Annotated in this window: 57 protein-coding genes and 1 pseudogene (1 of these 58 running past the window's edge); 35 read left to right on the forward strand and 23 right to left on the reverse strand. The window is 72.6% G+C overall.

The features are described 5' to 3' along the window. Nucleotides 1–896 precede the first annotated feature (896 nt). The 4 genes from AB0C17_RS27270 to mshC all read left to right on the forward strand — a co-directional run bounded on the left by AB0C17_RS27270 (nt 897) and on the right by mshC (nt 4,400). Nucleotides 897–1,610, forward strand: a complete 714-nt coding sequence (locus tag AB0C17_RS27270; protein WP_357384242.1) for a histidine phosphatase family protein — start codon at nt 897–899, stop codon at nt 1,608–1,610. Nucleotides 1,611–1,697: 87 nt separating this feature from the next. Further along, nucleotides 1,698–2,279, forward strand: a complete 582-nt coding sequence (locus AB0C17_RS27275; RefSeq protein ID WP_357384244.1) for a DUF3090 domain-containing protein — start codon at nt 1,698–1,700, stop codon at nt 2,277–2,279. After that, nucleotides 2,276–3,094: an SCO1664 family protein gene (locus AB0C17_RS27280; RefSeq protein WP_357384246.1), complete on the forward strand. Its 819-nt coding sequence runs from the start codon at nt 2,276–2,278 to the stop codon at nt 3,092–3,094. The genes AB0C17_RS27275 and AB0C17_RS27280 overlap by 4 nt, the downstream gene beginning before the upstream one ends. Nucleotides 3,095–3,161: 67 nt before the next feature. Continuing rightward, nucleotides 3,162–4,400: a cysteine--1-D-myo-inosityl 2-amino-2-deoxy-alpha-D-glucopyranoside ligase gene (gene mshC / locus AB0C17_RS27285; protein ID WP_357481117.1), complete on the forward strand. Its 1,239-nt coding sequence runs from the start codon at nt 3,162–3,164 to the stop codon at nt 4,398–4,400. A 199-nt stretch (nt 4,401–4,599) separates the two neighbouring features. Here mshC and AB0C17_RS27290 read toward each other — a convergent pair whose 3' ends face one another. Beyond that, on the reverse strand, nt 4,600–5,391 hold the full coding sequence (locus AB0C17_RS27290) for a GntR family transcriptional regulator (protein ID WP_194801606.1): 792 nt from the start codon (nt 5,389–5,391) through the stop codon (nt 4,600–4,602). Between the two features lie 115 nt (nt 5,392–5,506). Next, nucleotides 5,507–6,376: a PAC2 family protein gene (locus AB0C17_RS27295; protein WP_030504102.1), complete on the reverse strand. Its 870-nt coding sequence runs from the start codon at nt 6,374–6,376 to the stop codon at nt 5,507–5,509. 241 nt (nt 6,377–6,617) lie between these two features. Between AB0C17_RS27295 and metH the strand changes: the two genes are divergently transcribed. Further along, nucleotides 6,618–10,133, forward strand: a complete 3,516-nt coding sequence (gene metH / locus AB0C17_RS27300; RefSeq protein WP_357481119.1) for a methionine synthase — start codon at nt 6,618–6,620, stop codon at nt 10,131–10,133. A 64-nt stretch (nt 10,134–10,197) separates the two neighbouring features. Here the strand turns inward: metH and AB0C17_RS27305 are convergent, their stop codons facing one another. Then, on the reverse strand, nt 10,198–10,728 hold the full coding sequence (locus AB0C17_RS27305; RefSeq protein WP_357481122.1) for a pyridoxamine 5'-phosphate oxidase family protein: 531 nt from the start codon (nt 10,726–10,728) through the stop codon (nt 10,198–10,200). Between the two features lie 166 nt (nt 10,729–10,894). Further along, a complete protein-coding gene (locus tag AB0C17_RS27310) occupies nt 10,895–11,353 on the reverse strand; it encodes an Lrp/AsnC family transcriptional regulator (protein WP_357384304.1) in 459 nt (152 codons plus the stop codon). Nucleotides 11,354–11,461: 108 nt separating this feature from the next. Between AB0C17_RS27310 and AB0C17_RS27315 the strand changes: the two genes are divergently transcribed. The 3 genes from AB0C17_RS27315 (at nt 11,462) to AB0C17_RS27325 (ending at nt 14,843) form a co-directional block, all read left to right on the forward strand. Further along, nucleotides 11,462–12,517 (forward strand): Glu/Leu/Phe/Val dehydrogenase dimerization domain-containing protein, encoded by a 1,056-nt coding sequence (locus AB0C17_RS27315; protein WP_357481125.1) that lies wholly within the window; start codon nt 11,462–11,464, stop codon nt 12,515–12,517. A gap of 273 nt (nt 12,518–12,790) precedes the next feature. Then, on the forward strand, nt 12,791–13,897 hold the full coding sequence (locus AB0C17_RS27320; protein ID WP_357384309.1) for a family 43 glycosylhydrolase: 1,107 nt from the start codon (nt 12,791–12,793) through the stop codon (nt 13,895–13,897). Between the two features lie 76 nt (nt 13,898–13,973). Then, entirely contained in the window at nt 13,974–14,843 is an 870-nt protein-coding gene (locus AB0C17_RS27325) for an endonuclease/exonuclease/phosphatase family protein (protein ID WP_357384311.1), read from the forward strand. Between the two features lie 75 nt (nt 14,844–14,918). On the opposite strand, the gene AB0C17_RS27330 is transcribed toward AB0C17_RS27325, so the two are convergent. Together AB0C17_RS27330 and AB0C17_RS27335 are read right to left on the reverse strand one after the other, a co-directional pair. Next, nucleotides 14,919–15,320, reverse strand: a complete 402-nt coding sequence (locus AB0C17_RS27330; RefSeq protein ID WP_357384313.1) for a hypothetical protein — start codon at nt 15,318–15,320, stop codon at nt 14,919–14,921. Nucleotides 15,321–15,391: 71 nt separating this feature from the next. Next, entirely contained in the window at nt 15,392–15,793 is a 402-nt protein-coding gene (locus AB0C17_RS27335) for a hypothetical protein (RefSeq protein WP_357384315.1), read from the reverse strand. A gap of 212 nt (nt 15,794–16,005) precedes the next feature. Between AB0C17_RS27335 and AB0C17_RS27340 the strand changes: the two genes are divergently transcribed. Then, the gene (locus AB0C17_RS27340; protein WP_357384317.1) at nt 16,006–16,410 is read left to right on the forward strand and encodes a hypothetical protein; all 405 of its coding nucleotides are present in this window, start codon (nt 16,006–16,008) and stop codon (nt 16,408–16,410) included. A 95-nt stretch (nt 16,411–16,505) separates the two neighbouring features. On the opposite strand, the gene AB0C17_RS27345 is transcribed toward AB0C17_RS27340, so the two are convergent. The 3 genes from AB0C17_RS27345 to AB0C17_RS27355 are packed head-to-tail and all read right to left on the reverse strand — an operon-like array spanning nt 16,506 to nt 17,596. Beyond that, nucleotides 16,506–16,841 (reverse strand): YnfA family protein, encoded by a 336-nt coding sequence (locus tag AB0C17_RS27345; protein WP_357384319.1) that lies wholly within the window; start codon nt 16,839–16,841, stop codon nt 16,506–16,508. A 3-nt stretch (nt 16,842–16,844) separates the two neighbouring features. Beyond that, nucleotides 16,845–17,267, reverse strand: a complete 423-nt coding sequence (locus tag AB0C17_RS27350) for a MerR family transcriptional regulator (protein WP_357384321.1) — start codon at nt 17,265–17,267, stop codon at nt 16,845–16,847. Then, complete coding sequence (locus AB0C17_RS27355; protein WP_357384323.1) at nt 17,267–17,596, reverse strand: hypothetical protein; 330 nt, start codon at nt 17,594–17,596, stop codon at nt 17,267–17,269. Before AB0C17_RS27355 ends, AB0C17_RS27350 begins: the two co-directional genes overlap by 1 nt. Nucleotides 17,597–17,827: 231 nt before the next feature. On the opposite strand from AB0C17_RS27355, the gene AB0C17_RS27360 reads away from it, so the two are divergent. Then, nucleotides 17,828–18,007: a hypothetical protein gene (locus AB0C17_RS27360; RefSeq protein WP_357384325.1), complete on the forward strand. Its 180-nt coding sequence runs from the start codon at nt 17,828–17,830 to the stop codon at nt 18,005–18,007. An 11-nt stretch (nt 18,008–18,018) separates the two neighbouring features. Here the strand turns inward: AB0C17_RS27360 and AB0C17_RS27365 are convergent, their stop codons facing one another. Continuing rightward, nucleotides 18,019–18,291: a hypothetical protein gene (locus tag AB0C17_RS27365; RefSeq protein WP_357481128.1), complete on the reverse strand. Its 273-nt coding sequence runs from the start codon at nt 18,289–18,291 to the stop codon at nt 18,019–18,021. A gap of 125 nt (nt 18,292–18,416) precedes the next feature. Between AB0C17_RS27365 and AB0C17_RS27370 the strand changes: the two genes are divergently transcribed. Continuing rightward, nucleotides 18,417–19,160, forward strand: a complete 744-nt coding sequence (locus AB0C17_RS27370) for a neutral zinc metallopeptidase (protein ID WP_357473392.1) — start codon at nt 18,417–18,419, stop codon at nt 19,158–19,160. Nucleotides 19,161–19,275: 115 nt separating this feature from the next. Further along, on the forward strand, nt 19,276–19,914 hold the full coding sequence (locus tag AB0C17_RS27375) for an HAD family phosphatase (protein ID WP_357481131.1): 639 nt from the start codon (nt 19,276–19,278) through the stop codon (nt 19,912–19,914). 52 nt (nt 19,915–19,966) lie between these two features. On the opposite strand, the gene AB0C17_RS27380 is transcribed toward AB0C17_RS27375, so the two are convergent. The 4 genes from AB0C17_RS27380 to AB0C17_RS27395 all read right to left on the reverse strand — a co-directional run bounded on the left by AB0C17_RS27380 (nt 19,967) and on the right by AB0C17_RS27395 (nt 25,158). Beyond that, a complete protein-coding gene (locus AB0C17_RS27380) occupies nt 19,967–22,516 on the reverse strand; it encodes an FtsX-like permease family protein (RefSeq protein WP_357473395.1) in 2,550 nt (849 codons plus the stop codon). Further along, nucleotides 22,516–23,280 (reverse strand): ABC transporter ATP-binding protein, encoded by a 765-nt coding sequence (locus AB0C17_RS27385; protein ID WP_357473398.1) that lies wholly within the window; start codon nt 23,278–23,280, stop codon nt 22,516–22,518. Before AB0C17_RS27385 ends, AB0C17_RS27380 begins: the two co-directional genes overlap by 1 nt. 260 nt (nt 23,281–23,540) lie before the next feature. Beyond that, complete coding sequence (locus AB0C17_RS27390) at nt 23,541–24,224, reverse strand: response regulator transcription factor (RefSeq protein WP_357384335.1); 684 nt, start codon at nt 24,222–24,224, stop codon at nt 23,541–23,543. A 31-nt stretch (nt 24,225–24,255) separates the two neighbouring features. Continuing rightward, nucleotides 24,256–25,158, reverse strand: coding sequence for a PD-(D/E)XK nuclease family protein (locus AB0C17_RS27395; protein ID WP_357384644.1), 903 nt, complete (start codon nt 25,156–25,158; stop codon nt 24,256–24,258). Nucleotides 25,159–25,380: 222 nt separating this feature from the next. Between AB0C17_RS27395 and AB0C17_RS27400 the strand changes: the two genes are divergently transcribed. From AB0C17_RS27400 to AB0C17_RS27410, 3 genes are all read left to right on the forward strand, one after another. After that, a complete protein-coding gene (locus AB0C17_RS27400) occupies nt 25,381–26,439 on the forward strand; it encodes a M50 family metallopeptidase (RefSeq protein ID WP_357481178.1) in 1,059 nt (352 codons plus the stop codon). Then, nucleotides 26,436–27,380, forward strand: coding sequence for a tRNA (adenine-N1)-methyltransferase (locus AB0C17_RS27405; protein WP_357384337.1), 945 nt, complete (start codon nt 26,436–26,438; stop codon nt 27,378–27,380). Before AB0C17_RS27400 ends, AB0C17_RS27405 begins: the two co-directional genes overlap by 4 nt. A gap of 175 nt (nt 27,381–27,555) precedes the next feature. Then, entirely contained in the window at nt 27,556–28,128 is a 573-nt protein-coding gene (locus AB0C17_RS27410; RefSeq protein ID WP_357384339.1) for a hypothetical protein, read from the forward strand. Between the two features lie 52 nt (nt 28,129–28,180). Here the strand turns inward: AB0C17_RS27410 and AB0C17_RS27415 are convergent, their stop codons facing one another. Then, complete coding sequence (locus tag AB0C17_RS27415; RefSeq protein ID WP_013286103.1) at nt 28,181–28,474, reverse strand: ferredoxin; 294 nt, start codon at nt 28,472–28,474, stop codon at nt 28,181–28,183. 177 nt (nt 28,475–28,651) lie between these two features. Here AB0C17_RS27415 and arc point away from each other — a divergent pair, with 177 nt between their 5' ends. The 8 genes from arc (at nt 28,652) to AB0C17_RS27455 (ending at nt 36,512) form a co-directional block, all read left to right on the forward strand. After that, nucleotides 28,652–30,433, forward strand: a complete 1,782-nt coding sequence (arc, locus tag AB0C17_RS27420; RefSeq protein WP_357481134.1) for a proteasome ATPase — start codon at nt 28,652–28,654, stop codon at nt 30,431–30,433. Between the two features lie 165 nt (nt 30,434–30,598). Continuing rightward, complete coding sequence (gene dop, locus AB0C17_RS27425) at nt 30,599–32,116, forward strand: depupylase/deamidase Dop (RefSeq protein WP_357384343.1); 1,518 nt, start codon at nt 30,599–30,601, stop codon at nt 32,114–32,116. Between the two features lie 107 nt (nt 32,117–32,223). Further along, nucleotides 32,224–32,430: a ubiquitin-like protein Pup gene (locus tag AB0C17_RS27430; RefSeq protein WP_357384345.1), complete on the forward strand. Its 207-nt coding sequence runs from the start codon at nt 32,224–32,226 to the stop codon at nt 32,428–32,430. A gap of 191 nt (nt 32,431–32,621) precedes the next feature. Continuing rightward, complete coding sequence (locus AB0C17_RS27435; protein ID WP_357481136.1) at nt 32,622–33,080, forward strand: endonuclease VII domain-containing protein; 459 nt, start codon at nt 32,622–32,624, stop codon at nt 33,078–33,080. Then, the gene (gene prcB, locus AB0C17_RS27440) at nt 32,999–33,838 is read left to right on the forward strand and encodes a proteasome subunit beta (RefSeq protein ID WP_357384349.1); all 840 of its coding nucleotides are present in this window, start codon (nt 32,999–33,001) and stop codon (nt 33,836–33,838) included. The genes AB0C17_RS27435 and prcB overlap by 82 nt, the downstream gene beginning before the upstream one ends. Nucleotides 33,839–33,893: 55 nt before the next feature. Then, on the forward strand, nt 33,894–34,727 hold the full coding sequence (gene prcA / locus AB0C17_RS27445) for a proteasome subunit alpha (protein WP_357384351.1): 834 nt from the start codon (nt 33,894–33,896) through the stop codon (nt 34,725–34,727). A gap of 147 nt (nt 34,728–34,874) precedes the next feature. Next, on the forward strand, nt 34,875–36,233 hold the full coding sequence (pafA, locus tag AB0C17_RS27450; RefSeq protein WP_013286109.1) for a Pup--protein ligase: 1,359 nt from the start codon (nt 34,875–34,877) through the stop codon (nt 36,231–36,233). Between the two features lie 60 nt (nt 36,234–36,293). Beyond that, nucleotides 36,294–36,512, forward strand: a complete 219-nt coding sequence (locus AB0C17_RS27455) for a hypothetical protein (protein ID WP_357384353.1) — start codon at nt 36,294–36,296, stop codon at nt 36,510–36,512. Between the two features lie 13 nt (nt 36,513–36,525). Here the strand turns inward: AB0C17_RS27455 and AB0C17_RS27460 are convergent, their stop codons facing one another. From AB0C17_RS27460 to AB0C17_RS27475, 4 genes and pseudogenes are all read right to left on the reverse strand, one after another. Beyond that, the gene (locus AB0C17_RS27460) at nt 36,526–37,470 is read right to left on the reverse strand and encodes a hypothetical protein (protein WP_357384355.1); all 945 of its coding nucleotides are present in this window, start codon (nt 37,468–37,470) and stop codon (nt 36,526–36,528) included. A 254-nt stretch (nt 37,471–37,724) separates the two neighbouring features. Further along, nucleotides 37,725–38,810: a DUF3866 family protein gene (locus AB0C17_RS27465; protein WP_357384648.1), complete on the reverse strand. Its 1,086-nt coding sequence runs from the start codon at nt 38,808–38,810 to the stop codon at nt 37,725–37,727. 44 nt (nt 38,811–38,854) lie between these two features. Continuing rightward, complete coding sequence (locus AB0C17_RS27470) at nt 38,855–39,229, reverse strand: hypothetical protein (protein WP_357384660.1); 375 nt, start codon at nt 39,227–39,229, stop codon at nt 38,855–38,857. A gap of 163 nt (nt 39,230–39,392) precedes the next feature. Beyond that, nucleotides 39,393–39,530: pseudogene (locus tag AB0C17_RS27475) on the reverse strand (cation transporter); the annotation flags it as partial. Between the two features lie 104 nt (nt 39,531–39,634). Here AB0C17_RS27475 and AB0C17_RS27480 point away from each other — a divergent pair. From AB0C17_RS27480 to tatC, 5 genes are all read left to right on the forward strand, one after another. After that, nucleotides 39,635–40,633 carry a WYL domain-containing protein gene (locus AB0C17_RS27480; protein ID WP_357473421.1) on the forward strand — a complete coding sequence of 333 codons (999 nt, stop codon included), beginning with the start codon at nt 39,635–39,637 and terminating at the stop codon, nt 40,631–40,633. Continuing rightward, on the forward strand, nt 40,630–41,637 hold the full coding sequence (locus tag AB0C17_RS27485) for a YafY family protein (RefSeq protein ID WP_357384359.1): 1,008 nt from the start codon (nt 40,630–40,632) through the stop codon (nt 41,635–41,637). Before AB0C17_RS27480 ends, AB0C17_RS27485 begins: the two co-directional genes overlap by 4 nt. Nucleotides 41,638–41,647: 10 nt before the next feature. After that, nucleotides 41,648–41,896: a hypothetical protein gene (locus AB0C17_RS27490; protein ID WP_357384361.1), complete on the forward strand. Its 249-nt coding sequence runs from the start codon at nt 41,648–41,650 to the stop codon at nt 41,894–41,896. A 219-nt stretch (nt 41,897–42,115) separates the two neighbouring features. Continuing rightward, a complete protein-coding gene (tatA, locus tag AB0C17_RS27495) occupies nt 42,116–42,448 on the forward strand; it encodes a Sec-independent protein translocase subunit TatA (protein WP_120570072.1) in 333 nt (110 codons plus the stop codon). Between the two features lie 21 nt (nt 42,449–42,469). After that, nucleotides 42,470–43,423, forward strand: coding sequence for a twin-arginine translocase subunit TatC (tatC, locus tag AB0C17_RS27500; protein WP_357473429.1), 954 nt, complete (start codon nt 42,470–42,472; stop codon nt 43,421–43,423). A gap of 207 nt (nt 43,424–43,630) precedes the next feature. Here the strand turns inward: tatC and AB0C17_RS27505 are convergent, their stop codons facing one another. Then, nucleotides 43,631–44,515, reverse strand: a complete 885-nt coding sequence (locus AB0C17_RS27505; protein ID WP_350816952.1) for an ABC transporter substrate-binding protein — start codon at nt 44,513–44,515, stop codon at nt 43,631–43,633. 183 nt (nt 44,516–44,698) lie between these two features. Between AB0C17_RS27505 and AB0C17_RS27510 the strand changes: the two genes are divergently transcribed. The 3 genes from AB0C17_RS27510 to AB0C17_RS27520 all read left to right on the forward strand — a co-directional run bounded on the left by AB0C17_RS27510 (nt 44,699) and on the right by AB0C17_RS27520 (nt 47,199). Beyond that, complete coding sequence (locus AB0C17_RS27510) at nt 44,699–45,397, forward strand: hypothetical protein (RefSeq protein ID WP_357384369.1); 699 nt, start codon at nt 44,699–44,701, stop codon at nt 45,395–45,397. A gap of 118 nt (nt 45,398–45,515) precedes the next feature. Continuing rightward, nucleotides 45,516–46,166, forward strand: a complete 651-nt coding sequence (locus tag AB0C17_RS27515) for a fasciclin domain-containing protein (RefSeq protein WP_350816953.1) — start codon at nt 45,516–45,518, stop codon at nt 46,164–46,166. A gap of 106 nt (nt 46,167–46,272) precedes the next feature. Further along, the gene (locus AB0C17_RS27520) at nt 46,273–47,199 is read left to right on the forward strand and encodes a diacylglycerol kinase (RefSeq protein ID WP_357481140.1); all 927 of its coding nucleotides are present in this window, start codon (nt 46,273–46,275) and stop codon (nt 47,197–47,199) included. On the opposite strand, the gene AB0C17_RS27525 is transcribed toward AB0C17_RS27520, so the two are convergent. Together AB0C17_RS27525 and AB0C17_RS27530 are read right to left on the reverse strand one after the other, a co-directional pair. Next, on the reverse strand, nt 47,162–48,109 hold the full coding sequence (locus tag AB0C17_RS27525; protein WP_357481143.1) for an EamA family transporter: 948 nt from the start codon (nt 48,107–48,109) through the stop codon (nt 47,162–47,164). The two genes, AB0C17_RS27520 and AB0C17_RS27525, sit on opposite strands and share 38 nt — an antisense overlap. 56 nt (nt 48,110–48,165) lie before the next feature. After that, a complete protein-coding gene (locus tag AB0C17_RS27530) occupies nt 48,166–48,912 on the reverse strand; it encodes an HAD-IA family hydrolase (protein ID WP_357384650.1) in 747 nt (248 codons plus the stop codon). A 104-nt stretch (nt 48,913–49,016) separates the two neighbouring features. Here AB0C17_RS27530 and AB0C17_RS27535 point away from each other — a divergent pair, with 104 nt between their 5' ends. Both AB0C17_RS27535 and AB0C17_RS27540 read left to right on the forward strand, forming a co-directional pair. Beyond that, a complete protein-coding gene (locus tag AB0C17_RS27535; protein WP_357481146.1) occupies nt 49,017–51,797 on the forward strand; it encodes a DEAD/DEAH box helicase in 2,781 nt (926 codons plus the stop codon). Nucleotides 51,798–51,965: 168 nt separating this feature from the next. After that, a complete protein-coding gene (locus AB0C17_RS27540; protein ID WP_357481149.1) occupies nt 51,966–52,853 on the forward strand; it encodes an MHYT domain-containing protein in 888 nt (295 codons plus the stop codon). 8 nt (nt 52,854–52,861) lie between these two features. Here AB0C17_RS27540 and AB0C17_RS27545 read toward each other — a convergent pair whose 3' ends face one another. After that, complete coding sequence (locus AB0C17_RS27545) at nt 52,862–53,785, reverse strand: 5'-3' exonuclease (RefSeq protein WP_357473444.1); 924 nt, start codon at nt 53,783–53,785, stop codon at nt 52,862–52,864. A gap of 100 nt (nt 53,786–53,885) precedes the next feature. Here AB0C17_RS27545 and AB0C17_RS27550 point away from each other — a divergent pair, with 100 nt between their 5' ends. Further along, entirely contained in the window at nt 53,886–54,971 is a 1,086-nt protein-coding gene (locus AB0C17_RS27550) for a DUF4037 domain-containing protein (RefSeq protein ID WP_357481152.1), read from the forward strand. Between the two features lie 127 nt (nt 54,972–55,098). Continuing rightward, a protein-coding gene (locus AB0C17_RS27555) for a PHB depolymerase family esterase (protein WP_357481155.1) crosses the window boundary here: on the forward strand, nt 55,099–56,417 show its 5' portion. Its footprint extends 76 nt past the window's final position; 1,319 of the gene's 1,395 nt are visible here — the first part of the coding sequence; its start codon is at nt 55,099–55,101; the stop codon falls past the right edge of the window.

Genomic DNA, 56,417 nt, shown 5'->3' on the forward strand with positions numbered 1-56,417 from the left:
GTCGACGCCCGCGCCGTGAAGGGGGGATGCGGTGCGGGTGCGAGCACCGTCAGGCGCTCTTCAAAAAAGGGGGGTCGGTCCGGTTCACGCCGCGCTCGCTCACGCCGGACGGCGCGGGGCTGAGGTCGTGGCCGGAGGTATGTGCAACGACCACCGGCCCACCCGTCATTCCCGGGGCCGTGCCGCCCACCCCGGCTGGGGTGCGGGAGGCGCGCTGCTGCGGTCGTGCACCAGGTATAACGCCCCGGCCCGGTCCCCGATTCCGCCACCGGGGTGTCCCCGACCACCCCCAAACCCGACACCCCTGCCCACCCCACTCACCTCACCTACCCGCCGCCCGTCCTCCACGCGTCGATCATGAAGTTGGCGGCGTCCGGTGTCCGGTTTGTCACCACCACCAACCTCATGGTCAACAACACGGGGCGGGACCGGTATGGGCGCAACCAGTCCGTCGAGCCTGCCCGCACGAAGAGCGCGGCGCATCCCGCCCCGATCCGGCCCGGCGGGAGATCTTGGAAGGAAACGGCCCTTATGGGGGCCGAAATCTTCCAAGATCTCCCGCGTTGGACCGCCGCAGCGCTCAAGAGGAGCCGACGGCGGGCTCAGCCACGCCTCGCATCGGTCGCCGCCACCCGGCGTGGGTCGATCATGAAGTTGCCGGCCACAAACCGGACAATCGATGCCGCCAAGTTCATGATCGGCGTGAGCCTTGCCGAGGGCAGTCGGGTTTGGCGGGAGCCGGCGGGCGGGTCGGGAGAGTCGAGGCCTGCGCCCGCGGATCCCGCCGGCCATCCGTTCCGGCGCGGCCCCGCCTGGCGCGCGATCTTGGTACGGGACGGCCGCCATGAGGGCGGGCTGCCGTGGCGGGACGATCATCGCGGGACGTACCGCCTAGGGTGGTCAGCGTGGCGACCCTTCTGCTTCTGCGACACGGCCGTACCACCGCGAACGCCGACGGCGGCCTCGCCGGACGGCAACCGGTCGAGCTGGACGACACCGGCCGGGCGCAGGCGACGGCGGTCGGCGCGCGCCTCGCCGGACTGCCGCTGGCGGCGGTGGTGACCAGCCCACTCATCCGCTGCCGGCAGACCCTGGAGCTGGCCCTGCCGGGCGCCGAGCCGGTGGCCGACGAGGGGTTGATCGAGTGCGGGTACGGCGACTGGGAGGGCCAGTCGCTGAAGAAGCTGGCTAAGGAGCCGCTCTGGCCGGTGGTGCAGCAGCACCCGAGCGCCGCCGCGTTTCCGCAGGGGGAGTCGATGGCGGCCATGTCCGCGCGCGCAGTCGCGACGGTACGGGCGTGGGACGCGCGCGTCACCGCCGAGCACGGGCCGGAGGCGGTCTGGCTGGCGTGCAGCCACGGCGATGTGATCAAGGCGATCGTGGCGGACGCGCTCGGCGTACACCTTGATCTTTTTCAGCGGATCGTGGCCGACCCGGCGTCGGTGACGGCGATCCGCTACACCCCGTTGCGGCCGTTCCTGGTCCGGCTCAACGACACCGGCGGCGACCTGTCGGCGCTGGTCCCGCCGCCGCGCAAGCGGCGCCGGCGCGCGGCGCGGGCGGCGGAGTCCGACGCGGCGGTCGGCGGGGGCGCGGGCGCGGCCGGGTGAGACCGGCGGACACGGCGCGTTCGCTCTGGGCGGATTCGGCATCGGTGGGCTGCACGGTGCTTCCACACGCCGGATAGGGTCGTGGGTATGACGCACCAGGTGCACGCCTTCGAGCCGCCGGAGCGGTTCGTCGCCGGTACGGTCGGCCCGCCGGGGGAGCGCACGTTCTTCCTCCAGGCGCGCGGCGGCGGCCGGCTGGTCAGCGTGTCGCTGGAGAAGGTCCAGATGTCGTTGCTCGCCGAGAAGCTCGAGGAGCTGCTCGCCGAGGCGCAGCGCCGCTTCGGCGTGAAGCTGCCGGAGCCGGTCACCACGGTGACCGGTGACAACGAGCCGCTCGACACGCCTGTCGACGAGGAGTTCCGGGTCGGCACGCTGGGCCTGGCCTTCGACGTGGACACCGCGACCGTGGTGATCGAGGCGATCGCCGTCGGTGAGGCGGAGGTCGAGGTCGAGCTGGGCGACGCGGACGACGACGCCGACGAGGACCCGGACGAGCCGGACGACGACCTCGACCGCCTGCGGGTGCGGCTGACCCCGGAGGCGACCCGCGAGTTCATCGAGCGGGCCAAGCGCGTCGTGAACGCCGGCCGGCCCCCCTGCCCGCTCTGCGGCCAGCCGCTCGACCCGGCCGGTCACCTCTGCCCCCGGCACAACGGCTATCACCGGTGACCTCGTCGGAACTGCAGCCCCGACAGGACGGCGCCGAGGCGCTGCGGCTGCTCGCCGACGGTGAGCTGACCCTGGAGGGGCGGCTCGTCGACGCTTCAAACGCCACGCTGCGCGGCGTCATCGCCCTCGGCGAGGTGACCGCGCACTGTGTCTACAAGCCGGTACGAGGTGAGCGCCCGCTCTGGGACTTCCCGGACGGCACGCTCGCCGGCCGGGAGGTGTCCGCCTACCTGGTGTCCCGGGCCACCGGCTGGGATCTGGTGCCGCCGACGGTGCTGCGGGACGGCCCGTTCGGGCCCGGCTCGTGCCAGCTCTGGATCGACGAGCCGGACGACGCCGAACCGCTCGTCGGTTTCGTGCCGGCCCGGGAGATCCCGCCGCGCTGGTTCCCGGTGGCCGCGGCCCGCGACGACGACGGGGCGGCGTACGCGCTGGCGCACGCCGACGACCCCCGCCTGGCCCGGCTCGCCGTGCTCGACGCGGTCATCAACAACGCCGACCGCAAGGGCGGGCACGTCCTCGTCGGCCAGGACGACCGGATCTACGGCGTCGACCACGGCGTGAGCTTCCACGTCGAGGAGAAGCTGCGTACGGTGCTGTGGGGCTGGGCCGGCCGTGAGCTGCCGCCGGACGCGGTGGAGATGCTCGACGGCCTGACCGCGCAGCTGCGCGGGCCACTGGGCGACGACTTGGCCGAGCACCTGACCATCGGTGAGCTGGCCGCGCTGGCGGCACGGGTCGAGCGGCTGCGCGAGTCCGGCCGGTTCCCGCTGCCGCCGCAGGAGTGGCCGGCGATGCCATGGCCGCCGATGTGAGCCGTTGTCGTGTTGATCACCCGTAGGGCGGCACCCGAGCGTCTGACGGATCGTTAGGCTGGCGGTCATGGAGTCTTGGGCGGGACACGAGGTGCCACGGCTGCCCGGCGAGGGCGTGCCGCTGAGGTTGTACGACTCGGCGCGGCAGGGCGCCCATCCCAGCCGGCCCGAGGGCAGCGCTTCGATGTACGTCTGCGGCATCACCCCGTACGACGCGACGCACCTCGGGCACGCCGCCACCATGATCGCCTTTGATCTGGTGCAGCGGATGTGGCGTGACGCCGGCCTCGACGTGCGGTACGTGCAGAACGTCACGGACATCGACGACCCGCTGCTGGAGCGCGCCGAGCGCGACGGTGAGGACTGGAAGGTCCTGGCCATGCGGGAGACCGCGCTGTTCCGTGAGGACATGGAATCGCTGCGGATGATCCCGCCGGCGCACTACGTCGGCGCCGTCGAGTCGATCCCGGACATCGCCGAGAAGGTGCTGGTGCTGCTCAAAGACGGCGCGGCGTACCGCCTCGACGACGGCACCGGCGACGTCTACTTCGACGTCTCCGCCGCGCCCCGGTTCGGCTACGAGTCCAACCTGTCCCGCGAGCAGATGATCGAGCTGTTCGCCGAGCGCGGCGGCGACCCGGAGCGCGCCGGCAAGCGTGACCCGCTCGACCCGCTGCTGTGGCGCGGCGCCCGCGAGGGCGAGCCGTCGTGGCCCGGCGGCGACCTGGGCGCGGGCCGTCCCGGCTGGCACATCGAGTGCACGGTCATCGCGTTGAACCTGCTCGGCGACCGGATCGACGTGCAGGGCGGCGGCAACGACCTGATCTTCCCGCACCACGAGTGCTCCGCCGCGCACGCCGAGCGGCTCACCGGCGAGGCGCCGTTCGCCGACCACTACGTGCACGCCGGCATGATCGGCCTGGACGGCGAGAAGATGTCGAAGTCCCAGGGCAACCTGGTCTTCGTGTCCCGGCTCCGGGCCGACAAGGTCGACCCGATGGCGGTCCGGCTGGCGCTGATGAGCGGCCACTACCGCAGCGACCGCTCCTGGACCGACGAACTGCTCACCGAGGCGCGGGAGCGGCTGGGCCGCTGGCGGCGGGCCGCCGCCGCGCCCGCGGGCCCGTCGGGGGCGGCGTTGCTGGCCGAGGTGCGCGAGCGCCTGGCCGACGACCTTGACACGCCGGGTGCCCTGACGGCGGCCGACCGTTGGGCCGACGGCGCGTTGAACGGCGTCACGGAGGACGCGGCCGCCCCGGCACTGTTCCGCGACACGGTGGACGCCCTCCTCGGCATCGCCCTCTAGCCCACCCACCGCGCCCGCGCCCTCTTCGCCCTCCCGCCTCCCTCCCGCCGCGCCGATCTTGCACTTGCGGCTCCCGTTCCCGCCCTTTTGTGCCGGTTCGCGGGGTCCGCAACCGCAAGATCACGCTCTTCGAAGGGCGGGTGGAACGTGGTGGGTGTGTCGAGGGCGGTTTGGCGCCGGGCGCCAGGAGCCGGGAGCGTCAGCCCAGGACCAGGCCGGGGTCGGGGTCCTGGTCGGGAGCGGGGGCGGGGATCTTGTACTCCTCGGTGAGCGTGGTCATCGGGCCCGGCCAGGTCGCCTGGGCGACCTCGATCGGCTTGTGCCGCTCGTCGTAGGCGACGTGCAGCAGGTGCAGCACCGGGGTGTCCGGGCGGATCTGGAGGATCTCCGCCTCCTCCCGGCTGGGCTGGCGTGCGCTGATCGTGTCGGTGGCGGTGACGTACCGCCGGCCGGTGACCTCCTCCGCCTCCTGGTAGAGCGGCCGGCCGAACGCCTCGGCCCGCTCCAGTGACGTGCCGGCGGTGTCGGCGGGCAGGAACCACGACGCGCCGACCTCGACCGGGGAGTCGTCGGTGCGTACCAGGTGCCGCCGGCAGAGCAGTTCGGTGCCGTCGGTGACGCCGAACGCGTCGGCCACCTCGGCCGGGGCGGGGGAGCGGCCGACGGAGACGAGCTGCTGGCGGTACCGGGCGGCCAGGTCGGTGTGGTAGCCGCGGAAGCCGCCGTACCGGCCCCGGGACAGGCGGTTGAGGCGACGCCGGGTGCCCCGGACGTACGTACCGGAGCCGGGTTTGGTGATCAGGATGCCCTCGACCCGCAGCTGGTCGACGGCGCGCTGCACGGTCTGCTTCGCCACGCCGAACATCTCGGCGATGGCCGGGATGGACGGCAGCCGCTCGCCCGGCCCCCAGTCGCCGCGGCGCACCTGGGCCTTGAGCTGCGCGGCGATCTGCCGGTGCGGGAACTCGGCCGCGCCCGGGTTGATCTGCATGCAGGCCTCCTCAGAACAGCTAGGTTCCTAGGATGCCCTAGAGGGTGTGACGGCACCACCCCGGACACGAAGAAGCCGGGCCCCGACAAGGGAAGCCCGGCTTCGACGGAAAGAGCTACCAGGAACCCGCTGTCGGCCCGGCGGAACCGCCGCGGCGGCGCAGGTACTTCTCGAACTCCTGGGCGATCTCGTCCCCGGTCAGCGGGGTGATGCCGGCGTCGCCGACCCGTTCCTCCAGCTCACGCACGTACTCACCGAGTTCGGCGTCCTGCTCGGCGGCGCTGCGCACCCGCTGTTCCCACTCGGCGGCCTCCTCGGCCAGGTCGGCCATCGGCACCGGCAGGTCGAGCACCTCCTCGACCCGGTGGAGCAGCGCGAGGGTGGCCTTCGGGCAGGGCGGGTTGTTGGCGTAGTGCGGCACGTGCACCCAGAACGACACCGCGTCGACCTCGGCCCGGGTGCAGGCGTCGTGCAGCACGCCGACGATGCCGGTCGGTCCGTCGTACCGGGTGGGGGTGAGCTGGTAGCGCTTGGCCGCGTCGGCGTCCGACGCGCTGCCGCTGATCGGCAGCGGCCGGGTGTACGGCACGTCGGCCAGCAACGCGCCGAGCAGCACCACCCGCTCGACCTCCAGGCTGTGGCAGATCTCCAGCACCTGCTCGCAGAACGTCCGCCAGCGCATGCTCGGCTCGATGCCCCGGATCAGCACCACGTCCCGCTCGGTGCCCTCCGGGCTGGCCACCATGAAGCGCGTGGTGGGCCACTCGACGCGCCGGGTCTCGCCGTCGGCCATGGTGATCGTCGGGCGGCTCACCTGGAAGTCGTAGAAGTCCTCCGGGTCCAGCTCGGTCACCTGCCGGGCCTGCCAGACCTGCTCCAGGTGTTCCACGGCGGCGGTGGAGGCGTCGGCGGCGTCGTTCCAGCCCTCGAAGGCCGCGATGGCGACCGGCGAGCGCAGTACCGGCAGCCCGTCGAACTCGGTCACGCCGTCACCTCACCCTGCTCGTCGGGCGCGGCGTCGCCCCGTCGCACTGTCGCACCCCTGTTGTCCTTCACGTCCGTCAGCCTACGTGCCGCCGCCGGGGCCGGCCCGTCGGCCGCGCCGGTCGCCGGGCCGGGCCACCCGGGCGAACCGGCGGAAAGGGGTACGCGGGCCCGATGGGCAGTATGTGGGAAGGGCCGGTTCGGATAACTGTGCCGCAGTCGGGAGCACTACCCTGGAGCATGTGTCTATCTCGTTGCGTGACCTGCTGGCCGATCGGATCCTGATCGCGGACGGCGCGATGGGGACAATGCTCCAGGCCGCCGATCTGACCCTCGACGACTTCGACGGCCTCGAAGGCTGCAACGAGATCCTCAACGTGACCCGGCCGGACGTGGTCCGCGGCGTGCACGACGCCTACCTGGCGGCGGGCGCGGACTGCGTGGAGACCAACACGTTCGGCGCCAACCTGCCCAACCTCGCCGAGTACGGCATCTCCGGCCGGATCCGGGAGCTGTCCGAGGCGGGCGCGCGGATCGCGCGGGAGGCGGCCGACGCGTACGCGACGGAGGAACACCCCCGGTTCGTGCTCGGCTCGATGGGCCCGGGCACCAAGCTGCCCACGCTGGGCCACGCGACCTACGCCTCGCTGCGCGACGCGTACCAGGAGAACGCGGCCGGCCTGATCGCCGGCGGGGCGGATGCGCTGATCATCGAGACCTGCCAGGACCTGCTCCAGGTCAAGGCGGCGGTGGTCGGGTCGAAGCGGGCCCGCGCCGAGGCCGGCCGGGACGTGCCGATCATCTGCCAGGTCGCGGTGGAGACCACCGGCACCATGCTGCTGGGCAGTGAGATCGGCGCCGCGCTGACCGCGATCGAGCCGCTCGGCGTCGACCTGATCGGGCTGAACTGCTCCACCGGCCCGGCGGAGATGGGCGAGCACCTGCGTTACCTGGCGCAGCACTCGCGTATCCCGATCTCGGTGATGCCGAACGCGGGCCTGCCGGTGCTGACCGCCGACGGGGCGTACTTCCCGCTCAGCCCGGACGAGCTGGCCGACGCGCTGGAACAGTTCGTCACCGACTACGGCGTGGGCCTGATCGGCGGCTGCTGCGGCACCACCCCGGAGCACATCCGGGTGCTGGTGGATCGGCTGGGCGGGCGGGCGCCGGTGGCGCGCGAGCCGGAGCCGGAGGCCGGGGTCTCCTCGATCTACCACCACGTGTCGTTCGCCCAGGACGCCAGCGTCCTGATGGTGGGGGAGCGGACGAACGCCAACGGCTCGAAGGCGTTCCGCGAGTCGATGCTCGCCGGGGACTGGCAGGCCTGCGTGGAGGTCGCCCGCAGCCAGGCACGCGACGGCTCGCACCTGCTCGACCTCTGCGTCGACTACGTCGGCCGCGACGGCACGCAGGACATGCGGGAGCTGGCCGGCCGGTTCGCCACCGCCTCGACCCTGCCGATCGTGCTGGACTCCACCGAGCCGGCGGTCATCGAGGCCGGGCTGGAGATGCTCGGCGGCCGGTGCGTGGTCAACTCGGTCAACTTCGAGGACGGCGACGGCCCCGACTCCCGCTACGCGCGGGTCATGCCGGTGGTCAAGGAGCACGGCGCCGCCGTCGTGGCGCTGCTCATCGACGAGGAGGGCCAGGCCCGCACCCGCGAGTGGAAGGTACGGGTGGCCAGCCGGCTGATCGACGACCTGACCGGCCGGTGGGGGATGCGCCGGGAGGACATCCTCATCGACGCGCTGACGTTCCCGATCGCCACCGGGCAGGAGGAGACCCGCCGCGACGGCATCGAGACGATCGAGGCGATCCGGGAGATCGCCGCGCGTTACCCGGGCGTCAACTTCACCGCCGGCATCTCCAACGTGTCGTTCGGTCTCAACCCGGCGGCGCGGCAGGTGCTCAACTCGGTGTTCCTGCACGAGTGCGCCCAGGCCGGGCTGACCTCGGCGATCGTGCACGCCAGCAAGATCCTGCCGATGGCGCGGATCCCGGACGAGCAGCGTGAGGTGGCGCTCGACCTGGTGTACGACCGCCGTCGCGAAGGCTACGACCCGGTGCAGCGGTTCATCGAGGCGTTCGAGGGCGTGGACGCGGCGTCGGCGCGCGCCACCCGGGCCGAGGAGCTGGCCGCGCTGCCGCTGGACGAGCGGCTCAAGCGGCGGATCATCGACGGCGAGCGCAACGGCCTGGAGGCCGACCTGGACACCGCGATGGCGCAGGGGCGTACGCCGCTGTCCATCATCAACGACCTGCTGCTGGACGGCATGAAGGTGGTCGGCGAGCTGTTCGGCTCGGGCCAGATGCAGTTGCCGTTCGTGCTCCAGTCCGCCGAGGTGATGAAGACCGCGGTGGCCTATCTGGAGCCGCACATGGAGAAGACCGATGACGACGGCAAGGGCCGCATCGTGCTCGCCACCGTCAAGGGCGACGTGCACGACATCGGCAAGAACCTGGTCGACATCATCCTGTCCAACAACGGCTACGACGTGGTGAACATCGGCATCAAGCAGCCGATCAACGCGATCATCGACGCCGCCGAGGAGCACCGGGCCGACGCGATCGGCATGTCCGGCCTGCTCGTGAAGAGCACCGTGATCATGAAGGAGAACCTGGCCGAGATGGCCTCCCGCGGCGTGGCCGAGCGGTGGCCGGTGCTGCTCGGCGGCGCGGCGCTGACCCGCGCGTACGTCGAGGACGACCTCCGGTCGATCTACCCGGGCCAGGTGCACTACGCCCGCGACGCCTTCGAGGGGCTGTCCCTGATGGACCGCGTGATGGCGGCCAAGCGCGGCGGCGCGCCGGTGATCGACCCGGAGCGCGAGGCGGCACTGGCGGCCCGCCGGGAGCGCCGCGAGCGGCAGCGGGCGCAGGTCCGCGAGGCGCTGCCCGAACTGGACGACTCCTCGGTCCGCTCGGACGTGGCGACGGACGTGGCCGTGCCGAAGCCGCCGTTCTTCGGCACCCGTGTCGTCAAGGGCGTGCCGCTGGCCGACTACGCGGCGCTGCTCGACGAGCGCGCCACGTTCCTGGGCCAGTGGGGGTTGCGCGGCGCCCGCGGCGGCAAGGGACCGTCGTACGAGGAACTGGTGGAGACCGAGGGCCGGCCCCGGCTGCGGTACTGGCTGGACCGCCTGATCTCCGACCAGGTGCTGGAGGCGGCAGTGGTGTACGGCTACTTCCCCGCGTACTCCGAGGGCAACGACCTGGTGGTGCTGGACGAGAACGGCCACAGCGAGCGGGCCCGGTTCGCCTTCCCCCGGCAGCGGCAGGAGCGGCGGCTGTGCCTGGCCGACTTCTTCCGGCCCAAGGGCGACCAGCTCGACGTGGTGGCGTTGCAGCTGGTCACCGTCGGGCAGCCGATCAGCGAATACACCGCGAAGATGTTCGCCGGCAACGAGTACCGCGACTACCTGGAGGTGCACGGCCTGTCCGTGCAGCTCACCGAGGCCCTGGCCGAGTACTGGCACCGGCGGATCCGGGCCGAGCTGGTGCTGCCCGGTGGCGGCACCGTGGCCGACGACGACCCGGCCGACCTGGCCGGTCTGCTGCGCACCGACTACCGGGGCTGCCGGTACGCGTTCGGCTACCCGGCCTGCCCGGACCTTGAGGACCGGGCGAAGATCGTGGAGCTGCTGGGCGCGGAGCGGATCGGCGTGCAGTTGTCGGAGGAGTTCCAGCTCGTGCCGGAGCAGGCCACCGACGCGATCGTGGTGCACCACCCGGAGGCGAACTACTTCAACGCCAAGTGACGCCGGATGCTGTCGACCTGTCCGAAGCGAACAGGCCGCCGCATCGGTAGGCCCGTGCCGTGGATCAGGGCTGGGACGCCACGGTGAGCTTTGCGACGTCCGGGGCATAGACGGTCATCCAGTGCGGATGCAGCCGGTAGTAGACCACCTCGTTGTCCCAGTCGAAGAGGTCGTCGCCGTAGAAGTCCTTCAAGTACGCGAGCACGTCCGGCCAGTCCGTGGCCTGGTCGCCGTTGCGGGGGTTGAGGATCTCCACCGTGCCGTGCGTGAAGACGCCGAGGTCCTCACCGCGCATGTGCGCGGCGCTGACGGCGGGCCGCGCCGCGAGGTGGCGCGCCTTGGCGGCGTCGGGCGCCGTGCCGAAGTACCACTTGCCTCGCAGGAAGTGCCCGTCGACACCGCTGATCCGCGGCTCACCCTTCGCCGTCACGCTGGACAGAGCGAGGGTGCACATGCCGGTGAGGACCTGGGTGAGCTGCTCCGCGTCCAGCGTGCTCGCGGTGTTGATGATCGAGCGGAGGTGGGAGGTGGAGTCGGCGAGGGAGGCGTCAAGGAGGGCTTGGAGCTCTTCGAGATCTTGTGGGGTTTCGCGCATGGTGGTCCTTGTCTCTCCGCATCTGTCTGCGCTGTGGTCGGCGCCTCTCACCGCGCCGACCGATGAACCCATGCTCCACCCAAAACCTGACACCTTGCGTCATATTTCTTCACCTGGCTGCGGACGCCAGCGGGCCGCACGGCTGTCCCGGTCCTGCGGCCGCGCGTTACGGGTCGAGTGGTTCGATGACCTGTTTTCGGGCGTGTTGGTAGATGACGGAGCTGCGGAACCCGACGATCTCGCGGCGTCCGCTGAACTTGTCCATAAGGAAGGAGTGCAGGCTGTCGACGCTGGGGACGGCGACGTGGACGAGGAAGTCGTCGCCGCCGGCCACGACGTACACCGACAACACCTCGGGCAGCTCCATCGCATATTTCTTGAAGCCGTCGATGACGGTTCGGCTCAGGGGCCGGACCTGCACGTGCAGCAATGCTTGTACGCCGCGGTTGAGGGCGGCCAGGCTGATCTCGGCGTGATAGCCGGTGATCACGCCGCGTTCCCGCAGTGCGCGCACGCGTTCCAGGCAGGTGGACGGCGCGATGCCGACCGCGCGGGCCAGTTCGCGGTTGGTCTGCCGCGCGTGTGTCTGCAGGTGCTCGATGATCGCCGAATCAAGTTCGTCCACGACCGGGATCCTGTCATCTTCTCCGAACGATGTTCGCTTTGAGCTGGTCGGCGCCAACCACCTGCCTACTGTCGATCCCGTTCCGGCGAGCGCACGACAGGAGCCATCATGGTCGCGACCCACCTCGACACCGAGCCCGTGCACGAACACGTCGTCATCAGGCGGGGCGTACGGTCCGGCCTGCCGATCGTCGTCGCGGTGCACTCCACCGCGCTCGGTCAGGCCATCGGCGGCTGCCGGGTCGCGCAGTACCCGCACTGGCGTGACGGGCTCACCGACGCGCTGCGGCTGTCGGCCGCGATGTCGGACAAATGCGCGCTGGCCGGGCTGCCCAACGGCGGCGGCAAGACCGTCGTCGCCCTGCCCCCGGGCAGGACACTCGACGCGGCCGCCCGTCGGGCGGTGCTGCATGACGCGGGCGACGTGATCGCCGGCCTGGACGGCGCCTATGCCACCGGACCGGACGTGGGAACCGGACCGGACGACATGGTCACGATCGCCGAGCGGACCCCGTATGCGTTCTGCCGACCGGTGCACGCCGGTGGCAGCGGCGACTCCTCCGGACACACCGCCGTCGGCGTCCTCGCCGCGCTGCATGCCCTGTGCGCCGAGCGATTCGGGTCAGCCGACCTGTCCGCGCGCAGCTTCGCCGTTCTCGGCCTCGGCCGTGTCGGCGGCCACGTACTGCGCATGCTCGCCGAAGCCGGCGCGACCCTGGTGGCCGCCGACATCGACGAGGGTAGACGAACGCTCGCCGACGCCGCGGGTGCCGCCTGGACCAGCCCGCAGGACTGCCTGACCGCCGACGTGGACGTGCTCGTCCCCGCCGCGCTCGGCGGTCTGCTCACCTCGCACACGGTGCCGACACTGCGGTGCGCCGCGATCGCCGGCCCGGCCAACAACCAACTCGACACCCCGGCCACCGCCGACCTGCTGCACCAGCACGGCATCCTCTGGGCACCGGACATCATCGTCAGCGCAGGCGGCATCATCCACGCCACTGCCGTCGAACTGCACCAGGAAACCTCCGCCCAGGCCACCGCCCGGGTTCAGGGCATCGCCGACACCCTCGCCGGCATCCTGCGCACCGCCCGCGCCACCGGCTCGACCCCGGCCGCCGCCGCCCGCTCCCGCGCCCGCCACCGCATCGAACACCGCCGCTGACCCTGCCACCACCCGACCGCAAGACAGCCGCCCAGCCGCCACCGTTCTCGACGCGGACGCACCACCGCTACCCGGTGACAGCTCAGGGCCGAGTGACGCCGTCATCCGGCCCGAGCTGAACTGACAGGTTTACGACACCCGGCCGGCCCGCCACCGGGCCGCTGGGTCGGTCGAGCCGTGCCCGGAACGGGCGCCTCCGCGAGCCTCTGGTAATCGTTGTATTTACATGGTTTGATCTGCCCTCAGGATCTGACCCGGATTCAGAGGAGCCTCATGCGAGTCACCATCCGCGCGCTCGTGGCAGGGCTGGCACTGGCCGTCGCGGCCACGACCGGCGCTGCCGCCGCGCCCTCCGCCGGCGCCGCCGCCGTCGACCCGGCCGACGAGTCGCAGGACTTCCCGTTCCCCGGCGCTGACACCATCGCCCTGCATGACGGCTCCAACAAGTACATCACGTACGGGGCCAGCAGCGGCGGGCGCAAGGTGCCGTACTCCGTCTCCGGCTCCGGGAACGTCGTCGGCACCTCGCCGACCGTGGCCGGCGACGCCATGCCGAGCGGCGGCGGGGCGTGGGTCGAGGCCGGCGCCGGGATCTGGACGCCGGGGGCGTTCTACCACGTCAAGGACGGGGTCGGCCGCTACTACCTCTTCTACACGGCCACCCGCAAGAACGACGACGGCCGCAAGTGCATCGGGGTGGCTCGCTCCCAGAACCCGTACGGCGGGTTCATCGCCGAGGACCTGCCGATCGCCTGCCCGGACAAGGGCAGCCGGTGGGCGCTGGACGCGGACGTCACCGCCGGTCCCGCTGGTGCGATCTGGATGACCTGGCGGGACGGGCAGCGTGCCGAAGGGCAGGAGTCGGCGCTCTCCGTCATGAGGTTGAAGTTCAACACGAACGGCACCGTCGACCGCGACAGCGAGCCGGTCGTCATCTTCCGCAGCGACAATCTGAGCTGGGTCACGTACCGCGACACGAGCGGCGTCGCCGTGATCGAGAACCCGAGTGCGTTCAACCACAACGGTTCCTGGTATCTGTTCTACTCCGGCAACGCCTGGCGGGAGAACTACTACTCGACCGGCATCGCCTTCTGCGGCGACCGGATCGACGACGGCCTGTGCGCGCCGATGCCCGGACCGAATCGGGCCTGGTTCTCCTACTCGGGTCCGGCCGCGCACCTGCCCGACACCATGCGCAAGTACTCGTTGCCGGGGAACAAGCGCGGGCCGGGCGCGATGGACGTCTACCGGGCCCGCGACGGCAAGCCGTGGGTGACGTGGAACTACCTCGCCGACGACGGCTCGGGGCGTAAGAGCCGGACCGGGCGTCTCGTCATCACCGGCTCCGGCTCCAATGCCGACTTCAAGGTGGAGCTCTAACGATTGTCACCGGACTGCGACCGCCACCACAGTGGCGGCGCCGGTCCAGTGTGCCCTCCAACAGGAAGGACCATTGATGAGAAGAACCTACCGAAACGTCCGCCGCGCCGTCGCCCTGATCAGCACGCTCACGGTGGCGACGCTCCTCCTGCCGGTCTCACCCGCCGCGGCGGCGTCGACCTTCCAGGCCGGCCACCTGAACATCTTGAACGAGCTCGACCACCCGGCGTTCCTCCACGACCTGAACCTGATCACCTCGAAGGCCGACATGGTCGCGCTCAACGAGGTGGGTCCCCGCAGGGCCTTCCTGGTGGACTGGGCCGCAAACAACGGCTGGACGTTCTACGCCCCGACTACTTCGGTGCACGCGGCCGGTGAAGCCCTGCTGGCGAAGAAGAGCATGTTCGAAGTGGTCGACAAGGGGTCGAAGTTCGTGTGCGACACCAACCCCGACGAGCCACCGCCGCCGCGCTACAACAACTGGGTCAAGTACCGGCACAAGGCGACCGGGCGGTTCGTGTTCCACATCAACTTCCACGCCGTCGCCGGTATCGACAACAACGGCTGGCCGGAAGACCTTCCGCGTACCCGGTGCGCGGAGCAGCAGTTCGCGGAGGTCAAGGAGCTGGCCCGCGAGAAGAAGGCCGAGGGGCAGGTCATCGTCAGCGGCGACCTCAACGTCGACTTCAGCGCCGACAAGGCCCGCGGGTACGAGAAGTTCCCGTGGAAGGTCTTCGAGGCCAACGAGCTGCCGAACCTCCGCTCCGTCTACAACCTCTACGGCGAGAAGGGGACCGGCACGCACAAGAACCGGCACATCGACTACATCTACTTCTGGAAGCGGATCGAGAGCTCCCAGGTCATGTGGATGACCGACTACCGCATCGTCGGGGACACCAACTCCGACCACAAGGGTGTCGTGGCGGACTTCTCCCTCGCACCCTGACCGGTACGAACGGGTCGGGCTCCGTCGACGAGCGGTCGGCGGAGCTCCGACCTGTGCGGACCACAACGCCGGCCGTCACGTGTCGTAGAGCCCGTCCCACGGCTCGTGGAATCCGAGGCGATCCGGATACAGCTCGACCCAGTCGACGTGGCGGCCGTCGCCCGCCCGGTCGCCGGACTCGTCGACCAGGCCGAAGACGACGCCGTCCCGACGGGTCTGGAACGGTCGTACGGCGATGTCGCCGTACGACGTGCCGGGCAGGCTCGCGAGCAGTTCGCCGAGCGCCGCGGCCAGCGCGCCTCGATCCTGGACCCGGGTGATCCTCGACCGCCGGTACGTCCCGTCGTGGTCGAACAGGTGCACGTACGCGTGGTGGTCCCACGCCGAGGCGAGGAACAGCCCGTCGTCGTAGCGGCCGATGGTGTCCGCGCGGTGGCCGGGCTCGTGCGCGATGGGAATCAGCCGGGGTACGGGCACTCGGTCAACGTAGCGTACGAGCGCGGGGCGCCCGCCGGGATGGCGGACGCCCCGAAGGATCGACGCGTCGATCAGCCGATCAGCGTGACCGAGTAGTCGTACGTCGTCCCGGTCACCGAGTACGTCGCGGTCTGCCCGTTCTCGCAGTACGACACGAAGCTGCTCGGGGTGCGTTGCGCTCCGGCCACCGCGTCGACCACCGGCCGGACGTCGGCGCCGACCGGCAGCGCGGTGGTGGTGAGATCGATCGTCCGCGACTGGTTGATCGGGTAGTTGTCGGTGTTCGCCGTCTCCAGACCGTTGCTCGCCGCGACACTGAAGGACATCACGAAGGCGGCGTTGTTCACCACGGCGATGCGCTGCACGCAGGGTTCGGCCTGCGCGCTTGCCGTGGAGGCCGCGGCCAGCGCCGACGCGCCGGCGGCGAGCGTCCCGACGAGTGCGGCTCCGACGAGCCGGGCGGGGAACGTCATGGGTGTCACCTCTCGGTCGTACGTGGCGCCGGGCGCCGACTGGCGGCGACCGGCGTGTGGTCCGTATCGAAGTTCCCGAACGTTTTCGATCGAACCCCGCAGATCGCAATAATCTGTGTCCGGCTGTGGTGCCCGTTCAGTCGCCGGCTCGGCCGGGGCAGTCAGACTGACGGAACGAGGGCGTGTGAGCGTCCCGGCGCGAGGAGTCCAAAGTGGCGAACTCCGGCCTTTCCTGTGTCGTCCGCGCGATCGGAGGCGGCCTGCCGCCGTTGGCGGACTCGGATCTCGGCCCCCGGGCGACGTACTTCACGATCCTCGTCATATCCGGTATGTACCTAGCCCCGATCGTCATGTTCGTCCTCGGAGCGTTCTGCGCCAGAGGCAGCCGACGCAGCCGCCGGATCAGCGCGGCTGCCGCGATCGTGATCGTCCTGTTCTACGCGTTGTCGCTGCTCGGCAGTGCCTTCACGTGGCCCGGACCGGAGCACCAGGGAGAACCGGGTGAGACTCTGTGGCTGATCGTGATCGGTTGCGGCGGCTTCCTGGTGATGCCCTGGCTCGTCGCGTTCGGCGGCGCCAAGGTGGCCGGCCGGCGTTCCGCAGCCACTGCCGAATAGCGGTCGGCCGGCGGGCGCTCCGGCGGAGGTGACAGGCGGTACTACGATTCGCCCATGCGGTTCTCGATCGAGATACGCCTGAAGGCGTCGGTACGTCAGCCCGTGCGTGGGGCGTACATGATGACGGCGACGCCGACCAGGCAGATGGCCGCGCCGACGAGGTCGTAGCGGTCGGGCCGGAACTTGTCGACCAGCATGCCCCAGGCGAGCGACCCGGCGACGAACACGCCGCCGTAGGCGGCGAGGATGCGACCGAAGTTCGGGTCCGGCTGGAACGTGGCCACGAACCCGTAGGCGCCGAGCGCGACCACCCCGGCGGCGATCCAGAGCAGCCCGCGGTTCTCCCGCCAGCCCTGCCACACCAGCCAGGCGCCGCCGATTTCGGCGAGCGCGGCCAGCAGGAACAGCAGGATGGAACGAGCGACCGTCATGCGTCAGACCGTAGCGGGGCCGTGGTCGCGACCGGTGAAGGGCAGGGGGCAGTGCGGGCTTCCGGCGCAGGTGACCAGGTCGTCGCAGCCGGCCGAGACGGCGGCCCGGAGCGTGTCGCGGACGACGGCGAGGTCCGCCAGCCGCCGCTCCACCTCGTCGAGCTTGTCCCGGGCCCGGGCCCGCAGGCCGGTGTCGCGCCGTCCGGCCGCGAGTAGGTCGGTGACCTCGGCGAGCGTGAAGCCGAGACGTTGCGCGGCCTTCACCACCCGCAGCAGGGTGACCGTCTCGGCCGGGTAGAGGCGATGCCCGCCCGGCGACCGCCGGGGCGCGGGGAGCAGCCCGCGCCGTTCGTAGTAGCGCAGCGTCTGCACGTTCACCCCGGCCGCGTCGGCGAGCCGGCCGCTGCGCAGCTCCGGCTCGCCCATCACCGGCCCCGCGCGGCCGTGGCCCGCCGGGCCAGGGCATCGAGTACGGCGACACGGCCCGCCGGGACCCGGATGTCGAGCGTCAGCGCGTCTGTGTCCGGGCGGGCGAGGTCGAACGTGAAGAAGGAGCAGCAGTCCGACTCGCGGGCGATCAGATCGCGGGCGACCGGTTCGGCGCGGCCGTCGAGGCGCAGTCGCAGATGCCCGGCGGAGAGCCGGTCGACGCCGCGCAGCGCGTCGTGGAACAGCCCGTCGAACTCGGCCAGCCGCAGCGGCCGGTCGTCGGTGGGCAGGGTGCAGGCGTCGGGCACCCAGGAGTCATCGGTCATGCCTCGACGGTAAGCCCGTACCGGGGTACCGGATGCAAGTGCCGGTCCACCCCTTTCCCGGCCTCGGCCTGCGGCGACGTCTGGAATACGGCTGTGCTCGCCGGCCCGGAGGGCTACCGTCACGAAAGTACGGGCCGACGCCGGGCCAGGCGCCGCGTCCACGCCCGAGCCGTCCCGTTGACGTGGCGGAAACGCCCGAGGGCGAGCATGGGTACGACGAAAGGGGCGGACATGACCGACGAGGTGACGTCGCAGGTCCCGCCGGAACCGGCGCCCGTGCTGAGCACGCCCGCCGGTGCCGCGCCGGCCGGGCCGCCGAGCAGCCTGGACCTGTGGGCCCGTGCCCAGGTGCTGCACCGCTGCTTCGGCGACGACGACGGCGAGCCGCACATCATGCGCGGCCTGGACTGACCGCCGTCCGGTCAGCGCACCGCCACACCGGCCCGCGCCAGCACCTCCCACCAGGACGCGAGGTCGGGGACCGGCTCGGCGTGGACCGCGTACTCGTCCAGCTGCCGCAGCTGTCCGGCGCTCGGTGCGGGTGAGACGGTGGCGCCCACGGCGACCAGGGCGTACCGGCTGCCACCGACGGTGAGCAGCATCGTGCCGAAGATCGTTCCCCGGGCCTCGGCCCGCTCGGCGGGGGCGGCGAACACCTCCGCGTCGCGCCGGTCGCGGGCGCGCAGCCGGCCCACGGCGCCAACCGTACCGTCACCGGCCCGGTGAACGTTTCCCGGCGGTGGTGCGTGAGAGCCGGTGAGCATCACCGGCGGCTGCCGGGGGTACTGCTGGGGAACACGGGTGCGACAGCCGGGAGGTCATGGTGGGGGACAGGGCGCGACGTCAGGGGCGCGGGCCGATCGCCGGACTGGTGGTGGCCGCGCTGGTGGCGGCCGGCTGCATGGCCGGCGGCTTCGACGAGGGGGAGCCGCGGCAGCCCGCGCCCCCGCGCGGCGCGCAGCCCGAGTCGCAGACCACCCGGGCGGACGGCACCACGAGCGTGGCCGAGTTCAAGCAGGACATCCAGGACGCCGTCCGGCTGGCCGAGCGCTACTGGGCGGAACAGTTCCGCGCCTCCGGCGAGCGGTTCACCCCGATCCGGCGGGTGGTGCCCTACACCCGGGAGGGCGAGGTGGCCTGTGCCGGGCAGGGGCTGCCGCGCAACAACGCGGTCTACTGCTCGGCGGGCGACTTCATCGCCTACGACGTGAACTGGTCGGTGGCGGCTTTCCGGCAGATCGGCGACGCGTTCCTGTTCTACCTGCTCGGCCACGAGTACGCCCACGGCATGCAGGTGCGGCTGGGCATCCGCTACAACTTCACCATCCAGCAGGAGCTGCAGGCCGACTGCATGGCCGGGGCGTACCTCGGGGACAGCGTGCGCTCCGGGGCGCTGGAGCTGGAGGACGGTGACCTGGAGGAGTTCAAGGAAGGGCTGCTGGCGGTCGGCGACGACCCCGACCAGCCCTGGTTCGCCGAGGGCTCGCACGGCACCGCCGAGCAGCGCAGCGAGTCGTTCTTCCGGGGGTACGAGAAGTCGCTGGGCGCCTGCGGCCTCGGGTGACGCCCGGATCACCGGAGATCGGGGACGGTGACGGGCACGCCGGACGCGGCTGGCAGGATCGGCGGGGTACGCGTACCGAAGGAGGCCCCCGCTGAGCAGCAAGCACCCCGCCGCCGTGCTCTTCGACATGGACGGCACCCTGGTCGACAGCGAGAAACTGTGGGACGTCGCGTTGCAGGAGCTGGCCGCCGTGTACGGCGGTGTCCTGTCCGACGACGCCCGCCGCGCGATCGTCGGCACCGGGATGGCCGACGCGATGCGGATCGTGCACGACGACCTGGGCCAGCCGGAGCGGGACGTGCGGGAAAGCGCCGACTGGATCAGCGCCCGGATCCTGGAGCTGTTCCGCACCGGGCTGCGCTGGCGTCCGGGCGCGCTGGCCCTGCTGCGGGCGGTACGCGACGCCGGCATCCCCACCGCGCTGGTCACCTCCAGCGGCCGGTCCCTGGTCGAGGTGGCCCTGGACACGCTGGGCCGGGACAGCTTCGACGCGGTGGTCTGCGGCGACGAGGTCGGCGCGGCAAAGCCGCACCCGGAGCCGTACCTGACCGCCGCGCGTCTGCTGGGCGTGCCGGTCGAGCGGTGCGTGGCGATCGAGGACTCACCGACCGGTGTGGCGAGCGCGCTCGCCGCCGGCGCGGCGGTGCTGGCCGTACCGGCCGAGGTGCCGCTGGCGTCCGCCGACGGCGTACACCAGGTGGAGAGCCTGCTCGGGGCGGACCTGGAGCTGCTCGCGGCCCTGCTGAGCCGTTAGGAAGGGCCCCTTCTTATGCACGAGGCGTTAAGAAGGGGCCCTTCCTTTCACGTCAGTCGTGGGCGATGGCGCCCAGGACGTTGATCCGCGCGGCGCGGATCGCCGGCAGCACCGCCGCGACCACGCCGATGATCGCGGCCAGGATCAGGAACGTCACCATCTGACCCCAGGGCAGGACCAGGTCGGTGATGCCCTCGTCCTTGAGCGCCTCGACCACCGCCGCGCCGAGACCGGTGCCGACCACCACGCCGAGCAGCGCGCCGAAGATGGAGATCACCACCGCCTCGACCGTGATCATGCGCATGGTCTGGGCGCGGCGCAGGCCGATGGCCCGCAGCAGGCCCAGCTCCCGGGTCCGTTCCAGCACCGACAGCGCGAGCGTGTTGATGATGCCCAGCACCGCGATCACGATGGCCAGCGCCAGCAGGATCTGGATCATCTGGAGCAGGGAGTCCAGCTGACCGGTCTGCTGCTCGATGAACCCGGCCCGGTCGGCCACCGACACCTCGGGGCTGTCCGCCAGCAGCCGCTCGATCTGCGGCTGCACCGCGTCCACCGACGTGCCGGGGGCGAGTTGCAGGAAGCCCTGGATCGGCTGCGGGATGGAGAAGTCCGCGGCGGCCTGCGGCGGCAGCGTCACCGGGTTGGTCAGCTGCGAACTCTCGTAGATGCCGCTGACCGTGTAGGTGCGGGCGTCGCCGCGGGACAGCTGCACCGGCACCGTCGAACCGACGGTGAGGTTGCGTGCCTTCGCGGTGTCGGAGCTGACCAGCATCTGGTCCGGCGCCAGCGTGCTGATGTCACCCGCGGTGGCCTTCGCCCCGAAGATCTGCTGCAGGGCGGCCACGTTGCTCGACACGGCCACCCAGGTCCGCTCGCCGCCGACCACCGCCATGTCGCCGTACTCGCCGTCGACCATCCGCACACCCGGGATCGCGGCGGCCTTCTCCAGCACCGCCGGGTCGAAGCTCGCCGGACGCGGCCCGGACGACGCGCCGGAGATCACCAGCTCCGCCTTGATGGTGTCCTCCGCGAGGGCGCCGATGCTGCCCTTTGCCGAGTCCAGGATCACCGTCACGCCGGTGACCAGGGCGATGCCCACCATCAGCGCGGCGGCGGTGATCGCGGTACGGCGCGGGTTGCGCCCCGAGTTGAGCCGGCCCAGCTTGCCCGGCACCGACCAGGAGAACATCGCGCCGAGCAGCGCGACCACCGGCCGGCTGATGATCGGCGTCAGCAGCGCCACCCCGATGAACGCGAACAGCACGCCGCCGAGGATGGTCGCCAGGGTGCTGTCGCCGGCGTGCCCGCCGAGGCCGAGGAACAGCAGCACCGCGCCGATGCCGGTGACCACCGCGCCGCCGACGGTGACCTTGGTGAGCGGCCGGTCCGGCGTGGCGACGTCCTGCATCGCGGCGATCGGCGGGATGCGCGAGGCGCGTACCGCCGGCAGCAGCGCGGCGATCACCGTGATCAGCATGCCGACCGCGAACGCGCCGATCACCGCCGAGGCCGGCACACCCAGGCCGGCCAGGGTCAGACCTCCGGCGAGCTGACCGAACAGGTACGCCAGCAGCGCGCCCACGCCGATGCCGGCGGCGAGCCCCAGCACCGAGGCGATCAGGCCGACCGCGAGGGCCTCCAGCACCACCGAGCCGATGACCTGCTTGCCGCTGGCCCCGATGGCCCGCATCAGGGCCAGCTCACGGGTGCGCTGGGCCACGATGATCGAGAACGTGTTGAGGATCAGGAACGTGCCGACCAGCAGCGCCACCGCGGCGAACCCGAGGAGGATCTTGTTGAAGAACGACAGCCCCTCCTTGAGGCCGGCCGAGGCGTCGGCGGCAAGTTGCTCGCCGGTCTTGACCTGGTAGTCGGCGCCCAGGGTGCGGGCCAACTCGCCGCGCAGCGCGGCCGGCGTGGTGCCGTCGGCGGCCTGGACGCTGACGTTGCTGAACACGTCCGGCTTGCCCAGCATCAGCTGCTGCGCCACCGGGGTGGTGAAGTAGACCTCGTTGGCGCCGCCGATCGAGTCCCGGCCGCCGCTGTAGCCGAACACGCCGACGAGCGTGAACTCCTTCTTCGGGGCCAGCGTCAGCACGCCGACCCGGTCGCCGACCTTGACCTTGCCCGCCTCGGCCAGCGCGGTGTTGATCACGATCTCGTCGTCGGCCTGCGGCGCGCGGCCCTCGCGGATCTCCACCAGGTCGCTCTCGCCGAGCCAGTTCTGGCCCAGCTGCGGCGGGCCGAACGAGGTGACCACCTTGCCGTTGCTGCCGATCATGCGGGCGCCGTCGGCGGCGACCACGCCCTCGGCGTCGGCGACGCCGGGCACCGCCTTGATCCGGTCGAGCACCGACGCCGGCATCGGGGTGCTCAGCGGCATGCCCTCCGCGGTGGAGACGTCGATCTTCGGTTTCGCCTCGACGCTGACGTCTACCTCGGCGTACGCGTCGGCGAAGACCGCGTCGAAGGACCGCCCGAGCGTGTCGGTGAGCACGAACGCGCCGGAGACGAACATGACGCCGAGCACCACCGCCAGCCCGGACAGCAGCAGGCGCAGCTTGCGCGCCAGCAGGCTCTTGAGTGTCGCCCGCAGCATCAGTTGCCCACCTCGACCGGGGCGTCCAGCTTCTTCATCGTGTCCAGCACCGTCTCGGCGGTCGGCTCGATCAGCTCCGAGACGATCTGCCCGTCGGCGAGGAAGACCACCCGGTCGGCGTACGCGGCGGCGGTCGGGTCGTGCGTGACCATGACGATGGTCTGGCCGTGCTCGCGGACCGAGTTGCGCAGGAACTTCAGCACGTCGGCGCCGGAGCGGGAGTCCAGGTTGCCGGTCGGCTCGTCCGCGAAGATCACCTCGGGGCGGGCGACGAGCGCCCGGGCGCAGGCGACGCGCTGCTGCTGGCCGCCGGAGAGCTGCGCCGGGCGGTGCCCGAGCCGCTCCCGCAGGCCGACCGTGTCGATCACCGTGTCGTACCAGGCCGGGTCCGGCTTGCGCCCGGCGATCGACAGCGGCAGCAGGATGTTCTCCTGCGCGGTGAGCGTGGGCAGCAGGTTGAACTGTTGGAAGATGAAGCCCACCTTGTCCCGGCGCAGCTTCGTCAGGCCCGCGTCGTTGAGGCCGGTCACCGTGGTGTCGCCGATGGACACGGTGCCCTTGGTCACCGTGTCCAGACCGGCGAGGCAGTGCATCAGTGTGGACTTGCCGGAGCCGGACGGCCCCATGATCGCGGTGAACCGGCCGCGTTCGAACTCGGCGGTCACCCCCCGCAGCGCGGCGACCTGTGCCTCGCCGCTGCCGTACACCTTCCACACGTCGTTCGCCCGGGCCGCGGCCTGCTCTCGGCCTACCGTCGCGGTCACGTCATCTACCTCTTCCGTATGTCGTTCTCATGCCGCACCGCCCCCGCTGGTCGGTGCGGCGGACTCCATCCTCGGGGCCGCACGGCCGAAAACCCTCCGACCTGGGGTGGAATCCGCGCCGAACTTCGGGTGAGGGTCGCCCCCCATCCGGGCTCAGGGTGACCCCTGACCGGCGGGTGTCGCCGACGTTAGGACCTGACCTGGCGTGATGGTCAACACATCGGCCCCCCCGCTGGTCACGGTAGGTGCCCCGCGCCACCTCACCCGCCGGGACGGACCAGGCCCGTCTCGTACGCGAGCACGACCGCCTGGACCCGGTCGCGCAACCGTAGCTTCGTCAGCACGTGCCCGACATGGGTTTTCACAGTGGTCTCACTGACCGACAGCACCCGGGCGATCTCCGCGTTCGACAGCCCGCGCGCCATGTGGGTGAGCACCTCGCGCTCCCGGTCGGTCAGCGGCGCCAGCGCCCGCGCCGGCGCGGCGGCCGGGTCCGGCAGCACCCGGGCGAAGCGGTCCAGCAGCCGGCGCAGGACGCGCGGGGAGATCACCGCGCCACCGGCGGCCACCGTGCGGATCGCGGCGACCAGGTCACCGGCCGGCACGTCCTTGGTCAGGAAGCCGGTCGCCCCGGCCCGCAGCGCCCCGACGACGTGGTCGTCCTGCTCGAACGTGGTGAGCACGAGCACCCGCACCGGCAGGCGGGCTGACACGATCGCCCGGGTGGCGGCCACCCCGTCCAGGCGGGGCATCCGGACGTCCATCAGCACCACGTCGGGCAGCAGCCGCCGGGACAGCTCCACCGCCTCCGCGCCGTCGCCGGCCTCACCCACCACGTCGAGGTCGTCCTCCGCGCCGAGCACCATCCGGAAGCCGGTACGCAGCAGCGGCTGGTCGTCGGCGAGCAGCACCCGCACCGGCCGGGACAGGGCGCCCTCGGTCATGCGTCCCCCTCCTCGTCCGGCGCGGCGGCGCTCACTCGTCGGCGCCGGGCGCCACCGGGCGGGAGCGGGCGTCCACGAGCGGGTCGGGCACGGCGGTGGCCACCGGGAACGGCGGCGGCGTGCCGCCGTAGCTCGGGCACAGCGCCTGGTGGTTGCACCAGTCGCACAGGCGGCTCGGCCGGGGACGGAAGTCCTGCCGGGCGGTGGCCTGCTCGATCGCCCGCCACAGCGCCACCACAGTGCGCTCGAAGCGCACCAGCTCGTCGGCGTCCGGCGCGTAGTCGCAGACCTCGGCGTCCTTGAGGTAGAGCAGGCGCAGCACCCGCGGCACCACGCCCCGGGTGCGCCACAGCACCAGGGCGTAGAACTTGAGCTGGAACAGCGCCCGCGCCTCGAACGCCTCGCGTGGCGCCCCGCCGGTCTTGTAGTCGACCACCCGCAGCGCGCCGTCCGGCGCGACGTCGAGCCGGTCGAGGTAGCCCCGGATGAGCAGCTCGTCGTCGACCACCGCGGAGATCAGCGCCTCGCGCTCGGCCGGCTCCAGCCGACGTGGGTCCTCCACCGCGAAGTAGCCGTCCAGCAGGGCCGTCGCCGACCGGAGGAACTCCTGCGGCCCGACGGGGTCGCCGTCGGCGAACAGCGTCGCCAGCTCCGGCTCCTCGGTGACCAGACGGTCCCACTGCGGGGCGACCAGGTCACCGGCCGACTCCGGGGTGCGCGCGGCGGCCGGCAGGTCGAACAGGCGCTCCAGCACGGCGTGCACGAGTGTGCCCCGGGCCTGCTCGACGGTCGGCCGCTCGGGCAGCCTGTCGATGCTGCGGAACCGGTAGAGCAGCGGGCAGGTCTTGAAGTCGGCCGCCCGCGACGGCGACAACGAGGCCCGCACGGTGACCGGCGCCGGTGCCGCCGTCTGGTCGCCGTGACTGTCGATCATCGGTTCCGCCGTCATGCCCGGAAGGTTAGGCCACGCGTGTGACAGGGGAGTGGCCGCCGCACCGGAACATGATCGGGTTCCGGTGCGGCGGTGCGCACCGCGACGGCCCGCTCCGCGCGCTCACGTAGCATCGGGCCGGTGCAGCAGCGGAGCCGAGGACCCCGCCGGCCGGGGCTCAGCCTCGGCCGGGTGCTCGGGGTGCCGTTGCGCGTCGACGCCTCGATGCTGCTTCTCACCGTCGTGGTCACGGTGCTGTACGCCGCGCTGGCCCGCCGACAGCTCGACCTCGGCCCGCTCGGCGGCTACCTGGTCGGTCTCGGCTTCGTGATCTCGCTGCTCGGCTCCGTGCTGCTGCACGAGCTGGGGCACGCGCTGACCGCACGCCGGTACGGCATCGGTGTGCGGGGGATCACGCTGGAACTGCTCGGCGGCTACACCGAGATGGACCGCGACGCCCCCAGCCCCCGGGTCGAGCTGCTGATCTCCCTGGCCGGGCCGGCCGTCTCCGCGGTGCTCGGCGCGGGCGCGGTCGCCGCCACCCTCGCCCTGCCCGCCGGCACGCTCGGCCACCAGCTCGCCTTCCAGCTCGCGGTCAGCAACGTGGTGGTGGCGATCTTCAACAGCCTGCCCGGGCTGCCGCTGGACGGCGGCCGGGCGCTGCGCGCCGCGGTGTGGGCGCTCACCCGCGACCGGCACCGCGGCACCGAGGTGGCCGGCTGGGTGGGCCGGGCCGTCGCGCTGGGCACACTCGCGCTGGTCGTGGTGCTCACCATGCGCCGGGCGCTCGCCCCGCTGGCGCTGCCGCTGCTGCTGCTCGTCGCGCTGACGCTGTGGCGCGGCGCCGGCCAGTCGATCCGGCTGGCCCGCATCGGCCGCCGGCTGCACCTGGTCGACCTGGCCCGGCTCGCCCGCCCGGTGCTCCCGGTGCCCGCCGGCACGCCGCTGGCCGAGGCGCAGCGCCGCCGCGACGAGGCGGGCAGCCCCGACGCGGCGCTCGGCGTGGTCGACTCGGCCGGCCGCACCGTCGCCCTGGTCGACCCGGCGCGCGCCGCCGCCGTACCCCCGGAACGGAGGCCGTGGGTCGCGGTGGACGAGGTGGCCCGCGACCTGTCCGCCGTGCCGGTCCTGCCGCTCGGGACCGACGGCGAGCGGGTGCTGGAGACCGTGCGCACCCACCCGGGCGCGCAGTACGTCGTGACGGCAGGCGAAGATGTGGTCGGCGTGCTGCACATCGCGGATCTCGCCCAGCTCCTGGAACCCGAACGGAAGACGAACACGTGACCGCAGAGATCTCCACCGTCCCGGCGCTGCCCCCGGTCCACCGAGGGCCGTTCCGGCCGGGCGACCGGGTCCAGCTGACCGACCCGAAGGGCCGGATGCACACCGTGACGCTGGAGCCCGGCAAGGAGTTCCACACCCACCGCGGGATCCTCAAGCACGACACCCTGATCGGCCTGCCCGACGGCAGCGTGGTCACCACCGCCGGCGGCGGCACCGCGTTCCTGGCCCTGCGGCCGCTGCTGTCGGACTACGTGCTGTCCATGCCGCGCGGCGCCCAGGTGATCTACCCGAAGGACTCGGCGCAGATCGTCGCCATGGGCGACATCTTCCCCGGCGCCAAGGTGCTGGAGGCCGGGGCCGGGTCCGGCGCGCTGTCCTGCTCGCTGCTGCGGGCCGTCGGCACCGAGGGCGAGCTGCACTCGTTCGAGGTGCGCGACGACTTCGCCCAGATCGCCCGGCGCAACGTCGAGGCGTTCTTCAACGGCCCGCACCCGGCCTGGACCCTGCACGTCGGCGACGTCGCCGACTGCGCCGAGACCGGCTTCGACCGGATCATCCTGGACATGCTCACCCCGTGGGAGATGCTCGACATGGTCGAGCGGGCGCTCGTGCCCGGCGGCGTGCTGATCGGCTACGTGGCCACCACGCCGCAGCTGTCCGAGCTGGTCGAGGCGCTGCGCGAGCGCGGCGGCTGGACCGAGCCGCGCGCCTGGGAGTCACTCGTGCGGGACTGGCACGCCGAGGGCCTGGCGGTCCGCCCGGACCACCGGATGATCGCCCACACCGCGTTCCTGGTCTCCGCGCGCAAGCTCGCCCCCGGCGTCACCGCGCCGCCGCGCCGGCGCAAGCCCAGCAAGGGCGCCGAGGCGTACGCGCAGCGCCGCGACGCCCTGCGCGCCGCGGCGGCGGCCCGCGCGGCGCAGGAGCCGGAGCAGTCCTGACCCCCGCCGCGCGGGCGCGCGCGCACGGGCGGATCATGTGTGCCGGTGGGGACGACACCGAAGCGGGTGGAGACGGTGGCATGAGCGAGCGGATCGGGGCGCGCGTCGGGCGGCGCGCCCGTGCCGGTGACCGGGACCGGTGGCAGTACGACGGCGCGGCCGGGCGGGAGGCGGCGTGAGCGATCCCGGCTACGGCAATGGTGACCTGCCCGCCGTCTTCCCGGACTGGTCCCCCTACAAGGACCTGGAATCGGCCGCGCGGGCGTACCTGCGCGACCCGGACATCGCGCTGGAGGCGCTCGACGGCGTGCTGCGCGGCGCGTCGGTGCTCGGCTTCACGCTGGAGCGCTTCGTCAACGAGGTCAACGGGGTGTGGCAGGAGGTCGTCGTCTGCGACGGCAGTCGGCTGGTGCTCTGGCACGGCGAGGACGTCCCGCCGGGGGAGGGGCCGCCCGGCGCGATGACCTCGTCGCTGCGGGTGGTACCGCTGTCCACCGTCACCGAGGTCGGCTGCCGGCGGCGGCTCATGCGCGCCGACAACGGCACCGTACGGGTCGACAGCATCGACGTGTACCTGCTGCTCAGCTCGCTGGACGAGGCGCCGCCCAGCGACGAGGTGGTGGGCGCGCCCCGGCACGACGCGCTGCGTTTCGGCAAGACCCTCGACGACGGCGGCGCGGGGCAGATCGCCCGGCTGGAGGAGTTCGCCCGGCTGGTCGCCTCGGTCGTCGGCCGGCCGTTGCTCTGAAGGCGGACACACGACGGGCCGGGGACCACGTCCCCGGCCCGTCGCATCCGTCTCAGTCCTCGGCCTCCGGGCCGGCCACCTCGACGCCGTCGCTGCCACGCACGACGTGGATGCACTCGCCCGGGCACTCCTTCGCCGAGTCGATCACCTCGAGGCGCAGGTGCTCCGGCACGTCCACCCGGGCGCCCGGGGCCTGCCGCAGCTCGCCGTCGGGCCCCTTGACGTACGCCAGGCCGTCGACGTCGAACTCGAAGACCTCCGGCGCGTACTGCACGCAGAGCCCGTCGCCGGTGCAGAGGTCCTGATCAACCCAGACCTGCAACTGGTCGGTCGCGACGTCGGTCACGAAGCACCCCCCATGTTCTCCCGTCCCACACTCCGACGGTACCCGAACGCCCGTACCCGCCCCGCGACCAGCCCTTCGCGATCAAGCTTCGGTGACGAGCGCGTTGCTGTGGACCGAATCGGGCTCATAGCGGCTAGTGTTAGCTCAGAACGTTCAAGCCCCCCGGGGAGGTGGGACGTGGCACGCAGCGACGACGCGGACTCGCGCGCCGCACGGTGGGAAAAGGAAGCCCACGATCTCTCCACGCAGGTCGCGTTCCTGCAAGAGGAACTCGCTCTGGTGCGGCGCAAGTTGACCGAAAGCCCCCGACACGTCCGGCAGCTCGAAGAGCGGCTGGCGGCCACCCAGGCACAGTTGGCGCGGCTGACCGAGAACAACGAACGGCTCGTGAGCACCCTCAAGGAGGCTCGCGCGCAGATCGTGACGCTCAAGGAGGAGATCGACCGTCTGGCCCAGCCGCCGAGTGGCTACGGCGTCTTCCTGGCCAAGCACGACGACGGCACGGTGGACGTGTTCACCGGCGGGCGCAAGCTCCGGGTGGCCGTCTCGCCCTCGCTGGAGGTCGACGAGCTGAGCCGCGGCCAGGAGGTCCTGCTCAACGACGCGCTCAACATCGTCGACGCGTTCGGCTACGAGCGGGTCGGCGAGGTGGTGATGCTCAAGGAGATCCTGGCGGGTCCCGAGGGCGCGCCGGGTGACCGGGCGCTCGTGGTCTCGCACTCCGACGAGGAGCGGATCGTGCACCTCGCCGAGACGCTGATCGGCAGCGCGATCCGGGCCGGCGACTCGCTCATGATCGAGCCCCGCTCGGCGTACGCGTACGAGCGGATCCCGAAGAGCGAGGTCGAGGAACTGGTCCTGGAGGAGGTGCCCGACGTCAACTACGAGGACATCGGTGGCCTCCAGGCGCAGATCGAGCAGATCCGCGACGCGGTGGAGCTGCCCTTCCTGCACTCGGACCTGTTCCGCGAGCACCAGCTCCGGCCGCCGAAGGGCATCCTGCTCTACGGCCCGCCAGGCTGCGGCAAGACGCTGATCGCCAAGGCGGTGGCCAACTCGCTGGCCAAGAAGATCGCCGAGCGGGAGGGCAAGGACCGGCACACCAGCTTCTTCCTCAACATCAAGGGTCCCGAGCTGCTCAACAAGTACGTCGGTGAGACCGAGCGGCACATCCGGCTGATCTTCCAGCGGGCGCGGGAGAAGGCCGGCGAGGGCACTCCGGTGATCGTGTTCTTCGACGAGATGGACTCCGTGTTCCGCACCCGCGGCTCCGGCGTCTCCTCCGACGTGGAGAACACCATCGTCCCGCAGCTGCTCAGCGAGATCGACGGCGTCGAGGGCCTGGAGAACGTCATCGTCATCGGCGCCTCCAACCGGGAAGACATGATCGACCCGGCGATCCTGCGCCCCGGCCGGCTCGACGTGAAGATCAAGATCGAGCGGCCGGACGCCGAGGCGGCGAAGGACATCTTCTCCAAGTACATCCTCGCCGGCCTGCCGCTGCACGCCGACGACCTGGCCGAACACGACGGCGACGCCCAGGCCACCGTCGCGGCGATGATCGACGCGGTGGTCCTGCGGATGTACTCCGAGACCGAGGAGAACCGCTTCCTCGAGGTCACCTACGCCAACGGGGACAAGGAAGTCCTCTACTTCAAGGACTTCAACTCCGGCGCGATGATCCAGAACATCGTCGACCGGGGCAAGAAGATGGCCATCAAGGAGTTCCTCACCTCCGGACGCAAGGGACTGCGCCTGCAGCACCTGCTCGACGCCTGCGTCGACGAGTTCCGCGAGAACGAGGACCTGCCCAACACCACGAACCCCGACGACTGGGCCCGCATCTCCGGCAAGAAGGGCGAGCGGATCGTCTACATCCGCACGCTCGTCTCCGGCGGCAAGGGCACCGAGGCCGGACGGTCCATCGAGACCGCCAGCAACACCGGCCAATACCTGTAGTCCGGCCCTTCGACGGAGGCCCGCGGCGTACGCGCCGCGGGCCTCCGCGCGTGTCGGGGTGAGCCGCCACAACGGACCGGCGCTGCCGCGACGCCCCCTCGGCGCGTCACGCCGACTACGCTCGACATGACGGGGACCCCGAAGGCGAGCGGAGCGGGTAGGTCGATGAGCGTCAGAAGGATCATGGGCACCGAGGTCGAGTACGGCATCTCCGTGCCCGGTCAGGCCGGAGCCAACCCGATGGTCACCTCCTCGCAGGTGGTGAACGCCTACGGGGCACGGCCGGAACTCAATCGGGGCGGCCGGGCCCGTTGGGACTACGAGGAGGAGTCGCCACTGCGCGACGCCCGCGGATTCACCTACTCCGGCGCCGCGTACGACCCGGCCGAGGCGCTCGCCGACGAGGACCTCGGGCTCGCCAACGTCATACTCACGAACGGCGCCCGGCTCTACGTCGACCACGCCCACCCGGAGTACTCCACACCCGAGGTGACGAACCCGCTGGACGTGGTGCGGTGGGACAAGGCGGGGGAGCGGGTGATGGCCGAGGCGGCCCGGCGGGCCGCGACCATACCGGGCACCCAGCCGATCCACCTCTACAAGAACAACACCGACAACAAGGGCGCCAGCTACGGCGCCCACGAGAATTACCTGATGCGCCGGCAGACGCCGTTCGCCGACATCGTGGCGTACCTGACGCCGTTCTTCGTCACCCGGCAGATCGTCTGCGGCGCCGGGCGGGTCGGCATCGGCCAGGACGGCGGCCAGAGCGGTTTCCAGATCTCCCAGCGGGCCGACTTCTTCGAGGTCGAGGTGGGCCTGGAGACGACGCTCAAGCGGCCCATCATCAACACCCGGGACGAGCCGCACGCCGACGCCGACAAGTACCGCCGGCTGCACGTCATCATCGGCGACGCCAACCTCTCCGAGATCTCCACGTTCCTCAAGGTCGGCACCACCTCGCTGATCCTCGCCATGATCGAGGAGAAGGCGCTCGGCGCGGACCTGGGCATCGCCGACCCGGTGGCCGAGCTGCGGGCGGTCAGCCACGACCCGTCGCTCAAGCACCTGATGCGGATGCGCGACGGCCGCAAGCTCACCGCGCTTGACGTGCAGTGGGCGTACCTGGACCGGGTGACCTCCTTCGTGGACGACCGCTACGGCAAGGACGTCGACGCGCAGACCGCCGACGTGCTGCGCCGCTGGGAGAGCGTGCTGGACCGGCTCGGCCGGGACGCCTTCGAGTGCGCCGACGAACTGGACTGGGTGGCCAAGCTGCGGCTGCTGGAGGGCTACCGGGAGCGGGAGAAGCTCGCCTGGGGCTCGCACAAGCTGCAACTGGTCGACCTCCAGTACTCCGACGTGCGGCCGGAGAAGGGCCTCTACCACCGCCTGGTGCAGCGCGGCTCGATGAAGACGCTGCTCACCGACGAGCAGACGCGCACCGCGATGACCGAGCCGCCGGAGGACACCCGGGCCTACTTCCGGGGCCGCTGCCTGGACCGGTACGCCTCCGAGGTGGTCGCCGCGAGCTGGGACTCGGTCATCTTCGACGTGGGCCGGGAGTCGCTGGTCCGGGTGCCGATGATGGAGCCGGAGCGGGGCACGCGCGCGCACGTCGGGGAGCTGTTCGACCGCTGCGAGAGCGCCAAGGATCTGCTGGAGACGCTCACCGGCGGGTGACCATGATGCCGGAAGGCCCGCCGGGTGCCGGAAACGGGCACGCGGCGGGTCTTTCGTCGCTCCCGCGAGGTAAGTTGATCGCAGGCGATCGTGGAGGAGGCACCACCATGGCGACGCAAGAGGGTGGGCAGACCCAGTCCGGCAAGTCCCGCGAGGAGGTCGAGGAGGTCACCGCGGAGGTCAACCCCGAGGTGGCCGAGCGGCACGCCGAGATCACCGAGGACGTCGACGACCTGCTCGACGAGATCGACTCCGTCCTGGAGGAGAACGCAGAGGAGTTCGTGAGGGGATATGTGCAGAAGGGGGGTCAATAAGGCTTATGTCCGATTTGCCGGAGGCGTCGGACAAGCTTTGCCCCCAGTGCCGCCGAACGCGGCCGACGTCGGCGTTTCACCGTAATCGCCGTCGCCCGGACGGGCTGGCGTTCTACTGCACGACGGGTGCCGCTGCCCGCTCGGAGGCGAGTCGCCGCAAGCGGGGGATCGCCCCGCAGCGAAGGGCTGCCGTGCCGGTGGCGGACGGCCTCAAGTGGTGCCCCGACTGCGAACAGAGCAAGCCCGTCGACGACTTCCCGCGGACGACCAACGCCAGCGGCCGGCACAGCTACTGCAAGCCGTGCCACATGGCCCGCGGCAACGGGAGCAAGCAGCGGCTCTACGGCGGCAATCGCGGGTACCACCTGCGTCGCCGTTACGGGGTCGGGGAGAAGGAGTACCAGGAGCTCCTGGCCGAGCAAGGCCCCGATCCGGAACATCTGGACCACGATCATCGCACCGGATGGGTGCGCGGGATACTCTGCTTCAACTGCAACGGTGGTCTTGGTCAGTTCAAGGACAACCCCGACGTCCTGGCCAGGGCGATCACGTACCTGAGAGGAACCACGTGGCAGCGGGTTTTGATCCATCCGGGCGTCTTCCAGATGTGTTCACCAACGCGGGGACGTCCTCCTTCACAGCGTTCCTGAGCAAGGTGGCCCCCGAGATGCTGCCCGGCCGTCGGCCGCTGCCGCCCGGCATGGCCGCCGACATGGCGCCGCACGCGACCACCATCGTGGCCATCGCGGCCGCCGGTGGTGTGGTCATGGCCGGCGACCGGCGGGCCACGATGGGCAACCTGATCGCCCAGCGCGACATCGAGAAGGTGCACCCGGCCGACGCGTACTCGCTTGTGGGCATCGCGGGCACCGCCGGCATCGGCATCGAGCTGATGCGACTGTTCCAGGTGGAGCTGGAGCACTACGAGAAGATCGAGGGCGCGATGCTCTCGCTCGACGGCAAGGCCAACCGGCTCGCCTCGATGATCCGCGGCAACCTGGGCGCGGCCATGCAGGGCCTCGCCGTGATCCCGCTGTTCGCCGGGTTCGACCTGGCCGCGAGCGACCCGGCCCGGGCCGGGCGGATCTTCAGCTTCGACGTGACCGGCGGCCCGTACGAGGAGACCGGCTACGACGCCATCGGCTCCGGCTCGCTGTTCGCCAAGTCCGCGCTGAAGAAGCGGTTCCGGACCGGCCTGTCGGTCGAGGACGCGACGCGGCTGGCGGTCGAGGCGCTGTACGACGCGGCGGACGACGACACCGCCACCGGCGGTCCCGACCTGACCCGGCGGATCTACCCGGTGGTGATGACCGCTACCGCCGAGGGCACCCACCGGCTCACCGACGCCGAGACGGCGGCGATCGCGGAGGCCGTGGTGTCCGGCCGGATGGAGAACCCCGGCGGCTGAGTCCGCTCCGCACCGTCCACCGAGTCAGCAGTCCCGCAGAAGGAGAACCGCCGCCGTGGCCATGCAGTTCTACGCCTCGCCCGAGCAGATCATGCGCGACCGCTCCGAGCTGGCCCGTAAGGGCATCGCCCGGGGCCGCAGCGCGGTGGTCCTGAGCTACGCGGGCGGGGTGCTCTTCGTCGCCGAGAACTTGTCCAGCACGCTGCACAAGGTCAGCGAGATCTACGACCGGATCGGCTTCGCCGCGGTCGGCCGGTACAACGAGTTCGAGAACCTGCGCCGCGCGGGCGTGCGGATGGCCGACCTCAACGGGCTCAGCTACGACCGCCGGGACGTGACCGGCCTGGCGCTGGCGAACGCGTACGCGCAGACGCTGGGCGCGATCTTCACCGAGCAGTCCAAGCCGTTCGAGGTGGAGATCTGCGTGGCCGAGGTGGGCGCCACGCCCGAGGACGACTCCCTCTACCGGGTGACCTACGACGGTTCGGTGAACGACGAGCCGGGCCGGATGGCGATGGGCGGCCAGGCCGAGGCGATCAGCGGGGTGCTGAAGAACGAGCACCGGCCGGAGATGTCGCTGTCGGAGGCGGTCCGCGCCGCGATGAAGGCGCTGAGCAGCGTCGGCGGCGAGGGCGGGGCGGCCCGCACGATCGCCGCGAACCAGCTGGAGGTGGCGGTCCTGGACCGGCGCCGGGTGGGCCGTACGTTCCGGCGGATCACCGGTGCGGCACTCACCGCGCTGCTGGAGGGCGACGCCGAGGCCGACACCGCGCCGGCGCCGGGCCGGGCGAAGACGCCGGCCGCGCCGACGGAGGAGGCGAAGAAGCCGACCACGTCGGCGGGTTCGGCCGATCTGGAGGGCAACGCGGAGGACAAGCCCGCCGAGTGACGTCCGCTTGCGGACCCCGCCACCTCGCCGAGGTGGCGGGGTCTTTCGCGTACGAGGGGCGCCACCGCGCCGATCCGTGCGGGGCAGATCGCAAGCGGCGAACGTCGGCGGTGCCCATCGAGGGCTCCGGGCGGCTAATGTCTCATCATGGAGCGGCGAATCTTCGGCCTCGAAACCGAGTACGGCGTCACCTGCACCTATCGCGGGCAACGCCGACTGTCCCCCGACGAGGTCGCGCGGTACCTGTTCCGGCGGGTGGTGTCGTGGGGCCGGTCGAGCAACGTGTTCCTCCGCAACGGCGCCCGCCTCTATCTCGACGTCGGCTCGCACCCGGAGTACGCGACCCCGGAGTGCGACTCGGTGACCGACCTGGTGGCGCACGACCGGGCCGGTGAACGGATCCTGGAAGGGCTGCTCGTCGACGCGGAGAAGCGGCTGCACGACGAGGGCATCGCGGGCGAGATCTACCTGTTCAAGAACAACACCGACTCGGCCGGCAACTCGTACGGCTGCCACGAGAACTACCTGGTGTCCCGGCACGGCGAGTTCGGCCGGCTGGCCGACGTGCTCATCCCGTTCCTGGTCACCCGGCAGTTGATCTGCGGCGCGGGCAAGGTGCTGCAGACGCCGCGCGGCGCGGTCTACTGCCTGTCGCAGCGGGCCGAGCACATCTGGGAGGGTGTCTCCTCGGCGACCACCCGCAGCCGGCCGATCATCAACACCCGGGACGAGCCGCACGCGGACGCCGAGCGCTACCGGCGGCTGCACGTCATCGTCGGCGACTCGAACATGAACGAGGTCACCACACTGCTGAAGGTCGGCACGGCCGACATCGTGCTGCGGATGATCGAGGCCGGCGTGGTGATGCGCGACCTCACGCTGGAGAACCCGATCCGGGCGATCCGCGAGGTGTCGCACGACATCACCGGCCGGCGCAAGGTCCGGCTGGCCTCCGGCAAGGAGGTCTCGGCGCTGGAGATCCAGCAGGAATACCTGGCCAAGGCGACGGAGTTCGTGGAGCGCCGGGGCGGCGACCAGACCGCGAAGCGGGTGGTCGACCTGTGGGGCCGGGTGCTGCGCGCGGTCGAGACCGGCGACCTGGACCCGGTGGCGCGGGAGATCGACTGGGTCACCAAGCTGAAGCTGATCGAGCGTTACCAGCGCAAGCACGACCTGCCGCTGTCGCACCCGCGGGTGGCACAGATGGATCTGGCCTACCACGACCTGCGACGCGGCCGCGGCCTGTACGGGCTGCTGGAGCGCCGTCGCGAGGTGGACCGGGTGGCGACCGATCCGGAGATCTTCGAGGCGAAGGAGACGCCGCCGCAGACCACCCGGGCGCGGCTGCGCGGCGAGTTCATCCGGCACGCCCAGGAGAAGCGGCGGGACTTCACCGTGGACTGGGTGCACCTGAAGCTGAACGACCAGGCGCAGCGCACGGTGCTGTGCAAGGACCCGTTCCGGGCGTACGACGAGCGGGTGGAGCGCCTGATCGCGAGCATGTGATCGTCACGGGCGGCCGGTGCCCGGCACCGGCCGCCCGTCCACAGGTACGCTGGCGTCGCGATGAACACTTCCGAATCCGCCGGCGGGTCCGGCCGCGAGACGTCCTCGGACCGTGACGGCGCCGAGAAGCTCAACTGGATCGACCGCCGCCGGGAGAAGATCCGCGCCGAGATCGAACGCAACCGTCGTGGCGACTACACGGTCCCGACGTGGGTGCTGGCGGCGGCGCTGGTGCTGATCGTCGGTGGCTGGCTGGCGTTGATCCTGCTGCTCGGCTGAGTTCGGGGGCGGCTCAGTTGTACGGCATCCGGGGGAACCAGCCGAAGCCGAACATCGCCGGGACCCGGATGTCCCAGTAGATGACGGTGAAGACGCCGAGCGCGACGAGCAGCGCTCCGGTGACGGCGGCGGCGCGGCGGGGGTTGGCCATCCAGGAGAGGAAGCGTCCCCGGCTGATCGCCACGACGATGACGAAGATGGCCGTGACGAGCAGGATGTTCCCGAGGGACTGCAACGTGAACGCCAGCGCCCCGTAGAGCGGGTTGCCGGAGTCGACGGCCCAGTGGAACAGCTTGTTGAACAGCGGGTAGGGCCGGCCGACGAGGAACCCGCCGACGAGCGCGCCGATGGTGATCACCCGGGCGATGGGCCGGTGCGCGAAGACGTCCGGCACGAGCTTGAGCGCGGCGACCCCGAGGTAGGTGAGGGCGAGTCCGATGACGCCGAAGACGACCGACGACTGGATGAGGCGTACCGGAATGCCGTCGACCGTCTCGGTGGACAGCTGGGGCAGCCGGTCGCCGAGCAGCACGCCGATGATTCCGTAGCCGGCCGAGACGACGACCATGCCGAGGGCGAGCCAGCCGACCGGGCGCAGCAGGGCGCGCAGCGCGGTCCGGGTGCCGCCGGCGGGGTCGGCGTCCGAGACCTGGCTCATCGGCCCGATCGAGGCCGCCACCGCGATGTTGCAGGCGGTGAAGGTGCCGGCGAAGCCGGAGACGAACGCGAAGAGCAGCCCGGCGGCGGTGCCGGTGAGGGCGGTCTCCTTGGCGTCGTGGCCGAGCACGGTGTTCGCGACGTTGTCGCCGATGACCTTGTCGACCAGCTCGAAGGACCACAGGACGGCCAGCAGCAGGCCGGCTGCCGCGCTGATCAGGGCGAGTCGGAGGGGATGCGGCGGGCGGTGGGTGGAGATCCCGGCGTCGGGGGTCGCGTCCGGGAGCTGTCGCAGGGCCATGGGGTCGCCTCCTAACGGCGGCCAGCCGCGTTTCCCGCCCGGCTGCCTGGCACGGGCGGCGTTGACGGGTGGCCGGAGTCGAGTTCCCGGACAGTATGTGGAGGCCGTTCGGGCCCTGCTCCTTCCAACGTGCTGACTGTTTTCGGCGGCCTGCCCGGCGCCGGGGTTGACAGCACGGGGCGAAGCCGCCGCACGCGCGGGCCGCCGGCCATCTCGTCGCGAACGGCTACCGGGCGAGCTGAGGGCGGTGGGGCTCAGCCGAGCAGACGGGCCGCGTGGCGGCCGGCGGCGGCCGCGGCCAGGAAGTAGGCGTGGTCGGCGTCCAGGCCCCGGCCCATCGTGGACAGGCCGACCGGGCTGGCCCGCAGCGCCGCGTCGAGGCCGTCGGCGGGCACGGTGACGATCGTGTGCCGGCCGGCCAGCGGCGCCAGCGCCGCGGCGACCTCCGCCGCCAGGGCGGGGTCGAGGCCGTCCGGCACCACCAGCTCGGCGCGGGCCAGCGCGACCCGGCCGTACGCGGTCAGGCTGTGGTGGGAGACGCCACGGTGCCGGGACCGGGCGTCGGCGTCGGAGATGCGCAGCGAGCCGACCGGGCGCCCGCCCAGCGTGGCGACGGCGTTGACCGCCTCGCCGACGGCGACGCCGGAGAAGCCCCAGCGGGTGCCGGTGCCGAGGTTCCCGGGCCCCTGGGCGACGATCGTCAGGTCCGCGCCGAGCACGTGCCGGGCGGCGAGCAGGCCGCTGTGCAGGGTGGTGGCCTCCAGGTCGCCGCCGAACGCCTGGCCCACGCTGACCGTGCCGGCGAGGTGCCCGGACAGGCCGGCCAGGGTCCGCGAGAACCAGGCGGGCAGCGCGCCGCCGTCGGTCAGCACGTACGCCACCCGCGCGCCGGGCGCGTCGGCGCGTACCCCGGCGAGGATCGCCGGCAGCGCGGAGTGCAGGTCGGCGGTGACCACCGGCATGCCGTCGACGGTGTCGGCGGCGGCCAGCGTGTCGTGGTGCGGTGAGGCCTCCTCGTCCACGCCGAGCAGGATCGGTTGCAGCGGCGTGTAGCGGGCCTTGACCAGGTGCCCGTCGTCGCGGCTGTCGCCGGCCTGCGGCGGGTCCGGGGGCAGCCGGTCGGGCAGCGCGACGACCAGGGCGTAGCCGCCGGTGCCGAGGCCCATCAGCAGTGCGCCGGCGTTCAGCAGCACCCGGTCGCCGGGTTCGGGCTCGCCGACCAGGGCCGGGTAGGCCAGGGCGCGCATCCGGGCGCCGTCGGGCAGCTCGACGTCGAGTTCGACGGCACCGGTCCACCGCCGCCGTACCGCAGTGACCGTGCCGGACCGCCATCGCACCATGCGGTGCACGGTATCGGCCGGGGTGCGGGCGGGCCGGGGGCGGGTCAGGTGTCGCCGTCGAGCGGGCGGCCTGCCTCGTCCTGGGTGGTGCGGGCGGGCCGGCCGGCCGAGCGGGACCGGGTGGGGTCGAGGAAGACGTACGCGATCTCCGGGAAGTGCCCGGTGAGCCGGCGTTCGGCCTCGTCCGCGGCGGCCTCGATGTCGGCGCCGGTGGCGTCGTCGCGGAAGTCGACCTTGGCGGCGACGAGGATGTCGTCCGGGCCGAGGAACATGGTCATCAGCGTGTCGACCCGGTCCACCGTCGGGACGTCCGCCAGTTCCCGTTCGATGCGCTGGTGCAGCCGGTCGGACACCGAGCGGCCGACCAGCAGCGAGATGTTGCTGCGGGCCAGGATCGCGGCGACCACCAGCAGCAGCACGCCGATGAGGATGGAGGCGACGCCGTCGTACAGCTCGTCGCCGGTCAGGTGCGACAGGGTGAGCCCGCCGGCGGCGATCAGCAGGCCGATCAGCGCGGCGCGTCCTCCAGGAAGACCGCAGCGCCAGGTAGAGCAGCACCTCGGTGGTGGTGTCGGCGAGCGAGTGGGCGGCCTCGGAGAGCATCGCCGCGGAGCCGGAGATCAGGCCCGCTACCAGCTTCGCGACCGCGATGGCGAGGTTCGCCGCGCCGGCCACCACGACCGTGCCGACGCTCTCGGTCTTGACCTCCGGCTCCGCCATGCGCTCACCCTATGACCGGTCGATGTCCGACGCCGGGTGGGAAGACCCCCGCGCCGCGCCGCGCGGGTGCCCGCGCCGGACGCGCGGGCTGCTAGCGTTTGCACGTGTCCCGGACCCGTACCGAACGCCTGGTCAACCTGGTGATCTGCCTGCTGTCGACGCGACGCTTCCTGACCGCCGCGCAGATCGCCGCGACCGTGCCCGGCTACGAGCACGACCCGGACGACGCCAAGGACCACGAGGCGTTCCAGCGCAAGTTCGAGCGCGACAAGGCCGAGCTGCGTGAGCTGGGGGTGCCGCTGGAGACCGGCACGGCGAGCGTCTTCGACGCCGAGCCGGGCTACCGGATCGCGCCGCGCGCGTACGCGTTGCCCGATATTCCGCTCGAACCGGACGAGGCCGCGGCGGTGGGCATCGCGGCCCGGCTGTGGCAGCACGCCGGGCTGGCCGCCGCCGCGTCGTCCGGGCTGGCGAAGCTGCGCGCCGCCGGAATCGACGTGGATCCGCAGGCCACGCTGGGCCTGGAGCCGATGGTCACGGTCGACCCGGCGTTCGCGCCGCTCACCGCCGCCGCGCGGGACCGGCGCGAGGTCAGCTTCGACTACCGCGTGCCGGACCGGGACGCGTCCAGCCGCCGCCGGGTCCAGCCGTGGGGCGTGGTCTGCTGGCGGGGCCGGTGGTATGTCGTGGGCCACGACCTGGACCGCGCGGCGACCCGCTGCTTCCGGCTGTCCCGGGTGGTCGGCACGGTCCGGGCGACCGGCGAGCCGGGCGCCTACGAGCCGCCCGCCGGGGTCGACCTGATCAGCCACGTGGCCCGCTGGTCCGGGCCGGTGGAGCGCACCGGCCGGGCCACCGTGCTGGCCACGCCGGGCCGCGCGGCCGGGCTGCGCCGCTGGGCGGTGGAGTGCCAGGCCGGTCCGGACGGCGACCGGCTGGTGCTGCCGTACGCCGACGCCGACTACCTGGCCGGCCAGATCGTCGGGTACGGCCCGGACGTGCGCGTGCTGGAGCCACCGGAGGTGCGGGAGTCGGTCATCCAGCGGCTCAAGGAGGTGGCCGCCCGCCACGACGAGCTGGCGGTCGCCGGAGGTGCCCGGTGACCCGCCCGGCGGCCCGCGCGGGCCGTGCCTCGGCCGACCGGCTGGCCCGGCTGCTCAACCTGGTGCCCTACCTGCTGGCCCGTCCCGGCATCGAGATCGCCGAGGCGGCGCACGACCTCGGGGTGACCGAGAAGCAGCTCCGGGAGGACCTGGAACTGCTCTGGGTGTGCGGGCTGCCCGGCTACGGCCCCGGTGACCTGATCGACATGGCGTTCGACGGCGACCGGGTGACGATCACCTACGACGCCGGCATCGACCGCCCGCTGCGGCTCACCCCGGACGAGGCCCTGGCCCTGGTGGTGGCGCTGCGGATGATCGCCGAGACGCCCGGCGTGGCCAACCGCGAGGCGGTCGAGCGGGCACTCGCCAAGATCGAGAGCGCCGCCGGTGACCTGGCCGGAGCGCCGGTCGAGGTCCGCCTGCCCGGCGACACCGCCCGGGTACGCGAGCTGCGCGCCGCCGTCGAGCGCGGCCGGGCGCTGCGGATCACCTACTACACGGCGGCCCGGGACGAGACCACCGAGCGCACCATCGACCCGCTGCGGATGCTGATGGTCGGCGGCCGGGCGTACGTGGAGGCGTGGTGCCGCCGGGCCGAGGCGGTGCGGCTGTTCCGGGCCGACCGGATCGACGCGGTGACCGAGCTGCCGGAGCAGGCGGTCGTGCCGCCGCAGGCCCGCCCGCACGACCTCAGCGACGGGGTGTTCCGCCCGTCGGCCGACCTGCCGCTGATCACGCTGCGGATCGGGCGGGGCGAGCGGTGGATCACCGAATACTATCCGTGCGAGCGGGTCGAGGCCGACGGCGAGCAGTGGCTGGTGTCGTTGCGCGTCACCGACCTCGGGTGGGCCCGGCGGTTCGTGCTCGGGCTGGGCCCGGAGGTCACCGTGGTGGCCCCGGCGGAGCTGGCCGACCAGGTACGCGCCCAGGCCGTGGCCGCGCTCGACGCGTACGCCACCCCGGCCGGCAGCGCCGACCCGGCGGCGGTCGGCGGCACCCGATAGGCTGACCGCCGTGGTGATGTGGATCGTGCTCGGGGTCGTGGTGTTCGCGCTGGTCGTACTGGCCCTGGCGATCCGTCCGGTGGTGAGCCGGCTGCCGGGGCTGCGCCGTTCCGCGCTGGCCCTGCAGCGCCGGGCAGCCGAGGCGGAGTCGCTGCGCGACGCCGCCGAGCAGTTGCAGGCGCGGGCCGAGTCGCTCCAGGCGCGGGCGGTGCTCGCCCAGGAGCGGATCGAGCTGATCAAGGCCAAACGCGGCGACTGATCGACGATCGTCGGCCAGTTGAGCGCCGTTTGCGCGCTCCTGGGCGGTTCCGCGCAGAAATGCACGGTGCCGGATGGTTGACGGGACACTCCGGGTTGGCCGAAACTTCACCGATCGGGCCCGCACGAGCAGGCCCGCGGGGGTGGCAAGGCGCTGCTACGCACGTACGATGGGCGACGACCCACCCCTCACTACTACACAGAGCGACTGGAGCTTCCCATGGGTGCCCTCAAGCCGTGGCACATCGCCGTACTCGTGGTCGTGCTGATCCTGCTGTTCGGCGCGAAGCGGCTCCCCGACGCGGCCCGCTCGCTGGGCCGCTCGCTGCGGATCATCAAGGCCGAGACCAAGAGCCTGCACGACGACGACCGCGATCTCGCCGAGAAGGCCGACGCGCAGGCCGGCTACCAGCCGCTCCAGCCGCAGCAGCCGGTGCAGGGGCAGCCGTACGTCCAGGGCCAGCAGCAGTACGCCCAGCAGCCGTACGCGCCGCAGCCGCAGCAGCCCGTGGCCCCGCCGGCCGACCCGGTGCAGCGCGTCCGCGAGAACTGATCCGAGAGGGCCTCAATCACCGTGGCCTTCGGGTTGAAGAAGCGCGGCCCGAGCAACTTCGCGCGGGCCGCCGACGGCTCGATGACGCTCATGGAGCACATCCGTGAGCTGCGCAACCGGCTGTTCCGGGCGTCGCTGGCGATCCTGGTCGGCTTCGGCTTCGGCGTGTGGCTGTCCGGGCCGGTGCTGCACATCCTGCAGAAGCCCTACTGCGACCTGCCCAAGGCGCGGTTGATCGACGGCAACTGCAACTTCGTCCAGCTCGGTCCCGCCGACCTGTTCCTGCTGCAGATGAAGGTGGCCCTCTGGGTCGGCCTGATCATCGCCGCGCCGATCTGGCTCTACCAGCTCTGGGCGTTCATCGCGCCGGGCCTGCACCGGCACGAGCGGCGGTACGCGTACTTCTTCACCGCGCTGGCGGCCCCGCTGTTCGCCGCCGGCGCGGTCCTGGCGTACTTCGTCACGTCCAAAGGGCTGGAGTTCCTGCTCAACGTCTCCGGCGGCGGCGACGTCACCACCACGCTCGACATCACCCGCTACGTCGGGTTCGTCACGAACCTGATTCTGCTGTTCGGGGTGGCCTTCGAGTTCCCGTTGATCGTGCTGATGCTCAACTTCGTCGGCATGGCCAGCGCCAAGCGGCTGCTGAGCTGGTGGCGGGTGGCGGTGTTCGTGTTCTTCGCGTTCTCCGCGGTGGTCACGCCGACGCCCGACCCGTTCGGCATGACCGCGCTGGCGATCTGCCTCTGCGCGCTCTACTTCGCCGCGGTGGGGGTGGCGTTCCTCAACGACAGGCGGCGCGGTCGCGGGCGTGAGGCCTACGCCGGCATCGCCGACGACGAGGTGTCACCGCTGGACCTGTCGGACGAGCCGGTGCCCGCCGGTGGCCGGATCGAGGCGTCCGAGCCGATCGGCGTACCCGAGCCGATCGTCGCCCCGAAGCCGATCGAACGCCGCTACGACGACATGACCTGACCGATCCTGCTCACCTCCGGACGCCGTCCCCGCTCCACGGGGACGGCGTCCGCGTCTCCGCCCCTCGCCGCCCTTCCGAGGACGCCGACACCCCGCCCCGCGCCGATCTTGGACATGGCGCCCCTCGGATGCCGGAAATCCGCACTTTGCCCGGGCCGAAACTGCAAGATCGCCGGGGCGCGGGCCGGGGGCGCGGGCCGGGGCCGGTCAGGTTAGGCGGTGGGCTGTTTCGGGGCGGGGTGGGGGGACGGCGTCGGGGTGCAGGATCGCGGCTATCGTCTCGGCGCCGTCGACCAGGCGCGGGCCGGCGCGCACGATCAGACCGTCCGCGTCCAGCGCCCACACCTGCGCGTCCGGGAAGTGCCCGGCCACCGCGGCGGCCTGCTCGGCCGCGCCGTCGAGGCGGAACCCGCACGGCGCGACCAGCACCACCTCGGGGCGGGCGGCCCGCAGGGCCTCCCAGGTGGTCGGCGCGGACCGGGCGCCCCGGTGGGTGGCGACCGGCTCGCCGCCGGCGACGTCGACCAGGTCCGGGATCCAGTGCCCGGCGCCGAACGGCGGGTCCACCCATTCGACCACCGCGACCCGCCGCCGGGGCCGGCCCGCCACCGCCGCGCCGACCGCCGCGAGCCGGGCACGCAGGCCGTCGACCAGGGCCTCCGCGCGATCCGGCACCCGGGCCGCCGCGCCCACCGCGCGGATCGACTCCAGCACGTCGTCGAGGGTGTACGGGTCGAGCGACAGCACGTCGGCCCGGCACCCCAGGTGCTCCACGGCGTCGGCGACCCGGCCCGAGGGGAGCGCGCAGACGCGGCACAGGTCCTGGGTGAGGATCAGGTCCGGGTCCAGCCCGGCGAGCGCGCCGGCGTGCAGCGTGTAGAGGTCGGCACCGGCCGCTACCTGCGCCCGGACGTACGCGTCGATGTCGCCGGGACTCATGCCCCGGGTGTCCCGGCCGCCGACGACCACAGTGGTGCCCGACCGGTACGACGCGGGCACCTCGCACTCGAACGTGACACCGACGAGGTCGTCGCCGAGGCCGAGCGCGTACACGATCTCGGTGGCGGAGGGGAGCAGGGAGACCAGCCGCATGCCGTCATCATGCCCGCACGCTCCACGGCGGGTCCGGGCGGACATCGGACCGCCCTCGGGCCTTGCCGGGACGCCGTGCCCGCTTAGACTCTGCTGACTCCGCCGAGCCCCCCGGGCGGTGTGCCGGGGTGCGTCGGCGCCCCGTTCCGGTCAGCCCGCCTGACCTGCGCTCCGGAGAACCCGATGAAGAGCCGTACCGCCGCCGTCCTGACCGTCCTCTGCGCGGCCACCGCGCTCACCGCCTGTGGTGACGACGAGCCCGCGCCGAAAGGCCAGCAGGTGCCGGTGACCGCCACCGACACCAGCTGCGAGGTCACCACCACGCTGTTCACCCCGGGCACCGTCACCTTCACCGTGACCAACCGGGGTCAGCAGGCCACCGGCGTCTACGTGTACGGCCGGGAGGGCGACGCCTTCACGAAGGTGATCGCCGAGGTCGCGGACGTGCCGGCCGGCCGCACCGGCGACCTGCGCGCCTCGCTGCAGACCGGCACGTACGAGGTGGCCTGCAAGCCCGGCCGGCAGGGCGACGGCGTCCGGACCAAGATCACTGTCTCCGACGACGGCAACCTGGCCAGCGCCGCCGCCGAGGTGGCCTACGACAGGTCGGTGGCGATCGAGCTGACCGACGACGCGATCAGCGGCGTGGACGCCCTGATCGCCGAGCCCGGCGAGAAGCTCGCGTTCAAGGTGACGAACAAGACCGCCGGGGCCCGGACGCTGTACGTGCTCAACCCCGACGGCAAGCGGGTCGCCGAGATGAAGGCGGAGGCCAACGGCACTGCCGAGACGGTGGTGACGCTCGGCGCGGCGGGGGACTGGTCGCTGAAGGTCAAGGGCGACGGCGTGCCTTCGGTGAGCAAGCGGCTGGTGGTGCGCTGACGCGAGAGGCGTCGATCCGAAGCCGGTCGATCCGGGTGCATCCACCGGGGACGGTCCGGGCGAAGCAATGGTCGTGACGACAGTCACGGACCTGGTCGCTTCGACGAAAGGCTCCCCGATGAACATCGCTCGTCTCGCCGCCCGGCTGGCCGTGGGCGCCACCGCGGCGGCGGTGGCCACCACCGCCGTCGCCGTGCCCGCCCAGGCCGGCGCCAAGCAGCCGGGCACCCGGTCGCTGGCCGCGGTGCTCACCGCCGACAAGAGCGGCTTCGACCGCAACTCGCGGGACTTCGACGTCCTCACCAAGGCGGTCCTGACGGTGCTGCAGGCCAAGCCGGACTCGCCGGTGAAGGTGCTCACCGACGGCACTGTCGCGCTGACCGCGTTCGTGCCGAACGACTACGCGTTCCGGGAGCTGGTCCGGGACATCACCGCCGCGAGGAAGCTGCCCGGCGAGAAGGCCGCCTTCGACGCGGTGGCCGGCCTGGGCGTGGACACCGTGGAGGACGTCCTGCTCTACCACGTCGTGCCCGGCGCGACGATCGACCGGAAGGCGGCGCTGAAGGCCGACGGCGCGGACCTGACCACCGCGCTCGGCGCGACCGTCGAGGTGGACGTGAAGCGCTGCTGGTACGGCCGCGAGGTGCGCCTGGTCGACGCCGACACCAGCGACCGCAACGCCAAGGTGGTGCGGTACGACATCAACAAGGGCAACAAGCAGATCGCGCACGCGGTGGACCGGGTGCTGCGCCCGATCGACCTGCCCTGAGCCACCCCCGCCACGGCGCCCGGCACCCCCTGCCGGGCGCCGTCGGCGTGTGCCCCCGTTCGCGGCGTGACCTGGCTCTGGTGGGCGGCGCGAGCCGTGCCGTACGGTGCTCGCCGTGACCGCGCACGACCATGTCCCGCCCGGCCCCGTCGCCGTGCTCGCCAACCCGACCGCCGGCCGGGGGCGGCACCGCGGTCTGCTGCCCGGGATCCTGGAGCGCCTCGCCGCAGTGGGCCGCCCGGTCGAGCTGCTGCGCGCGCGTACCGCCGAGGAGGCGGAGGCGGCGTGCCACGCCGCTGTCGCCGGCGGCGCCGGGGCGCTCGTCGCGGTGGGCGGCGACGGCACCGTGCACCGGGCGATGCAGGCGGTCGCCGGCACGGCGGTGCCGTTCGGGCCGGTCCCGGCGGGCACCGGCAACGACTTCGCGGTGGAGACCGGTTTCCCGGCCGACCCGGCCGCCGCGGTCGAGGTGATCACCGAGGCGCTCGCCGCCGGCCGGTCCCGCCCGGTCGACCTGGCGCGGCTGTCCCGGCCCGGCGCCGCCGACCGCTGGTTCGGCGCGGTGCTCGCGGCCGGCTTCGACGCGATCGTCAACGAACGCGCCAACCGGATGCGCTGGCCGCGCGGGCCCCGCCGGTACGACCTGGCGATAGTGGTGGAGCTGGCCCGGCTGCGGCCACGCCGCTACCGGCTGGTCCTCGACGGGGTGGCGCAGGAGGTGGACGCCGTGCTGATCGCTGTGGGCAACACGGCCAGCTACGGCGGCGGAATGCGGATCTGCCCGCACGCCGACCCGCACGACGGCCTGCTGGACGTGGTGGTCGGCGGCCGCTTCGACAGGCGCACGCTGATGCGGGTCAAGCCGCAGATCTACCGGGGCACCCATGTCACGCATCCGCTGGCGCGCGTCTACCGGGCGCGGACGGTGGAGCTGGCCGCCGACGGCATCACCACGTACGCCGACGGGGAGCGCGCCTTCGACCTGCCGGTGACCGTCAGCGCCGTGCCGGCCGCGCTGCGTCTGCTGCGCTGACCGCCGGGTCCGGCGCGGTGACCGGGTCCGGCGGCGCGGCTGGTGGTGGGGCGGCGGCGCGGACCGCGCCGGCGCTCGCGGCGACCACGAGCGCGATGGCGAGCACCTCGACCGGGTGCAGCGCCTGGCCGAGCACCAGCCAGCCGGCCACCGCGGCGATCGCCGGGCCGAGGCTCATCATGACCGCGAACGTCGCCGTGGGCAGCCGCCGCAGTGCCGCCAGTTCCAGGCTGTACGGCAGCACCGAGGCGAGCAGCGCCAGCGCGGTCCCGAGCCCCAGCACCGCCGGGTCGGCGAGCCGCCCGCCCGCGTCGGCCAGCCCGAACGGCAGCGTGAGCAGGGCGGCGAAGGTCAGCGCGAGGGCCAGCCCGTCGGCGCCGGGGAACCGCGCGCCGATCCGCGCCGAGCAGACGATGTACGCGGCCCACATGGCACCCGCGGTCAGCGCCAGCGCCGCGCCGGCCGGGTCGAGCCGGTCGAACCCGCCCTGCCCGAGCAGCGCCACCCCGCCCAGCGCCAGCGCGGCCCAGAACCAGGCCGCCGCCCGGCGCGCCCCGAACACGGACAGCGCCAGCGGGCCGAGCACCTCGAGGGTGACGGCCGGACCGAGCGGGATCCGTTCGATCGCCTGGTAGAAGATCGAGTTCATGCCGGCCAGGGCCAGCCCGAACGCGACCACGGCGGCCCAGTCGCGGCGTCCGTACCCGCGTAGTCGTGGGCGGCACACCACGAGCATCACCAGCGCGCCGATGGTCAGCCGCAGCGTCACCGCCCCGGCCACCCCGGTGCGCGGGAACAGCAGCGCGGCCAGCGCGGAGCCGAACTGCACCGACAGCGCCCCGCCGAGCACCAGCGCGACCCCGCCGAGCCGCCCCGGCGCGCGCGACGGCAAGGGGAGGGCACCGGACATGTCCCCGACGGTAGCCGGTCCGCCGCGATGCCCTTCCGCCGCCGGTGGGTCGGCGCTCAGCCGGCTCCAGCCAGGTCGAGCACCGAGCCGAGCCCGTTCGGGCGGCCCGCGTCGGCGCAGGGCAGCACCAGCACCCCGCACCCGGCCGCCACCGCGCCCGCGTCGGCCGGTGTGTCGCCCACCATGAGCGTGCGCTCCGGGTCGACGCCGAGCATCCCGCAGGCGCGCAGGAAGATGCCCGGGTCCGGCTTGCAGCGCCCCACCTCGTACGACAGCGCGTACGCGTCGACGAGCGCGTCGAGATCCCAGGCGGCGAAGAGCGGCCGCAGGTCGAAACCGATGTTGCTGACCACCGCCACCTTCACCCCGGCGGACCGAAGGGCGCCGAGCACCGGTGCGGTGTCCGGGTACGGCACCCAGCCCTCGGGCACCAGCACCCGCTCGTAGAGCGCGTCGGCGAACCCGTCGATGCCGGTGTCCACGGTCTCGGCCAGCCCGGTGTACGCGCCCCGGTGGGCGTGCGGGTAGAGATCGCGGTCGGCCCACAGCTCGGCCAGCCGGGGCGGCACCCGGGCCGGCAGCGGGCCGCCCGCGCGCCCGGCGGTGAGCAGCCGGTCGGCGAGCGAGGTGGCCCGGATCCGGTCCAGCTCGACCCCGCAGGCGGACGCTGCGGCGAGCACCCAGGCCAGCGGCTCCTCGACCTGGGCGAGGGTGCCGTGGAAGTCGAAGAGCACCGCCTCCACGGGCCGGCGGGACGGGCTCGCGCGGACGGCGTCGTCGGCGCCGCTCGAGACGTGGGGCAGTTCGGTACGGTCCGGCACGTCGTGCACCCTACCTACCCGCTCTGACCGTCCTGCCGGACGGCCTTGACCGGTACTCGTCGGCCGTACCGATTAATCTTGGTGCCATGTCGAGCCCCGCCGAGCGGTACGCCGCGGCGCGCCGCCGGGCCGCGCAGGCCTCCGCCTTCCCGGCCCTGGACGAATTCTCCCTGGATCTCGGGTTCGATCTCGACGACTTCCAGCGCGAGGCGTGCGAGGCGCTGGAGCGGGGCAGCGGCGTGCTGGTCTGCGCGCCCACCGGAGCCGGCAAGACGGTGGTGGGCGAGTTCGCGGTGCACCTGGCGCTGCGCGGCCGGCCCGGCGGCGACGCGCCCGCGACGCGGCGCAAGTGCTTCTACACCACGCCGATCAAGGCGCTGTCCAACCAGAAGTACCACGACCTGGTGGACCGCTACGGCGCCGAGCACGTCGGCCTGCTCACCGGCGACAACGCGATAAACGGCGACGCGCCGGTGGTGGTGATGACCACCGAGGTACTGCGCAACATGCTCTACGCCGGCTCGGCGACGCTCGAAGGCCTGGCGTACGTGGTGATGGACGAGGTCCACTACCTGGCCGACCGGTTCCGCGGCGGGGTCTGGGAAGAGGTGATCATCCACCTGCCCGAGTCGGTCACGCTGGTGTCGCTGTCGGCCACCGTCTCCAACGCCGAGGAGTTCGCCGACTGGCTGGTCACCGTGCGCGGCGAGACCGCGGTGGTGGTCTCCGAGCACCGCCCGGTGCCGCTGTGGCAGCACATGCTCGTCGGCAAGCGGATGTTCGACCTGTTCCACGACGCCGACGCGGCCCGCAAGCACGACGTGCACCCCGAGCTGCTGCGCTACACCCGCGACACGATGCGCCGCCTGGAGCTGGGCGAGGGCCGCAGCGCCGGCCCCGGCGGCGGGCGGCGCGGCCCGCGCTGGCGCGGCCCGATGCGCCCGGACATCGTCGACCGGCTCGACCGGGAGGGGCTGCTGCCGGCCATCCTGTTCATCTTCAGCCGGGCCGGCTGCGACGCCGCCGTGCAGCAGTGCCTCGCGGCCGGGCTGCGCCTGACCTCCCCGGAGGAGCGCGCCGAGATCCGCCGGGTGGTGGAGTCCCGGGTCACCGCCATCCCGGGCGAGGACCTGTCCGTGCTCGGCTACTGGGAGTGGCTGGACGGGCTGGAGCGGGGCCTGGCCGCGCACCACGCCGGCATGCTCCCGGCGTTCAAGGAGGTGGTCGAGGAGCTGTTCGTCCGTGGGCTGGTCAAGGCCGTCTTCGCCACCGAGACGCTCGCGCTGGGCATCAACATGCCGGCCCGCTGCGTGGTGCTGGAACGCCTGGTGAAGTTCAACGGCGAGGCACACGTCGACCTCACCCCCGGGGAGTACACGCAGCTCACCGGCCGGGCCGGGCGCCGGGGCATCGATGTGGAGGGCCACGCGGTGGTGGTCTGGTCGCCGGAGACCGACCCCCGGCACGTCGCCGGGCTCGCGTCCACCCGCACCTACCCGCTGCGTTCCAGCTTCCGGCCCTCGTACAACATGGCAGTCAACCTGGTCGGCAGCGTCGGCGCGGCGCCGGCCCGGGAGCTGCTGGAGTCCTCGTTCGCGCAGTTCCAGGCCGACCGGTCGGTGGTCGGCCTGGCCCGGCAGGTGCAGCGCAACACCGAGACGATCGAGGCGTACGGCGCGGAGGCCGCCTGCCACCACGGCGATTTCGACGAGTACTTCGCGCTGCGGGTGGCGATCGCCGACCGGGAACGGGCCATCGCCCGGCAGGGGCAGAGCCAGCGCAAGGCGGCGGCGGTCGCCTCGCTGGAGCGGTTGCGGGTCGGTGATGTGATCCGGGTGCCGTCCGGGCGGCGGGCCGGCCTGGCGGTGGTGCTGGACCCGGCCACCGGCGGGTTCGGCGAGCCCCGGCCGCTGGTGCTCACCCAGGACCGCTGGGCCGGGCGGGTCACCCCCGGGGACTTCACCACCCCGGCCGAGGTGCTCACCCGGATCCGGGTGCCGAAGCACTTCAACCACCGCTCGCCGGCGGCCCGGCGGGACCTGGCCGCGGCGGTCAGCGGCACCGGCCTGGATCGGCACGGCGGGCGGCGGGGCGGCCGGTCCCGTCAGGCGGTGGGGGAGGACCACCGGCTCAGCCAGCTGCGCGTCGAGCTGCGCGCGCACCCGTGCCACGCCTGCCCGGACCGGGAGGAACACGCCCGCTGGGCGGAGCGGCGGCGCCGGCTGGAACGCGACACCGAGGAGCTGCGCGAGCGGGTGTCCGGGCGGACCGGCTCGCTGGCCCGTACCTTCGACCGGATCGTCGCGTTGCTGACCGCGCGCGGCTACCTGGCCGCCGACGGCGAGGTCACCGACGCCGGGCGGATGCTGGCCCGGATCTGGACGGAGGCCGACCTGCTGGTGGCCGAGTGCCTGCGCCGCCGGGTGTGGGACGGCCTGTCCCCGGCCGAGCTGGCCGCCGCCGTGTCCGTGGTGGTGTTCGAGGCCCGGCGGGACTTCGACGAGCGGGCGTCGCTGCCGCGCGGCGCGGTGGCCGACGCGGTCGACGAGACGCTGAAGCTGTGGGGCGACATCGAGGCGGACGAGGCGGCGCGCGGCCTGGCCGTGACCCGGGAGCCGGATCTCGGCTTCGCCTGGCCGATCTACCGGTGGGCGCGGGGCGAGGTGCTGGCGAAGGTGCTGGCGAGCGGCCACCAGATCGACGGGGAGATGCCGGCGGGGGACTTCGTCCGCTGGGCGCGCCAGGTGGTCGACCTGCTCGGCCAGGTCGCCGACTCGGGTGGCGCCTCGGCCGAGCTGCGCGGCACCGCCCGGCAGGCCATCGCGGCGGTCAACCGGGGCGTGCTGGCCTACCACGCCTCGGCCTAACGATCACTTTCGGTCACCGGTTGCCGGAAACCGACGCACCGCTGCGTCACCGCGTCGCCACCACGCGAATTGTCGGGGGGCCGACGTGCGCCCTGACCAGGTACTGCCCGATCATTGCCCGGGAGCGCCGTGGCTTCGCGCTCGTGGGCGGATGTGAGGGAAGGGCTCGTGGGCGAGATCAATCACTTCGAGTACGGGTGGATCACACCCGCGCTCAGCTACGCGTTGTCGGTGCTCGGTTCGGCGCTCGGGCTGGTCTGCGCCGGGCGGATCCGGACCGCCACCAGCGGCGGCCAGCGCGTCTGGTGGGGCCTGCTCGCCGCGTGGGCGCTGGGTGGCACCGCCATCTGGGCCATGCACTTCATGGCGATGCTCGGGTTCGCCGTCGGCGGCACCCGGATCCGCTACGACGTGCCGCTGACGGCCGCCAGCACGGCGATCGCGGTCGCGTCGGTCGGCATCGGGCTGTGGATCGTGGGCACTGGCCGGCTCGCCGCGCCCCGGCTGCTGGCCGGCGGATTCTTCACCGGCGCCGGGGTGGCCGCCATGCACTACACCGGCATGGCCGCGATGCGCCTGGACGGCTCGTTCGGCTACGACCCGCTGCGGGTGACGTTGTCCGTGGTCATCGCGATCGTGGCCGCCACCGTGGCGCTCTGGCTGGCGATGACCGTGCGGCGGGCGCTCGCCATCGGCGCCTCGGCGCTGGTCATGGGCATCGCTGTCAACGGCATGCACTTCACCGGCATGAGCGCCCTTTCGGTGCACCTGCACGAGAGCCGCGGCCCGGCCTCCGGCACCGAGGTGAGCGGCCTGCTGGTGCCGATCGTGCTGGCGGTGGTCTTCGGTGTGGTCGGGCTGGTCTACGCGCTGCTCGCCGCGCCGTCGGACGACGACCGCGCCGGTCTGGCGTACGTCAGCTCGCGGCTCGGCGAGGAGCCGCGGACCGCCCCGGCCGAACCGGCGCCGGACCCGGTCGGCCTGCGCGCCCGCTCGACGCTGGCGCAGCCCGGCGCCCAGTTCCCGACCCGCCGGAACACCGACCGCCCTTCCTGATCAACTGATCACTGTCGGTCGCCAGCTAGTGCGTCCACCAGGCGGCGGCACGAGCCGGCCAGGTTCCAGCGCTGGGCCAGCTCCAGCAGCCGGTCCGGGTCGGCGGGGGCCGTCGGCAGCGTCGGGTCCAGCTCGGGCAGCGGCACGTCGGTGGCGACCCGGACCACCTTCGGCGCCACGGCCAGGTAGTCACGGGCGGCGTCGAGCTTGGCCCGCAGGCCGGGGGCGAAACCGGAGCGCGGGTCGTCGAGCGCGGCCAGGATGCCGTCCAGCCCGCCGTAGCGGTCGATCAGCCGGGCCGCGGTCTTCTCGCCGACCCCGGCCACACCCGGCAGCCCGTCGCTGGGGTCGCCGCGCAGCGCCGCGAAGTCGGCGTACCGGTCGGCCGGCACGCCGTAGCGGGTGCGGACCGCCGCGTCGTCGCAGTCGTCCAGCTTGGCCACGCCGCGGCCCACGTAGAGCAGGCGCACCGGATGCGCGTCGTCGACGAGCTGGAACAGGTCGCGGTCGCCGGAGACCACCTCGACCGGGCCCGGCTGGGTCACCGCGAGTGTGCCGAGCACGTCGTCGGCCTCGTAGCCGGTCGCGCCCACGACCGGGATGCCGAGCGCGTCCAGCACCTCCAGGATCATCGGCACCTGCGGGGACAGCGTGTCCGGCACGACCTCGCCGCCCTCGGGCGCGACCCGGTGCGCCTTGTACGACGGCAGCAGCTCCACCCGCCACGCCGGGCGCCAGTCGTGGTCCATCGCGCAGATCATCCGGTCGGGCCGGCGGGTGCGCACGAGCTGGGCGAGCATGTCGAGGAAGCCGCGTACGGCGTTCACCGGCTGGCCGTCGCCGGTCCTGGCGGCCGACTCGGGGATGCCGAAGTAGGCGCGGAAGTAGAGGCTGGGGGAGTCGATCAGGAGGATCGGCTGTCGGTGTGCCACGCCGGCAAGCCTTCCACAGCCCTGTGACGAGATGGGGGAGGCGACCGCCGGGCGGGGAAACCCGGGGGCGCGCGGGGCCCGCGGTGCGCAGACTGGCGGGGTGAGCTTCGTACCCGGCCTGACCCTGGCCCGCCGGTTCCACGACGAGGTGGTGGGTCCGCTGCTGGCGCGGCGGCTGCCCGGCCTGCCGTACTCCGCCGGCCTGCTCGACGGCGGTTCCGAGCTGCTCGGCCTCGACACGCCGCGCTCGACCGACCACGACTGGGGCCCGCGTACCCAGGTCTTCGTGGCGGACGCGCACGACGTGGCACAGGTACGGGCGGTGCTCGACGCGGAGTTGCCGGCGCGGTTCCTCGGCTGGCCGACCCGGTACGCCGGCGGGCCGGAAGCGCGGCTCGGCACGGTCCACGCCGACGGCGCCCGGCACGGCGTGAGCGTGGACGAGCTGGGCGGATGGCTGCGGGAGCGGCTGGGCACCGACCCGCGCGCCGGGCTGACGACCGCCGACTGGCTGGCGACACCGACGCAGCGGCTGGCGGAGCTGACCGGGGGAGCGGTGTTCCACGACGGGCTCGACGGCGCGCTCACCGCCGTCCGGGCCCGGCTCGCCTGGTATCCGGACGACGTGTGGCGGCACGTGCTGGCGTCCGGCTGGCAGCGGGTCGCGCAGGCCGAGCACCTGGCCGGCCGGTGTGCCGAGGTCGGCGACGACCTGGGCAGCCGGGTCGTGGTCGCCGGACTGGCCCGGGATCTGATGCGCCTCGGCCTGCTGTTGCACCGGCGCTGGCCGCCGTACGCGAAATGGCTCGGCACGGTGTTCGCGGCGCTGCCGGCCGCGACGCCGGTGGTGGACGGGCTCGGCGCCGCGCTCGGCCCGGGTGACTGGGCGGCCCGGGAGCCCGGCCTGGTGGGGGCGCTGGAGACGGTGGCCGGCTGGACCAACGACGCCGCGCTGGCGCCGCCGGTGGACCCGGCCGCCCGGCCGTTCCACGACCGGCCGTTCCTGGTGCTGCACGCCGGCCGGTTCGTCGAGGCGCTGCGCGCCGCGATCACCGACCCGCAGCTGCGCGACCGGCCGCCGGTGGGGGCGGTGGACCAGTACGTGGACAATGTGGACGTGCTCACCCGCCCGGACCGGGCGCGCCGGGTGGCCGCTGCGGTTGTCCGCCCGCCGGTCGGGGCCTAGAATCCGATTCGGGTCGCATCGATCCGCGACTGTCTATCTCGTCTCCGAGGGTCCGGGCCGCCCGTCGCAGGCGCCTCGCCGGCGAGAACGCTGCCACCTGCGGCGTTCCCACCACCGAGGAGAACACATGCTGTCCAGAATGAGCAGACTCCGGCTGCTCGGCGCGGCGCTGGCCGCCGCCGGGCTCGCCGCCGGGGCGGCGCTCGCCCTACCGGGGCCGGCCTCGGCCGCCGCGCTGACCGAGGTGACGAACTTCGGCACCAACCCGAGCAACCTGCGCATGTACCTGTACGTACCGGACACCGTCGCGGCCCGCCCCGGGCTGCTCGTGGTGAACCACTACTGCACCGGCAGCGGCCCGGCCATGTACTCCGGCACCCAGTTCGCGGCGCTCGCCGACCGGTACGGCTACATCGTGGTCTACCCGTCGGTGACCCGCAGCAGCAAGTGCTTCGACGTCTCCTCGCCGCAGGCGCTGCGCCGCGACGGCGGCAGCGACCCGGTGGGCATCAAGTCGATGGTGGACTACGTGCGGCAGCGCTACCCGGTCGACTCGCAGCGGATCTTCACTACCGGCACGTCGTCCGGCGCGATGATGACGAACGTGCTGCTCGGCGACTACCCGGACGTGTTCCGCGCCGGTGCCGCGTTTGCCGGTGTGCCGTTCGGCTGCTTCGCCACCACGAACGGCTCCGAGTGGAACAGCGAGTGCGCCAACGGCCAGGTGCTGAAGACCCCGCAGCAGTGGGGTGACCTGGTGCGCAACGCCTACCCCGGCTACACCGGCCCGCGCCCGCGGATGCAGCTCTGGCACGGCACGAACGACGAGACGCTGCGCTACCCGAACTTCGGCGAGGAGATCGACCAGTGGACCAACGTGAACGGGCTGAGCCAGACGCCCGCGTACACGGACAGTCCGCAGCCCGGCTACACCCGCACCCGCTACGGCGGCACCGGCGGGACCGCGACTGTCGAGGCGATCAGCATGCAGGGCGTCACGCACAACCTGCCGGTCGACGCGGCCCAGGCCATCCGCTTCTTCGGCCTGGACTCCACCGCGCCCCCGACCACCGCGCCCCCGACCACCGCGCCCCCGACCACCGCGCCCCCGACCACCGCGCCCCCGACCACCGCGCCCCCGACCACCGCGCCCCCGACCACGGCGCCGCCGACCACCGCGCCACCGACCACGCCGCCGCCGTCGGGCGCCTGCCGGATCGGGTACGTGGTGAACGCCTGGAACAACGGGCTGACCGCCGCGGTGACGATCACCAACACGTCCACCACCGCGCTCAACGGCTGGACCCTCGCGTTCACGCTGCCGGGCGGCCAGACGATCACCGGCGGCTGGAACGCCACGTACAGCCCGTCCAGCGGCGCGGTGACCGCCCGCAACGTGTCCTACAACGCGTCGATCCCGCCGGGCGGCTCGGTGGACATCGGCTT

The sequence above is a fragment of the Micromonospora sp. NPDC048887 genome (genome assembly GCF_040649715.1).
Classification (GTDB): Bacteria; Actinomycetota; Actinomycetes; order Mycobacteriales; family Micromonosporaceae; genus Micromonospora.

Coding starts and splice junctions, on each gene's coding strand:
- pafA (WP_013286109.1), top strand. CDS start 34,875: ATGGAGCGGCGAATCTTCGGCCTCGAAACCGAGTACGGCGTCACCTGC.
- AB0C17_RS27455 (WP_357384353.1), top strand. CDS start 36,294: ATGAACACTTCCGAATCCGCCGGCGGGTCCGGCCGCGAGACGTCCTCG.
- AB0C17_RS27315 (WP_357481125.1), top strand. CDS start 11,462: ATGGTCGCGACCCACCTCGACACCGAGCCCGTGCACGAACACGTCGTC.
- mshC (WP_357481117.1), top strand. CDS start 3,162: ATGGAGTCTTGGGCGGGACACGAGGTGCCACGGCTGCCCGGCGAGGGC.
- AB0C17_RS27345 (WP_357384319.1), bottom strand. CDS start 16,841: ATGACGGTCGCTCGTTCCATCCTGCTGTTCCTGCTGGCCGCGCTCGCC.
- AB0C17_RS27395 (WP_357384644.1), bottom strand. CDS start 25,158: ATGATCGACAGTCACGGCGACCAGACGGCGGCACCGGCGCCGGTCACC.
- AB0C17_RS27400 (WP_357481178.1), top strand. CDS start 25,381: ATGCTGCTTCTCACCGTCGTGGTCACGGTGCTGTACGCCGCGCTGGCC.
- AB0C17_RS27355 (WP_357384323.1), bottom strand. CDS start 17,596: ATGACCGATGACTCCTGGGTGCCCGACGCCTGCACCCTGCCCACCGAC.
- AB0C17_RS27510 (WP_357384369.1), top strand. CDS start 44,699: ATGAAGAGCCGTACCGCCGCCGTCCTGACCGTCCTCTGCGCGGCCACC.
- AB0C17_RS27430 (WP_357384345.1), top strand. CDS start 32,224: ATGGCGACGCAAGAGGGTGGGCAGACCCAGTCCGGCAAGTCCCGCGAG.
- AB0C17_RS27350 (WP_357384321.1), bottom strand. CDS start 17,267: ATGGGCGAGCCGGAGCTGCGCAGCGGCCGGCTCGCCGACGCGGCCGGG.
- AB0C17_RS27380 (WP_357473395.1), bottom strand. CDS start 22,516: ATGCTGCGGGCGACACTCAAGAGCCTGCTGGCGCGCAAGCTGCGCCTG.
- AB0C17_RS27515 (WP_350816953.1), top strand. CDS start 45,516: ATGAACATCGCTCGTCTCGCCGCCCGGCTGGCCGTGGGCGCCACCGCG.
- AB0C17_RS27525 (WP_357481143.1), bottom strand. CDS start 48,109: ATGTCCGGTGCCCTCCCCTTGCCGTCGCGCGCGCCGGGGCGGCTCGGC.
- AB0C17_RS27335 (WP_357384315.1), bottom strand. CDS start 15,793: ATGACGTTCCCCGCCCGGCTCGTCGGAGCCGCACTCGTCGGGACGCTC.
- AB0C17_RS27390 (WP_357384335.1), bottom strand. CDS start 24,224: ATGACCGAGGGCGCCCTGTCCCGGCCGGTGCGGGTGCTGCTCGCCGAC.
- AB0C17_RS27305 (WP_357481122.1), bottom strand. CDS start 10,728: ATGCGCGAAACCCCACAAGATCTCGAAGAGCTCCAAGCCCTCCTTGAC.
- tatA (WP_120570072.1), top strand. CDS start 42,116: ATGGGTGCCCTCAAGCCGTGGCACATCGCCGTACTCGTGGTCGTGCTG.
- AB0C17_RS27535 (WP_357481146.1), top strand. CDS start 49,017: ATGTCGAGCCCCGCCGAGCGGTACGCCGCGGCGCGCCGCCGGGCCGCG.
- AB0C17_RS27275 (WP_357384244.1), top strand. CDS start 1,698: ATGACGCACCAGGTGCACGCCTTCGAGCCGCCGGAGCGGTTCGTCGCC.
- AB0C17_RS27360 (WP_357384325.1), top strand. CDS start 17,828: ATGACCGACGAGGTGACGTCGCAGGTCCCGCCGGAACCGGCGCCCGTG.
- AB0C17_RS27290 (WP_194801606.1), bottom strand. CDS start 5,391: ATGCAGATCAACCCGGGCGCGGCCGAGTTCCCGCACCGGCAGATCGCC.
- dop (WP_357384343.1), top strand. CDS start 30,599: ATGAGCGTCAGAAGGATCATGGGCACCGAGGTCGAGTACGGCATCTCC.
- AB0C17_RS27505 (WP_350816952.1), bottom strand. CDS start 44,515: ATGCGGCTGGTCTCCCTGCTCCCCTCCGCCACCGAGATCGTGTACGCG.
- AB0C17_RS27325 (WP_357384311.1), top strand. CDS start 13,974: ATGAGAAGAACCTACCGAAACGTCCGCCGCGCCGTCGCCCTGATCAGC.
- AB0C17_RS27370 (WP_357473392.1), top strand. CDS start 18,417: ATGGTGGGGGACAGGGCGCGACGTCAGGGGCGCGGGCCGATCGCCGGA.
- AB0C17_RS27465 (WP_357384648.1), bottom strand. CDS start 38,810: ATGGTGCGATGGCGGTCCGGCACGGTCACTGCGGTACGGCGGCGGTGG.
- AB0C17_RS27320 (WP_357384309.1), top strand. CDS start 12,791: ATGCGAGTCACCATCCGCGCGCTCGTGGCAGGGCTGGCACTGGCCGTC.
- AB0C17_RS27460 (WP_357384355.1), bottom strand. CDS start 37,470: ATGGCCCTGCGACAGCTCCCGGACGCGACCCCCGACGCCGGGATCTCC.